The organism is Paenarthrobacter sp. 22069 (assembly GCF_052046035.1).
GTDB lineage: Bacteria > Actinomycetota > Actinomycetes > Actinomycetales > Micrococcaceae > Arthrobacter.
Genome location: NZ_JBQEQF010000005.1, coordinates 4,752 through 60,324, shown reverse-complemented (window position 1 = coordinate 60,324; position 55,573 = coordinate 4,752). Strand labels below are relative to the sequence as shown.

The window sequence follows — 55,573 nt, the reverse complement described above, 5'->3', positions numbered from 1 at the left end:
CGACGACCCGGCCGGCTTCAAACGCTACGGCTCCGCCCGGAACCTCTACCACTTCCACGTCGACAACTCGACTGCCTACTAGGAGGCCCCCATGACCATCACCTCCGTTCCCGCCCCGGCGCCCACCAACATCGCCGCCCTCGGCCTCCGGGAGTCCGCCACGTTCGACCGCGCCACCATCGCCGACATCCAGCGTGCCGCCGCCACCGGTGTCTACGACATCCGCGGCTGGGGCGCCAAGCGCAAGGTTCCGCACTTTGACGACCTGCTCTTCCTCGGCGCCTCCATGTCCCGCTACCCGTTGGAGGGCTACCGCGAAAAGTGCGATACCGACGTCGTCCTCGGCGACCGGTATGCCAGCAAGCCGCTGCATCTGCAGACCCCGGTGACCATCGCGGGCATGAGCTTCGGAGCCCTCTCCGCCAACGCCAAGGAAGCGCTGGGCCGCGGCGCGTCCGAGGTGGGCACCTCCACCACCACGGGCGACGGCGGCATGACGCCGGAGGAGCGCGGCCAGTCCAAGCACCTGGTGTACCAGTACCTGCCCTCCCGCTACGGCATGAACCCGGACGACCTCCGCAAGGCCGACGCCATCGAGATCGTGCTGGGCCAGGGCGCCAAGCCCGGCGGCGGCGGCATGCTGCTCGGCCAAAAGATCACCGAACGCGTGGCCGGGATGCGCACCCTGCCGGTGGGGATCGACCAGCGCTCCGCCAGCCGCCACCCGGACTGGACCGGCCCGGACGACCTGGAAATCAAGATCGGAGAACTCCGGGAGATTACCGACTGGAAGACGCCCATCTACGTCAAGATTGGCGCCTCCCGGCCGTACTACGACACCGCGCTGGCCGTGAAGTCCGGTGCCGACGTGGTGGTGCTGGACGGCATGCAGGGCGGCACCGCGGCAACGCAGCAGGTATTCATCGAAAATGTCGGCATCCCCACCCTCGCGGCCATCCCCCAGGCCGTCCAGGCGCTTCAGGAACTCGGCATGCACCGCAAGGTCCAGCTCATCGTCTCCGGCGGCATCCGCACTGGCGCCGACGTCGCCAAAGCCATGGCCCTGGGTGCCGACGCCGTCGCCATCGGAACCGCCGCGCTGATCGCGCTGGGCGACAACGACCCCCGCTTTGCCGCCGAATACTCAGCCTTGGGTTCGGCCGCCGGGTACTACGACGACTTCCAGGACGGCCGCGACCCCGCCGGTATCACCACCCAGGACCCGGAACTCTCCTCCCGCCTGGACCCGGTGGCCGCCGGCCGCCGCCTGGCCAACTACCTGCGCGTCCTCACCATGGAAGCCCAAACCATCGCCCGGGCCTGTGGAAAGTCGCACCTGCACAACCTGGAACCCGAGGACCTGGTGGCCCTCACCATCGAGGCCTCCGCCATGGCCCGCGTTCCGCTGGCCGGCACCAGCTGGATCCCCGGAGTGCAGGGGAGCTTCTGATGGCTGAATCCTCCGACTATGTGGTGGTGGGCGCCGGCCTGGCCGGCGCCGCCACAGCCTGGCAGCTCGCCGTGCGAGGCCACCAGGTCACCCTCCTGGAACGCGATGTTCCGGCAACCCACGACGGTAGCTCCCACGGGTCGGCGCGCATCTTTCGCTACGCCTACCCGGATCCCTTTTATACCCGGGCGGTCCTGGAGTCGAAGGCCTTATGGGACAGGCTGGCTGCTGAAACCGGCACGGAACTCATCACACCCTTCGGCGCGGTGGACTACGGCCCCCGGCGCCAGCCGGGCCTGCTCGCGGGGGTGCTGGCCGACGCCGGGATAGAGCACGAACTGCTCTCCGCCGACGAGGCCCGGTCCCGTTGGCCGCAGATCGCCTTTGACACCGACGTGCTCTGGCATCCCGGCGCCGGCGTGATCGACGCGGAAACATCCGTCAACGCGATGGTGGCGCTCGCAGCCCATGGCGGCGCACGAGTCCTGACCGGCTGGAACCTGGACCGGATTGAACGCCGCGCGGACACGGCAGGCGCCGGCTTCCGGCTCCACTCAGCGACGGGAGAAACGATCGACGCGGGCAATGTCGTCATCAGCGCCGGCGGCTGGTTGCCGCGGCTGTTGGAGTGCTTGCCTCTCCCGGCCGGGTTCCTTGCGGGCCTGCCGGAGCTAACTGTCCGGCAGGAGCAGGCCTTCCATTTCAGGTACCGCGAAGACTCCGGATTTTCAGGCAGCAACTGGCCCACCTTCATCCACAAGGCCGACGACATCCAGACCTACGGCCTCCCCGGCGGCCGGGATGCGGACTTTGCGGGACAGAAGGTGGCCGAATACAACGCCGGCCCCAGGATTCCGTCGGCCGTCCAGCAGACCGGGGTGGTGGATCCGGCCAACCGCGCCCGCGTGGTGGACTACGTGCGCCACTGCCTGCCGGGACTGGACCCTGAGCCGTACGCCGAAACCACCTGCCTTTTCACCAACACGCCCAATGAGGACTTCCTTATCGACCGGGCGGACAACCTCACCATCGTGTCGCCATGCTCGGGCCACGGAGCCAAGTTCGCCCCGCTGATTGGACAGTGGGCGGCTGACCTCGCCACCGGCGAAGGGCCCGTTCCGGACCGGTTCCGCAGCGCCACCTCATCAGCACTCAGCGCCCAGATCGGAACCCCGTGAGCCTTCCCCATACAGCACCCGCGCGGGCTGCCGCATCTGTTGAACCCGCCGGCCCAGCCTCCGTTACCCGCCTCCTCCAGGCGATCGCCGACGTCGGACGCGACGCCGGCCGCGGCGGCTACTCCCGCCCGGTCTTCTCCACACCCGAGATGGATCTGCGGGCCTGGTTCATTGAACAGGCAGGGCGGCGTGGGCTGGATGTGCATACCGACGCCAACGGCATTATCTGGGCATGGTGGGACACCGCAACGGGCGTGCGGAAGGACGCCGTCGCCACCGGCAGCCACCTCGATTCCGTCCCGGGCGGCGGTGCGTACGACGGTCCGCTGGGCGTCGCCTCGGCGCTCGCCGCCGTCGACCTCCTCAAAGCCCGGAACTTCCGGCCGCGGCGTCCCCTGGCCCTTACCGTCTTCCCCGAGGAAGAGGGGTCCAGGTTCGGCGTCGCCTGTCTGGGTTCCCGGCTCCTGACTGGACAACTGAACCCGGACAAGGCCCGCAAGCTCCGCGACCCGGAAGGCAACACCTACGCGGACGTCGCCGCCGCGAACGGACAGGACCCGCGGCTGATCGGCGCCGACTACACTGCCCTGCAGCAGCTGGGAATGTTCGTGGAGCTGCACGTGGAGCAGGGGAGGGGGCTGGTCGACATCAACCGGCCGGTGGCCATCGGGTCCTCCATCCTTGGCCACGGGCGCTGGAAGCTGAGCATCACGGGGGAGGGAAACCACGCCGGGACCACGCTCATGAAGGACCGGAGGGACCCCATGGTCGCCGCGGCCAAGGTGATGGTCTCCATCCGGGACACGGCGCGGAAGTACCGCGACGCCCGTGCCACCGTAGGCCGGCTGCAGCCGGTTCCCGGCGGCACCAACGTCATTGCATCCCGGGTGGACCTATGGATCGACGTCCGCCACCCGGAGGACCCAGTCACGGCAGCCCTGGTGGAGGCCATCGGGTTGAACGCCCGGGTCCTGGCTGCCGAAGAAGGGTGCACTGCCAGCCTTGGCACGGAGTCCCTGAGTCCTACGGTCCACTTCGACGGCGGGCTGCGGGACCGGCTGCGCGAATTCCTCCCGGGAGCACCCGTCCTGGACACTGGCGCCGGGCATGACGCCGGGGTTCTGGCGGCCCACCTGCCCACGGCCATGCTGTTCGTGCGGAACCCCACGGGCATTTCGCATTCGCCGGACGAGCTCGTGGAGGACGGGGACGCCGAAGCCGGAGCCCGGGCCCTGGCGGACTGCCTGGCCGGGCTGCTGGGCGAGGCGGTGACGCCCGGCTAGCGCCGCCGTCGTGCTCCCGACCCCGCCCGGCCCGCCTAAGATGGCTCACATGACCGAACAGGCCGGAGGAAACGGAGCAGACCGGGACACCCAGGATCTTCCAGAAGATCACGGTGCCGGACAGGTGGCCGGCCGGCTGGAACAGGTCATCGCGGCACAGGTGCGCCACTACCGGACCGCCGGCGGTTTGTCGTCCGCTGAGCTGGCGGCCCGCACCGGCCTGTCCAAGGCGATGATCTCGCGGGTTGAAACCGCCACCACTTCTTGTTCGTTGACCACCCTGCAGCGGCTTGCCGACGGGCTGAAAGTCCCCGTCACCGCGCTTTTCCGCGGCGCGGACACCGACCGGGACGCCACCTTCACCAAAAGCGGGCAGGGCAGCCTCACCGTCCGCAGCGGCACCCAGCACGGCCATGAGTACCGCGTCCTGGGCACGCTGAAGGGCCGGACCGATGCCCTGGAACCCACGCTGGTGACCCTCACCGATGCCAGTGACGTTTTCCCGCTGTTCCAGCACCCCGGCACCGAATTCATCTACATGCTCTCCGGAAAGATGGTGTACGGCCACGGCTCCTACGAGTACGCCATGGAGCCCGGGGACTCCCTGCTGCTGGACGGCGAAGGCCCGCACGGTCCGCTGGAACTGCTGGACCTTCCCATCCAGTTCCTGGCGGTCTCAGCCAAGTAGCCGGGGCTGCCGCTGGTAGCTGTTGGGTTTTCAGGGACCCCTGAAACTCGCGTGTAGATGACTGAAACGATCATTTAACACTCCGGAAACCCACCCAAAAATCACCGCCATACATTGGTATCAGACGGCAACAGCCGCCCCTCCGCTGAACGTGGCCCCTCCGTCCACGTGCCTCCGCAGAGCGGCTCTGACGGCAAACGACCGTTCTCTCTTCGCATCACGAAAGGGGTTTCCCATGGATTCGGGAAATGTCGCTTGGATTTTGGCCAGCTCGGCGCTGGTTTGCATGATGATTCCCGCCCTGGCCCTGTTTTACGGGGGCATGGTGGGGTCGCGCCGCATCCTGAACATGATGATGATGTGCTTCGGCGGCGCCAGCCTGGTGGCCGTCCTGTGGGCACTGTTCGGATACTCGATGGCCTTCGGCAACTCCGTGGGCGGCCTGGGACTGATCGGTGACGTCACCGAATTCCCCGGCATGGGCCAGATGCTGGCCAAGGATGATTCTGCGTCCATCCCGGTCATCCTGTTCGCCGCGTTCCAGCTGTTCTTCGCCTGTGTCACCACAGCGCTGGTTGCCGGTGCTGCCGCCGGGCGCATGAAGTTCGGCGCCTGGATGCTGTTCGCGGGCATCTGGGCCACCATCGTCTACTTCCCCATCGCGCACTGGGTCTTCGCCTTCGACTCGGCGGACGGCAGCACGGTGGGCGGCTGGATCGCCAACGGCATCAAGGCGATCGACTTCGCTGGCGGCACCGCGGTGCACATGAATGCCGGCGCCGCCGCCCTGGCCCTCGCGCTCGTCCTGGGCAAGAGCTCGGGCTGGCCCAAGATGGAACACACCAAGCCGCACAGCCGTCCGCTGGTACTCGTGGGCGCAGGCCTGCTGTGGGTGGGCTGGTTCGGCTTCAACGCCGGATCGGCACTCTCCGCCGGCCAGTCGGCGTCGGTGGTCTTCCTGAACACCGCCGTGGCCGCCTCCGCCGGCCTGCTTGCCTGGGCCCTCGTGGAGCGGGTCCGCCACGGCGCAGCCACCAGCATGGGCGCCGCGTCCGGCCTGATCTCGGCGCTCGTCGCCATCACCCCGGCCTGTGGCGCCGTCAGCCCGCTGGGAGCCGTCGCCATCGGCGCGATCGCCGGGGCCGTCTGCTCCCTTGCCATCGAACTGAAGTTCCGGCTCGGCTTCGATGACTCGCTCGACGTCGTCGGCGTCCACCTGGTGGGTGGCATCCTGGGCACCCTGCTGATCGGCCTCTTCGCCACGGACGCCGCACCCAACGGGGTCAGCGGCCTGTTCTACGGCGGCGGTTTCGAACTCCTGGGCGTGCAGGCACTGGCCACCATAACGGTCCTGGTCTACTCCTTCGGCGTCACCTGGGTCCTGGCCAAGGTCCTGGACAAGGCCATGGGGGGCCTCCGCATCAAGCCGGAGGACGAGCTCCGCGGCATCGACCTTGCAGCGCACTCCGAGCTGGCATACCTGACGGACGAGGATCCGGTGGAGCTGGGCTCGCCGCAGCGGGTTTAGTCCGCACCGTCCAGTACAAGCTGCCGGGCGCCCGCCTGCTGGGGGCGGCGCCCGGTGCACCATTTTCGTGCGAAGGCACGCGGCCCAGTGCACGAGTCAGGGCCAAACCTTGGACCGGTGCCGGCAACAGCCGGCTTATAGTTCCAGGGTTTGGCCCTTCGTGATGCCCGCCCCGGTAATTGGCGCCCAGTGTTCAGTGCACAGCAGGATCCCGTCACGCACTTCCAGCACCGCCGCCCGGACGTGGCTGAGCCGGTTGCGTGGATCCAGCCAACACTGCCCGGCGCGCGCTACTCCTTGAACAGCCCTGCCAGGTCTTCCGCGGTGATGGCGCCGCCGGCCAGGGCGTCGCCCTCCATCACGTCCGCGAACAGCTGCGACTTGCGGGTCTTCAGGGCCATGACCTTTTCCTCGATGGTGTCCTTGGCCACCAGACGGTACACCATGACGTTCCGGGCCTGGCCGATCCGGTGCGTCCGGTCCACGGCCTGGGCTTCGGAGGCCGGGTTCCACCAGGGGTCCAGCAGGAACACGTAGTCGGCCTCGGTGAGGTTGAGCCCAAAGCCGCCGGCCTTCAGCGATATCAGGAACACCGGCGCGCTGCCGTTCTTGAATTCGCTGACCACGTCCGCACGGTTCCGGGTGCCGCCGTCGAGGTAGCAGTACTCGATCTCCTCCTCGTCCAGCCGCTCCCGCACCTTCCCCAGGAAACCGGTGAACTGGCTGAAGATCAGTGCCCGGTGCCCCTCGGCCACCAGGTCCTCAAGCTGTTCGAACAGGACGTCCAGCTTGCTTGAGCGCACGGCCGAAAGCGCCGGGTCCACCAGGGATACGTCCAGGCTGAGCTGCCGCAGCAGGGTCAGGGACTGGAAAATGGTGAACCGGTTCTTGTTCACGTCCTCGATCAATCCAAGGATCTTTTGCCGCTCGCGCTGCAGGTGCGTTTGGTACACCTTCTGGTGGCGCGGATTCAGCACCACTTCCAGGATCTGTTCCTGCTTCGGCGGCAGGTCCTTGATGACCTGGTCCTTGGTGCGCCGCATCATCAGCGGACGGACCCGGCGCCGCAGCTTTTCCAGCTGCCCCTTGTCGCCGTTCTTCTCAACCGGCTTCTGGTAATACTCCGCGAAGCGCTTGGGGCTGGCGAACAGACCCGGCGCCACGATCGAGGTCAACGCCCAGAACTCCATCAGGTTGTTTTCCAGCGGCGTGCCCGTGATGGCCAGCTTGAACCCGGCCGGCAGCTTGCGGGCGCACTGGTATGCCTTGGACTGGTGATTCTTCACGAACTGCGCCTCATCCAGCACCAGCCCGGACCAGGTGCGGGAGGCGTAGGACTCGTAGTCGATGCGGAACAGGGCGTAGGAAGTGATCACCAGGTCCGCGCCCGCCAGGGTTTCCGGGTCCTGGCCGCTCTTGGCAAAGGTCTCGCCGACCGTGCGTACGGTGAGGCCAGGCGCAAACCGCGCGGCTTCGGCTGCCCAGTTGCCCACCACGCTGGTGGGCGCCACCACCAGGAAGGGCGCGACGGCGGCGGGCTGGGTTTCAGGGTCCCAGGCAGCACCGTCGTCGGACGTCGCGAGGGACGCAGCCGCCTCAACAGCCAGCTCCTTCGCTGCGCACATCAGGGCCAGCGCCTGGACGGTCTTGCCGAGGCCCATGTCGTCGGCCAGGATCCCTCCCAGCCCGTGCTTGTAGAGGAAGCTGAGCCAGTTGTAGCCCTCCAGCTGGTACGGGCGCAGTTCGGCGTTGAGCGACGCGGGGAACGGCAGGCCGTCGGTGCCCCCCTCCAGCAGCCCGCCCACGGCGGACCGCCAGGCCGCAGCCTGTTCGTCCACGATTCCCAGCTGGGCCAGTTCGTCCCAGAGCCCCGCCTGGAACCGGCTGATCTGCAGGGGCGCATCCTTGTTGTCCTGCAGCGACCGGGCTTCCTCGATCAGGGCCCGCAGCTGGTGCAGTTCCGGCAGGTCGAGCGAGAAGTAGGCCCCGCTGGGCAGCAGCATCTTCGTCTGTCCGGCGGCGAGGGCGGAGAACACCGCGGCGAAGGAAACCGGCTGGCCCTCCAGCGAAATCTGGATGCCCAGGTCGAACCAGTCCCGCTGTTCGGTGGCCTTGGTGGAGATGGACACCACCGGGGCTTCCTCCGCTTCGCGGTAGTCCGCGATGTCACCCACCGTCTCCACGTCCACGTCCGGGGCTTCCCGCAGCCGGGGCAGCACTTCCTCGGTGAAGGCCAGCGTGTCCAGGCCGGTCAGCTCGGCGGAAGCCGCCAGCCGGGGAGTGCCCCAGCCGCCCGTCGCGGACTCGCCCAGGACGGGTACCACGTCCCACGGGCGGCCGATGCCTTCCAGGACGCGCGCCTCGGCAGTGTCGTCGCGGTACCCGTGGTCGCCCGGATGGCGCCACAGCGGCTGGGCCGTGACGAGCTTGCCGGTCTTGTAGTGCCATTCCCAGTGGAGCCGCACCCGGTGGTCTGCCCCGTAATTGGCCAGCAGGGACAGGGTGGGGACGGCAAGTTCGGGCAGTTCCACGGACTCGTCCCGGGCCGTGACGCGCGCGGCCTGCTTGAGTTTGGGGTAGAAGCCGGTGAGGAACCGCGACTCATCCCTGGCTGGGATGTGCAGGGTGCTGCCGGCCGTGACGAATGCCAGCAGCTCCTCGCTCAGGCCGTTCTCCAGCGGTGCCAGGGTGATGGTGCCGTTGGGATCGGGAACGCCCGGCAGCGACGCTTCGCCGGATGTGAAGAAGAGGCCATGCGCGGGTCTGCCGAGCGTGCCTACCGACGCCGGATCAACCTCTTCCCCCTCAACGGTGATGGTGGGCGCAAGCTCCAGCCCGCCGTCGGACTTCCCGGGACTGCCCGCGTCCGCCGCTGGCGCCGCAGGGTCCTCCACCGGGGTGCCGTAGCGGCTCAGGGAAAGCGCGACGGCGGCAGGGGCCTCCGCGAGCCGGACCGGCTCGGTGCCGCGCGAGTGGACCAGGGCGAGCCCGATCTTCCGGGCATCGGAGAGCAGGCTCCACATGTTCTTCCCGGCGTACGAGTTCAGGCTCAGCCACAGGCCCGCGGAGTTGTGCATCCGGCTGGCGGAGGAGGAATGGCCGGCAAGGAACTCCTGAAGCCAATCGACGTGCGCCTGGTTGGACTCGCGGCGGAAATCCAGGTAGCTCAAGGTGTTCCAGGAGACATCGCCCCGGATCCATTTGCCTTTGGCGCCCATGATGACGGGCCGGACCTTGAGTTGCCGTACTCCGCGGACCGGGTCCCGCCGGCCGGTGTAGGAAAAGTGCGGGGGCGGCTCTTCGATCTCGAACTGCAGGGCCAGCGGGATCCCGCCGCCGGACGTGGCGGCGCCGGGCTGTGAGATCAGCGGGCTGAGGGCCTGCTCCCAGTCGGAGAGGGCCGCCGAGGGCGTGCGGGACATCTGGGTGGAGGTGGAGGGTGCCAGCAGCTGGATCCGGACGGAGGGGCTGTCCTCGGCGGCGAACAGCAGCGCCGCAACATGCTTGCAGTCCTTCCGGACCGGGCAGCTGCACACGCCCACGGTGCAGCTCCAGCCGCCCCCCTTGCGGACCAGCTTGGCCGTGGTGGAGTAGGGAACCTCCGCGCCGCCCCTAACCTTCCCCAGCATGAGCCCGGTACCGCCGTCGAACGATATGCCGGACACCCTGCCCGCCATGGCATACGCCAGCCCCGCCGCCAGGGAGCGGTCGTTGATGGCGGGTGTCTGTATCGCCAGGTCCGCACTTTCGTCCGGTTGGGATGGCATGGTGTGCACTACTTTCGGCAGGCCACGGCGGGGCCGGGTCCGGTGGGTGGTTATCTGATCCATCTTAGTTCGCCCGCCGGCAGGCCTGCGCCGGGCCCCTCCCACCCGGAGCCGCCAGGAACCAACAGACAGGATCTCCGGGAGCCGGGAAAACTTCGCTTGACGTTCATTTTCTGCTCCCCGCCCCGGTGGCCGGGCCGCCATAGCGTGAAACTGTCCGCAGCAGCACCCCTCCAGCACTAAGGAATGCCATGATCACTACCCGCCAGCCCATCGTCCTGACCACCAGCAGCATCGAAGCGAGCGATGAGGAGGCGGTGCAGGCCAACGTCGGGATCGTGGACGCGATGCACACGGCCCTGCTGCATGCCGACGAGATGTCACCCGTTGCGGTGCGCAGCTACTACGTCGACTTCTACCTTGCCCAGGCATTGGAGGGCGGCTTCGCGCAGTACGCCTTCATGACAATGGACCGCGCCGCGACGGACACGCTGATCCGTGAGGGCATGGCGGCGATGGGCGCCGCGGAGCACCTGGACCTGTTCAACCGGTCCGCGGCCTCCTTCGACGGCCTGTCCGGGGAAGACGCCGGCCACTACCTGGACGGCGCCGTGGACGACACCGTGGACACGCCCGACGCCGTCATCCGGATGGAAGAGCTCGACGGCGAGTTCGAAGAGCTGCTGGAGCGCGAGAACATCACGGCGCTCAACGCCGCGTGGCTGCGGGCGCAGGCCGACCTGCTGGTCCTCGACGACGAGGAAGTGGGTCCGTACATCCAACGCCTCGCGGCGGGGATTCCGGACCTCGCCGAACGCCAGGCGAAGGCCGATGCCGAGGCCCTTGAGGACGCTCCGGACTTCGAAGTGGTGATCCGCGAGCTGTGCGGCATCGCCGGGCACACGCTGCTCCGCATCAACATGGGCGATCCGAACTACCTGCACCACGGCGCGAAGACCATCGCGTGGCACTTCAACACGGACAAGGGTGACTTCCTGATGGTCGAAGAAGACGACGAAGCCTTCATGATCAACCCGGAAAACCAGGAGGTCGTGGCAGCCGTGGAGTTCGAGGACGCGGATCTGGCAGAGGTTTAGTCCCAGCGGCAGGGCCAGGAGGCCGCGGCGCAAGCCTCGCAGGCGCTGACGCGGATGGCGGCCTGCGCACTTTCCCGCGGCCTTTGGCTTCCGGGCGCCTGGCATCTTGGAGCCGGAAAAGAATTCCCGGGACGTCCGTAACCTTTCTGCAACCTCAGGCGATGTAGTCCGTGATGGGTCCGCCCGGCGGGCCCGCTTTGATGTTGTTGTCTAGGTTTGGAGAAGTTCTATGTCTGTGTTCACTGTTCTCGCCACCAGCAAGGTTGCCGCCGGAGTCCTGGCCGCAGGAACCCTGGCAGTCGGAGGAACCGGCGCTGCGGCCGTCTCGGGCGTCCTTCCCACCCAGGCCCAGCAGGCCGCCCACGATGTCTTCGGCGCACCGGCCCCCAAGCTGGCCGCCGAAGCAGCAGGCGATGCGCAGGCCACCCCCACCGCCACCGCCAGTGACGCACTGAAGAACGCTGACGCCTCTGCCGACGCCACCGCAGCCGCTTCCGGTACCGCCGCTGCATCTGAGGGCAAGGTTTCCGCCGGCGCCACTGCGTCCGCGGCAGCGGACACCGCGGTTGACGCCGCCGGCCCCGCGGCACTGGGCCTCTGCACCGCCTACACCCACGGCGGCCTGGACGCTTCGTCGAAGGCGTTCTCCTCGCTGTCCATCGCTGCCCAGGGGGAGGGCAACATCGACGCCTACTGCGCCGATGTCGTGGCCAAGGCCGACGCCGCAGCCAAGGCCGGCGCAGAGGCCAAGGGCTCCGCATCCGTCGAGGTTGAAAAGCCCCAGCTCCCGGCCGTTCCGTCCGCTCCCGCCGTGCCCGCCGTCCCGGCTGTCCCGGGTGCCGACGGCGACAAGGCAGTTCCTGCTGTTCCCGCGGTTCCGGCACAGGACGGCAATGCCGTGAACGCACCGTCCGTTTCGGTCCGCTAGGCAAGTTGGCTAGTCTGGACTGCGGCTGTGGCTGCCGCCGCAGTCCAGGCGGCCCTGCGGGTGCATTTTGACCAGCACCCTTTGAAGAGCCGCGAAGAGGCAGCCAAACGACCACGGGGACTTGAAGAGTCCATACCGGAAACCGGGCAAGGGCGTACGCCGGATCCCGGGATGGAGGAGCCGCTGGTGCTGGACACTTTGGCCCAAGAAGAGATCGACATATTCGAGAACGCCGCCGGAACCGATCCGGCGGTGTTGTTCGCTGCTGCCTATCGAACCTTCGCGGGCCCGGTGCAGGGGTACCTCAAGGCGCGCGGTGTGGACGACCCCGAAGCGGTCACCCAGGACGTGTTCATGGCCTTCTACCCCAGGATCGGCACGCTCACCGGCGGCCTGCAGGGCGCGAAGTCGCTGATCTTTTCGATCGCCCACGCCCGCATGGTGGACCACTACCGCCGGTTGGAGCGCAGGCCGCAGCTGACAGCGTACGATCCCCAGCACGATGGCCGGACCACCCCGTCCGCCGAGGACCAGGCCGCGGAACTGACCGGGGGAGCCGCAGCCATGCTGGAAGGGCTCAGCTGTGAACACCAGGAAGTCCTGGCCCTGCGGGTGGTGGCGGACCTGTCCATCGACCAGGTGGCCGCCATCATGGGCAAGAGCGCCGGAGCCATCAAGCAGCTCCAGCGCCGCGCCCTGCAAAACCTCAAGGCACAAACGCTCAAGAGAAACCAGGCAAACCATGAGTGACACCGGAGCATCCCGCCACGACGCGGCAGTTGACCAGCTCCTGCTGGAAGCAGGGATGGACGACGACGCCCAGCTGCGTCACGCCCTGCTTGACCTGCGTGCCCTGGCGGTGGCGGCCCCCGAACCTTCCGCCGATATTGCCGCCCTGATGGCAGGCGCATCCGCTGCCGCGCCGGCGGCCACGGCTGTGCTTCCCGCCGCCTTGCCCACGGAAACCCCAGCCTTGCCCGCAGCCCGGCCGGCTGATGAACTTGCCGCCCGCCGCAGGGCCAAGCGCCGCATCACGCTCACCACGCTGTCCGTGGCAGCATCGCTCGCAGCCGGCGGCGCGGTCGCGGCCGCCTCGGACCAGGGCATCCGCGACTCCTTCACCCAGCTGAACCACGCGGTCACCGCCTTCGTCACCGGTTCCAGCGGAAATTCCTTCCACGACGGCAGCACGCCCGGCCAGCCTGCGCCCCAGCCGGCGGCGCCCACGCCAACTGCTGCCACCAGCCCGGACGCCGCCCCCGCCGCAACCGCCACAGCGCCGGCACCCGCTGCCGTGGCGCCGTCGAACGTTCCCGCGACCGCCGGCACCACCCCCAGCAATGGTGCGGCCGCCCGGAAACCGGCAGCTGTCCCCGCCCAGCCGTCACTGCCGGCAGACGTCCCGGGGGAGATCGGGAAGGGGCTGGAGCAAGAGCCCAAACCGCCCGTCCCGGTACCGACGGAAATTCCGCTCCCCGGCAATGTTCCGGACGTACCCCTCAGGTAAACCCCGCTAGTAACCCGTGCCCGCCGACTTGATCATCGCGCCCGACGGGTCCGCCAGGTACCAGACGCCGCCAACGCCCTGCCCCAGGATGTCGCCCGGCTTGGTGTCCTTGGCGAAGTAGTAGAGGGGCATGCCGTTCAACGTCACCTGCTTCTTGCCGTCAGGGGTGTTGATGGTGCCCAGCGTGCCGGACACGCCCTCCGCCGCCGGTGAAGCGGACGCGGTGGTCAGCGGCGGCCACTGGACCAGGCAGGACCCCGTGCAGGCACTGGTGCCTGAGTCCTTGGTGTCTTTGGTGAAGAAGTAGAGGCTCCTGCCCTTCGCGTCCACCACGATGTTGCCCGCCGACGAGGATGCCGTTTTGAGGTCGACGGCGGCTCCGGCCTGCATCGATGACGTGGAGGCAGCGGAGGGGCTGGCCGACGATGCGCCCGGCGAAGCGGCGCTGGAGGCGCTGCTGGTGGCACCGCCTGCCGGGCTGCTGGCCGCCGGCGTGGTGCCGGTGCTGTTGCCGCAGCCGGAGAGGGATGCCGCCAGGACCAGGATGGCAAGCCCGGGTCCGACATGCTGTTTCATGATGTGCTCCTTTGGCTGGATACTTTTCGGCTGGTTCACGCCAGCGGCCGCCCGCGCCGGATCACGCGGTGCTGACTGCTATGACGTCGCCGGGTGAAGAATGGTTCACAGGAACAGCCGTTTGGTACGGCGCACCTGCGTGATTGAACCGTTTGCTGCGTCCGGACGTGGTAACAGCCGGGAGCACAGCATGGCGGTGCTTGGCGGCGGTCCGGGCCAGACGGTCAGCGCCGGTCAGCGAAGGTCAGCGACGGGAGGGAGTGGCATGCCGCTCGATGAGAACGTGGTGGAGGCCATCTACCGTGAACACGGCACCGCCCTGCGCCGTTTCGTGCTTAGTGCCACCCGGGATCCGCAGCTCGCGGAGGACGTGGTCCAGGAGACCGTGCTCCGCGTCTGGCAGCATGCCCCGGACATCAACGGCAGCTTCCGCAGCTACCTGTACCGCACGGCCAGGAACATCATGATCGACAACTACCGCCGGAGCAGGCGCCGTCCGCCCGAGGCACTGGACGGCAGTCCCCCCGACCCCGTCGAGGTCATGGGCCGCGTTGACGAGCTGCTCAACCGGGTCCTGATGGAAGAGGCCCTGCTGCGGCTGAGCAAGGAACACCGCGACGTGCTGGTGGCCCTGCACTACCGCCGGTTCACCGTGAACGAGGCCGCGGTCCAGCTCAACATCCCCAGCGGTACGGTCAAGTCCCGCGCCTTTTACGCCCTCCGGGCACTGCGGACCATCCTGGACGAGATGGGGGTGGAACGGTGAACACCAACCTGCACCACCTCCTGGGCGCATACGTCCTGGGCGGCCTCGATCCCGCAGACGCCGCCGCTTTCGAGGCGCACCTCCAGGACTGTGGGGCCTGCCGCAAGGAACTGGCCGTGATGGAGAAGGTGCCCATGCTCCTGGATGCCCTCCCTGTCCCCGACGCGGTGGCGCTCACCTCCGTCCCCGGCGGCAGCGGGGAAGCCGGCGCCGGCCTCCCGGCCCGCCTCTTCGACGAACTGAGCCGCCGCCGCCGGATGGTGCGACGGCGGTGGGCGGCGCTGGCAGGCGCCGTCGCGGCCGCATGCCTGGCCGTGGGCCTGGCGGTGGGGCCGCTGCTGGTCAGGCCGCCGCAGCCGGACGCCACCTACTCGGTGGCATCCGGGGGCGGACTGCAGGTGAACATTGACATGGCCCGGAAGACCTGGGGAACCGAGCTCGCGGTAAGCGGCAGCAGCCTGCCGGCGGACGGAACGCTCTCGTTGTGGGTCCGCGACCGCGCCGGCGGCGAAGACCGGGCCTGCGCCTGGACGGCCACCCCCAGCGGCAAGGTCAAGGTCACCGGGGCCACCCCCATCCAGCTGGGCAGTATCTCCAGCGTCGAACTGCGCGACGGCGCCCAGCACCCGGTGGCGGTGATCACCGTTCCCTAGAGGCGTTCCCTGGCGGTAAGGGCCCTGAACTCGGCCACCAGGGACTCGTCCTCGCAGGCGCGGGCGAAGGCCTCGATCCGCCGTTCGATCTCGTAGCCCAGCACCCGGCTGCCGATCCATTCCATAATGGGCCGCAGCAGGGCCGGGCGGCAGGAAAAGGTGTACTTCCACACTGCCCTGGTACCGCCGTCGTGCGCGGTGAAACGCCAGCCGCCGCCAAAGTTCGTGAAGAACCACGGGCCGGCCACCATGGTCATCCCCACATTGCGGGGCGGCACGTAGGAGACGTACTGGCTCACCATGGACAGGCCCAGACGGGACCTGGTGCGCGTGCGGACTCCCTTTCCCGGCGCCGTGGCCCCGTCAAGGAAGCCCTGGGCGGAAATGAAGGGGTCCCACTTGAGCCGGAACGTCCCGGTGGTCTGCGACAACGCGAAGGCAGTCTCCGGATCTATGCGGATGTGGCGTTCGGCGTGAACCTGGGGCATGTCCCCACCTAACCACGCTGCCGGGGGCTACTTGGTCATTTTGGCCAGCCGGGCGCGCATCATCATGTAGGCGCCGTAGCAAACCAGGCCGGCTCCCACCGCAGCGAGCAGATAAGGGCCCATCGGCTGGTCCCGGAGGGCCCGCAGGCCCCCGTCCAGTCCGGTGGAGTCCTCCGGATGCTCCTTGATGGTGGCGATCACGATGAGCAGGCCGGTCAGCAGCAACACCAGGCCCTTAGCCAGGTAGCCTGCCACGCCCAGGGACACCACGGCGGTCCTGGCGGCGCCTGCGGAGGGCATCCGCAGCTGCTTCTCGAAGCTCTTCCGGGGTCCCCGCATGCCGTAGGCCACGCCCGCGACAGCCACGGCCAGGCCGATCACGACCAGCAGCGCCACACCGCCCGGCGCCGCCATCATTGAAACCGTGAAGTCGCTGGTGGCCTTGCGGTTGTCATCGCCGGTGCCGGTGCCCGTGGCGAAGTGCCACAGGGTCAGGGCGAGGACGGCATACACGATCGCCTGCAGGGCCGCCTTGGCCTTGTTCTTGGCCTTGGTCTTGGTGCGCTGGTGGTTGAAATCGAAGATGGCGTCGCCTGCCTGCCACAGCGACAGGGCGGTGCAGGCCGCGAAGCTTCCCCACAGCAGGAACGGCCCCACCGCCGTGGTGGCCAGCTCGGCAACGGCGCCGCTGAAGTCGGCGTGGCCGGTGCCGCCCATGGCAAGGCGGATGGCGATGGCGCCCACCAGGAGGTGCAGGATGCCGCTGACCGCGAACCCGGACCGGGCCAGGATCTCAAGGACGCGTGAATTCGTAACGTCCTCGGCCTTGTCAACGACCTGCTTCAGTTCGTCTTTGATCGTCTTTCCTTTGGCCGGGCGCGGTGGTGCGCTGCTGTGCGTGCCCTTCTTACAGGGCAATCGTCCCACGCCGCCGGGCCCGGGAACAGTTGGCAGTTTAGCGGCTGTCCTTTGACGGTTGACCGGCCCTGCCGGTGGGCGGTGTGGCCTGTGGCCGGACCCGGCGATGGGGANATGCCCATCGCCGGGTCCGGCCGCCTGTGCAACCATAAGGACCAGCGATGACACCTGCCGCACTCATTTCCGGGGGAAACCATGACATTTTACGGCGCCGACATCAGCCAGCTGCGGGCACTGGCCAAGGCGGCTGACCAGGCGGCGGCGCTGCTGAGCAGCCGCGCCGGGTCCCTGCACAGCCAGATCCAGTCCGCGCCGTGGAAGGGCCGGGACGGCGAACGCTTCCGGCAGGAGTGGAGCGCAAGCCACCGCCCCAGCCTGGACAAAGTGGCGGCAAGCCTTCGGGAGAACTCAAGAATCCTGATGCAGCACGCCGATGAGCAGGAAAAGGCCTCCACCGCGGGGACCGGCTCCGGCAGCAGCACCTGGGACCGCCTCACGTCACTGGCTGCCCAGGCCAGGGAGTGGCTCAAGGAAAAGGCCGAGGCCGCCAGGGCGGCGGCGGAACACCGGAAGGAACTTGAAGCCGGGCTGGACCAGATGATTAATGCCAGCCCGGAAGAACAGGCGGCATGGTGGGCCGGCCTGTCCGCCGCCGACCGGGCCTACCTGATCCAGGGTGAAGGCACCGACGGCCCGTTCGCCGAGGACCTTATGCGCATGGACGGCGGCATTCCCGCCTCGGCGCAGCAGCTGGCCAAGCACCACCTGCAGGAACTGGCGCGGGCGGACATCCCGGTCTATTCCGAGACCGGCAAGGCGTCCATTGAGGCACGGGTTGCCTGGGTCCACGGGGGCGCCGAGGTGGGCACCGAGGTGGTGGAGAACGCCGACGGCTCCGCCACCATGAAGGTCTACGGGAACATGGGCCTGGGCGTCAACGACACCACCGGAACCGCGGGGGCCACGCTCACCGGTGAGGTCTCCCGGGAATACACGTTTGGCAGCGTGGAAGAGGCCATGGCCGCCCGCCAACAGATGTACCGCGACCTTCCGCCGGACAGCATCGGCGACATCAGGGATGTTGCCGGCAACCCGCCCGGCTACATCCTGGACACCATCAACGACGCGGCCAAGGACAACGGCTCCACCGGGCAGACGGACAAGGCCAAGGGCACCTTCTCGCTCGACGCATCGGGGGAGTCCGGCACGGCATCCGGCAGCGCGAAGCTCGACCTTGCCTACGAGCGGAACCTCACGGACGGTACCTCCACCGCCAGCGGCGAGGTCTCCGCGCAGGGCAAGCTCAACCTGAACGGCCGGGCCTTCGAAGCCTCCGGAAAGGGCGGCCTGCAGGTCAACCTGGACAAGGGCAACAACATCGACTCGGTGTCCGTCTCGATGGACGGCACCGTGGCCCAGGGCGTTACCTCCGGCGTGAAGTCGGAGACCGCCAAATTCGACTCCACCGTGACCGCAGGCACCCAGGGCACGGTCAAGATCGATGTGGACTACTCCCCGGAGAACCGCCCGGTCATTGACAGCTACCTGCGCAACATCGCCCTGGGCAATGAGGCCGGCGCCGCCCGCGATGCAGCGAGGCTGTACGAGGCGGGCTCCGCCACCATCCAGGTGAACTCCGTGGTGACGGCCACCAACGAGGCAGGGTTCGACGTCAAGGCGGGCGAGGTCAAGGTCTCCACCGAAAACCAGTCCACCACCAACGTGTCCACGTACTATAAAGTCCCCAACGACACAAAGCTCGAGAGGCTCTGAAACCAATGTCAGTGCACATCGAATCCCCGCTGGGCTTCACCGCAGACTTCCCCGAGCACACCCAGGTCCTGGACGATTCCACGGCCGGACCCAACAGCGAGCAGTACGGCCTGCTGGGAGGTGTCCTGGTCACAGTGATCAAGGACGACACCTCCGTGCAGGACGCGCCCCAGGCCACCGGGTGGGCGCACCTGATGGCGGGCTTCTACCTTGAGGACCGCGGTGGGGCCCTCCTGGCGGAGGGCGCATTGAACCTGCCTGGCAAGGATGCCTACGCCGTGGTGGTGGGATACGACGACGACGGCGGCCCGGCGAAGGTGGCAGCCACAGTGGGCGTGTGGGAAAGCGGGCGGTTCATCGGCGTGGTGGTCATCTGGCCTTACCTCAACCCCGAGGCCGAACCCCGGCTGGACATGCTCAGGGAGATCGTCGGTTCGATCAGCGTGGGCTGACCTGGCATACCGTCCTTCAGGACCGCCACGCACCGGCGTTGGGGGGCCTTCGTCGGGCGCCTAGCGGCGGCGGTAGCAAAGATCGAAAATGAGCCGGCCGGCCTCGTGGGCCTTGGCTTCGAAGCTGGTCCGGATCCTGCCCTCGAAACGGGGAGCCCAACCGCCGGTCTCGTCCACTCCTTCGTTGGGGCCGGTGTGCTCCGTGCTCACAGGAGCCCTGCCCTCACGGACCGGCGCGCCCCCCACCACTGTTTCGACGCCGGACTGCCAAACCTGCGTCAGTGGGCTTTCGGGTCCGCGGCGCTCGCCGGTGTGCAGGTTTTCGAAGTCCTCTGAACCGGCCATGACGTCCCGGACGTGCACGGCGTAGTTGGACCAGTCCGTGGCGATCCGGAAGAGTCCTCCCGGCTTCAGGGCGCGCGCTGCCAGCCTGCTGAACTCCGGCTGGATGAGGCGGCGCTTGTGGTGCCGCGACTTGTGCCACGGATCCGGGAAGAAGACCCACAGTTCGCTGACCGACCCTTCGGGCAGCATGGTGGCCAGTACCTCCGGGGCGTTGGCCTCCACCACCCGCACGTTTTCGAGGCCGCGGCTGTTGATCTTGATGATGGTGTTGGCCAGCCCCGGCGTGTACACCTCCACTGCGAGGAAGTTCGTGTCCGGGTTCTGCTCAGCCGCATGGCAGATGGCATCTCCCAGCCCCGACCCGATCTCGACGATGAGCGGAGCCTCGCGGCCAAACTCGGCGGCCGCGTCAAAGGCGTAGTCGGGGTGGACCGAGGTGTTGGCCACGTGCCGCGGAACATCGACGGCCCACCGCTCTGCATGCTCGGCCCATGCGGCCTGCCGGCGGCCCTGGAGCCTGGTGCCGCGCCGCACGAAGCTCACCGGACGGCCGCCGTAGGTGCCGAAGGAGGCCTGGGTTCCGGGCGTTACTTGCCTTGGGACATGCGGCTGCTGGGGGTTTTCAGGGGATTCGCTCATCCCTTCCAGAATAGCGCCGCGGCGGCGGCGCCGGACCGGAGGGCCCGGAATACGCCTGCGCCGTGGGCATGCAGATGCTCAGAACACGCTAGGAGTTCGAGTGCCGGACCCAGTGCCAAGGCGAAGACCACGCCGCAGATGCAGAGGGCAACTGCCGCCGCGGACCGGCTTCCTGATCCCCGCGGCAACTGTTTCAGCGCTGGGAGTGCCAGCCTGAGACCGAGCGAAGCGAAGAGGAGCGGAAGGCTGAACAGCACGAAGGGAGCTACCCACGGAGCGCGGGAGTAGCCGTTGTCCGAATAAGTCAGGAGCATGGCCAGCCCGGCCAACGGCCCGGTCAGGAACATGCTGACCGGGGCAAGGATCGCCAGGACCAGGCTTTTCGTCCCTTTGGGTCCGGGCGCTCCCGGCGGCCGTCCAGGGCCCTCTTGGAAGGGAGGGGGCCCTGTTCCGTCCGCCCGTGCGTTGTCCGGCGATGCGCCCTTTAACGCTGCGCTTTCCACTGGTCCAACCGCCGGCGCCCGGCCCTCCGGCGGCGCGGGGCGTGATTCCGGCCGGGGTGTAGCTTCCATTGGTGCTCCCGTTGCTAAGTGCGGCCAGGTGCGTGGCCGCGGCTGGTTACAACCTATGAATCTGCCCGGTGCGCCGGAAGGTGCGCCGGTCCCTATGTGGAAAACCGGCACCCGATTGCACGCCCTGCAAGAATGGGCGGATGACGGACGCAACGAATGCCGGCGCGAGGGAGCAGCGGCGAAGGGCAGCCTCCGCGGAAGCCGGGGAGGGGACCCGTACGGGCAGCAGCCTTGTGGATCTCAGCAACCTGGTGGACGCGGAAATCGATGAACTTCCGGCAGCGGAGCCCACCCGCGTGGGCAGCCGGCGCGCCCTGGCCTACCTGGGGGTGTGCCTGGTCCTGATCGGCCTGAACCTTCGAAGCGTCTTTTCCAGCCTCTCGGCGGTCCTGCCGGAGGTGACCGCGCAGGCAGGCCTGCCAGGCTGGTCCGTGGTGGTGCTGACCACCGTTCCTGTGACCCTGCTGGGTGTCTTCGCCCCGCTCGCCCCCGTCCTGGCCCGCCGCTTCGGCGCGGAACGGGTGTTGCTGGGCGCCATGGCACTGCTGACGGCAGGGCTCCTGCTGAGGCCCGTGGACGCGGGGCCTGCCCCAGGCGGCGGCCACCTTCCTGCCCTCCTGCTGGGCACGGCGGCCTGCGGCGCGGCGATCGCACTGTGCAACGTGCTGCTCCCGGGCCTGGTCAAGCGTGACTTCCCGCACCGGCTGGGACTCATGGGCGGGCTTTACACCACAGCGATCTGCGCTTCGGCCGCCCTCGGTGCCGGCTTCACCTACCCGGTCTACACCGCGACGGGGGAGTGGACCAAGGCGCTGTGGGTCTGGGCGTTGCCCGCCGCCGTCGTCCTCCTCCTGTTCCTGCCCGTCGCCGTGCGGCAGGGGACCGTCCGGCACCAGGCCGTCCGGGACGGGGTCAATGTGTGGCGCTCCTCCGTGGCCTGGCAGGTGACCATCTTCATGGTGCTGCAGGCCATGATGTCCTTCAGCGGTTTCGCCTGGCTGGCGCCCATCCTCCGCGAGCGCGGTGTTGACGGGGCAACGGCCGGCCTGATCGTTGCCGTGTGCATCGTGCTGCAGATGCTGGGGTCCCTGTTCGCCCCGGCGCTCGCCGCACGGTTCCGGGACCAGCGCGCCATCAACGCGGTGGTTGCCCTGATGACCGGCGGCGGCTTCGTGCTGAGCATCCTCGGCCCGCTGGACCTTGTTTGGGTGTGGGCCGGGCTGCTGGGCCTGGGACAGGGAAGCCTCACCGCCTGCGCGCTGACCCTGATCATGCTCCGCACCCGCGACGGGCATACCGCCGCCCATCTGTCCGGCATGATGCAGGGCGTGGGTTACGGGGTTGGCTCCACCGGAACCCTCATGGTGGGGCAGTTGCATCAGGCCACCGGCTCGTTCGTTCCCGCCGGAATCCTCTTCACGGTGGTGGGACTGCTGGCGGCCGTGTTCGGTTACCGGTCCGGCCGCAACCGGTACGTGGGCTAGGAAACGCCGTGCGGGACTCCACGCTGCCTACGGCCCATGCAGCCTCGGGGATCTTCCGGGCCCCGTACGTGTGGGTCACCACCGGAACCTGCGCCCTGGTGTTCCTGTCCGCGTTCGAATCCCTCGCCGTGACCACCATCATGCCCCTGGTCAGCCGCGAACTGAACGGCGGAAGCCTCTACGCCCTGGCCTTCGCCGGGCCGATGGCCACAGGCGTCATAGGCATGGTGGGGGCCGGCAACTGGTCAGACCGGCGCGGCCCGGCCTTACCGCTGTACGCCTCCGTGGCACTGTTCGTTGCCGGCCTGCTGATCGCGGGCACCTCGGTTTCCATGCCCATGCTCGTGGCCGGGCGCCTGATCCAGGGGCTGGGAGGCGGCGCGCTCACCGTGGCGCTGTACGTGCTGGTGGCCCGGTTCTTTCCCGGCACGCTGCACGCCAGGATCTTCGCCGCATTCTCAGCCGCCTGGGTGATCCCCTCGCTGGTGGGCCCCTTCGCCGCCGGTATCGTGGCCCAGGTCTTCAGCTGGCACTGGGTGTTCCTCGGCGTGGTGGGCCTGGTCCTTCCGGCGCTGGCCATGATCGTGCCCGTCCTGCGCGGGCTCAACAGGGCAGACGAGGCACCCCGCCCGGAAGAAACCCCCTGGGACCTCGGCCGGCTGGGCTGGGCGGTGCTGGCTGCGCTCGCGGTGCTGGGCCTCAACCTCTCCGCCGACATCAGCATCCCCGCTTTCCCCCCGGCCACGGCACTCCTGGCGTCCGCCGCCGTCGTCCTGGCGCTGGTGGCCGTCCGGCCGCTGGTGCCCGCCGGCACCCTGTCCGGCCGCCGCGGACTGCCCAGCGTGATCCTGGTTCGGGGCTTTGCGGCGGCGTCATTCTTTGGTGCGGAGGTCTACCTTCCGTACCTGCTGATCGACCGCTACGGGTTCCCGCCCACGCTGGCGGGCCTGACCCTGACCGGAGGGGCGCTGGCATGGGCCGGCGCCGCGGCCGTGCAGGGCCGGCTGGGCTCCCGGCTCTCCCACCGCGTGGCGGTCCAGGTGGGATCGCTCATGGTCCTGGCGGCCATACTCCTGGCCCTGGCCACCACGGCGCTGCACTGGCCGGCCGCGATCGCCATTGCCGGCTGGGTGGTGGCGGGCGGCGGCATGGGCCTGCTGTACCCGCGCCTGAGCGTCATGACCCTGGCGCTGTCCACCAAAGAGAACGAGGGCTTCAACAGCTCAGCCATGTCCATTTCGGATTCGCTGGGCGGGGCACTTTCGCTGGCCGCCACGGGAATTGTCTTCGCGGCCTTCACGACGCCGGTCCAGTCTTTCGCGGGCGTGTTCGCATTCACCGCCTGCATCGGGATCGCCTCGGCGCTGGTGGCGCCGCGCGTCGCCGGCCCTGAACGCCCGGGCGACCAGGAGCGCACCGATAGCTAGGGACGGACGGACAGCCAGGAGCGTCCGGACAGCTAGGGCAGGCGGGTGGCGCGCAGCACGACGTCGGCGATGGTCGCTTCCTGTCCTTCGGGTCCCGTCACTGGCCGCTCCCGGCTGGTCCGGACCTCAATCTGCCACTCCGGTCCGCCAAGGTCCAGTTCGCGGACCAGGTCGTCGGCCGTATAGAACATGTCGCGATGGTTGTGGTGGTCCGCGCCCCATGGCGGCAGCCGGTCCGGGTGGTGGCCCACCACCAGCAGCGTTCCGCCGGGTTTGACGGCCGAGACGGCGGTCCGCAGCGGGGTCCGCCAGTCGAGCTCCTGCGAATGCAGGAACTGTGAGGTCACGAAATCGTAGGAGTCGCCGGGCTGCCACTGCGTCAGGTCCGCCTGCTGCCAGGTGATCCGGCTGCGGATGTCCCCGTTGGATGCGTTCACGCTTTCGCGTGCCAGCTCAGCCAGTTCGTGCGAGTGCGCCCGTTCCAGCGCCACGGCGGAAACGTCGACGGCGGTCACGGACCAGCCCTGCTGGGCAAGCCAGATGGCGTCGGCGCCTTCGCCGCATCCCAGTTCCAGCGCCTTGCCGGGGCGGAGGCCGCCGGCTTCGCGGACCAGCTGTGGGTTGGGTTTTCCACTCCAGAGCCGTGCTTTGGTGCGGTACCGCTCGTCCCATACCGTTGCGGAACTGATGCCGCCGTCATCCGGCTCCGGGGCCACGCCGCCGTCGTCCCCCAGATGTTGGTGTGTGTGGTTCCGGTGCGCTTTATTGCGGTGCGTGTCCTGGCCCTGCTCCGGGTGTTCGCTCATGCTCCAACACTGCCCCGCCGTGCCCCTGAAGGCAACGGCGGGACAGGTGCCGGGCGGCGGGATGCTAGACTGGTGGAACTTGATGTGCAGTGATGCCGCCTGCTCCGGATCTGGAGTTCCTTCCAGGGAGTGGGCATTTTTCATGTGAGAGGCACATCCTGCGTCGATGAACGCGTTCCATTTGGTCCCGGCCGGCTGTCTTTATTTACAGCGCCCGGTTGATCACCTGACTTTTCTTCGGCGAAACCCCTGGTCCAACCGGCATCGGGGGCCGATATCCGCCCGGATACCGCCAGAAAGACCGTAAAAAACTACATGACTACTTTTGCTGCCCTCGGTACTCCCAAGGCCCTTGCAGACACCCTTTCAGCCCAGGGAATCGTTGAACCGTTCCCCATCCAGGTGAAGACCCTTCCGGACACGCTGTCCGGCCGTGACGTCTTGGGCCGCGGCCGGACCGGCTCCGGTAAAACCATTGCTTTCGCCATCCCGCTTGTAGCAAGACTCGCTGAGCGGGAAGCCAAGTACTTCCGCAAGCCCGGCCGCCCCATGGGCCTGGTCCTGGCACCCACCCGTGAACTGGCCACCCAGATCAACGCCACCATCGAGCCGCTGGCCAAGGCCGCCGGCCTGAACACCACCGTGATCTACGGCGGCATCTCCCAGGCACGCCAGGAGAAAGCGCTGCGGGCCGGCGTCGACATCGTCATCGCCTGCCCAGGCCGCCTGGAGGACCTGATCCGCCAGCGCATCCTCACCCTCGAAGCGGTGGAGATCACCGTCCTGGACGAGGCCGACCACATGGCCGACCTCGGCTTCCTGCCCGTGGTCAAGAAGCTCATGGACATGACCCCCAGCCAGGGACAGCGGCTGCTGTTCTCGGCAACCCTGGACAACGGCGTGGACAAGATCGTCCAGCGCTACCTGTCCAACCCGCTGACCCACTCGGTGGACGACCCGCAGGCTGCAGTCACCACCATGGAACACCACGTGCTGGTGGTCAATGACCAGACGGTCAAGAAGCAGCTGATCGTGGAGCTCGCCTCCGGCGCCGGCCGCCGTGTCCTCTTCATGCGGACCAAGCACCATGCCCGCAAGCTGGCCAAGACCCTGACCGACGCCGGCATCCCGGCCGTGGACCTGCACGGCAACCTGTCGCAGAACGCCCGTGACCGCAACCTTGCCGAGTTCTCCAACGGTGACGTCCGCGTCCTGGTGGCCACCGACGTAGCCGCCCGCGGCGTGCACGTTGACGACGTCGAACTGGTCATCCACGTTGATCCGCCCACCGAGCACAAGGCGTACCTGCACCGCTCCGGCCGCACCGCACGCGCCGGTTCCGACGGCACCGTGGTTACCCTGACCCTGCCCGAGCAGCAGGCCGACGTGAAGAAGCTCATGAAGGCCGCCGGCGTGGACGTCAGCTTCGAGCGCGTCACCGCCAGCTCGCCCATCGTGGCCGAACTGGTCGGTGACATCGCTGAGAAGGTTGACCCGCGCACCCGCGCTGCACTGCTGGCTGCCAAGGCCACCAAGCAGGGCGGCGGCACCTCCACGGGCGCCAACGCAGAACGCAAGCGTGCACGCCGCCAGGCTGCACCGTCTGCAGGTGGCCGCGGCGGCCGTGGTGGACGCGGCAAGGTTTCGGCCGAGCCCGCCCGCACCGATGTACCCCGCGCCGAGCGCCGCGCTGTCGCCTTCGAAGGACGCACCGAAGCCCGCGCAGCCTTCGACCGCAATGCTGAGCAGAACGAGGACCGCGCCGTGGCAGCAGCTGCCGCCCGCCGCAATGCCCGTGGCCGCGGAACCGCAGGTGCCCACCGCAACGACGTTCCCGCAGCAGGTGGCCGCCCATCGGCCGGCCGCGGATCGGACGGACGTGCAGCAGAGGGCCGCGGCGATTCCCGCATCACCCGCAGCGCAGCCCCCCGCGGCGGCACCGGCCGTCCGGCGGCAGGCGGACGTCCGGCGGCAGGCGGACGCCCGGCTTCCGGCGGAGGCCAGCGCAGCGGACGCCCCGCCACCGGCCAGCGCGCCGCGGCAGGCAACTCCGGCCAGCGTTCGGCAGGGGCTGCCGGCGGCAGCAAGGCCGTCTGGTCCTCCAACACCGGCGGAACGTCCGGCGGATCCTACGGTTCGGGCAGCGGCGCTTCCGGCAACGGCGGCTCCGGCCGCCCGGCCCGCAGCGGCCCGCGCCGTGCATCGGCTCCGGCGTCCAACGAGCGCCGCGGCCGCTAGAAGTGCCTTTTGAGCGGGCCCGCCTTTTAGGTGGGCCCGCCCAGCCGTTTAACGGACTCCTACCAGCCGCGGGCGCGCCACTCCGCCAGGTGCGGCCGCTCCGCACCCAGCGTGGTGGGCTTGCCATGGCCGGAATGGACGACGGCGGTGTCCGGGTAGGCGTCGAACAACCGCTCCGTGACGTCGGACAGGAGCCGGGCGAACCGCTCCGGGTCCTGCTGGGTGTTGCCCACGCCGCCCGGGAAGAGCGAGTCACCTGAGAAGATGTGCGCCGGTCCGTCCGGGTCCTGGTACACAAAGGCGATCGACCCCGGCGTGTGGCCGCGCAGGTGCACCGCCGCCAGCTCAAAGCCGTCCACGGCCACCTTGTCGCCGTGCCCAAGCCGCCGGTCCACGGCAACGGGCAACGCATCGGCGTCGTCCGCCCCGGCAGCGGTGGGCGCGCCGGTTGCCTCCACCAGCTCCTTCAGCGCCCGCACGTGGTCCCAGTGCTGGTGCGTGGTGGCGATCAGGGCGAGGTGCGCCGGTGCGGTGCTGTCCGCGGCGCCATCGGCCAGCAGCTGCTGGATGGTGGGCAGGTCATCCGCGGCATCGATCAAAAGCTGCGCGCCGCCCTCCTTGGCGGTCAGGAGGTACACGTTGTTGTCCATCGCGCTGACCGAGATGCTGCGGATGGTCAGGGCCGGCAGGTCGTAGAGAAGTGAGTCCATGGGCTTCAGTCTAGGGACGGGCTAAAGGTCCAGCGGGAGGGTGCTGGAGTATACCTGTTTGGCCGGCGGCCCGGCCAGGATCTCGTGCAGCGCGCTCTTGCCTTCCGGCGTGGTCCGCCAGGCGGCGTAGTCGTCATGGTCCTGGGTGGTGGCCCAGGTTTCGACCACCAGGATGTGGCACGGGTCGGCGTCGTCCACAAGCGCTTCGATGCCTTGGTTGCCGGGCCACGCACGGGTTGCGGCGAGGGTTTCGGACAGATATTTGGCGGCGTCGTCCCGGCGGGTCGGGTCGATCCGGACTTCGAAGTGGACGATGGCAGTCATGAAGCTCCTTAAGGTTGCAGTAAAGTACGCGGTTTCTTCGGGCAGGTCATCCGCTATTCGCGCCCTTCAGACACCCATTTCGGGTCAGCGGAACGGGAACCGACGACGGCGTCCGAGGCTGCGTCGAGAACCTCCAGGTGCGCCGGGGTAAGGTCCAGGGCCAGCGCGCCCAGGTTTTCGTCGATCCGCGCGGACTTGCGCGTGCCCGGGATCGGAACGACCGGCAGGCCGAGCCGCCCGCCCTGGGCCAGTAACCAGGCCAGGGCAACCTGCGCGGGTGTAGCATCCAGCTGGTCCGCCACGTTCCGGACGGCGTCCACCACAGCCTGGTTGGCGGCTGCCGCGTCCGGGGCGAAGCGGGGAATGTTCCGCCGGAAGTCGTTGGCCCCCAGGCTTGAGGTGTCCACGGTTCCGGTGAGGAAGCCTCGGCCCAGGGGAGAGTAGGGAACGAAACCCACGCCCAGGCCGGCGGCGGCCGGGACCACGTTGCGCTCCACGTCGCGGCTCCAGATGGACCACTCGCTTTGGACGGCGGCGATCGGGTGCACCGCAGCCGCGTCCTGCAGTTCCTGGGCCGTCACCTCGGACAGGCCCAGGTGCCGGACCTTCCCCTGCTTCACCAGCTCCGCCATGGCGCCCACGGTTTCCTCGATCGGAACCCGGACGTCGCGGCGGTGCATGTAGTACAGGTCGATGACGTCGGTGCCCAGCCGCTTCAGGCTGCGTTCCACGGCCTGCCGAACGTACTCCGCGTCACCCCGGATGTCCGTGTAGCCGTCGGTCGGCGTGCCCACCAGGGCGAACTTGGTGGCCAGCTGGACCTCGTCCCGCCGGTCCTTGAGCAGCCGGGAAATCAGTTCCTCGTTGCTGCCCCCGCCATAGATGTCCGCGGTGTCGATGAAGCTGACACCGGCGTCCACGGCGTGGTGCAGTGTCCGCAGGGCCTCCGCCGGGTCAACCTCGCCGTACACGGGCGTCAGGGCCATGCCGCCGAAGCCAAGGGGGCTGACGGCCAGGCCATCGCCGAGCTGGACGGTGTTGCCGCGGTCAGTGGGGGTGTGTGCCATGGTGCTCCTTGTCGGTTCGTGCAGGTGCTGCGTGGTTGGGTGCAGGTGCCGGATGGTTGGCTACAGCCAGGGGATGATGCGGTCGGCCGCCGGACGGGTTGCCTGGATCAGCCGGGCGTTTGCCTCGTCCGGTCCGTTGGCCCAGGTTGCGGCGGCGTTCTGGTCCATCCCGAACGAGACGTGCCGGTCCACCAGCCGCTGCAGCCGGAGCTCCGGCGGAGTTTCAATGAACCAGACCTCGTCCAGCTGGGCGCGGATCTCTTTCCACGGTTCCCGGTCCACCAGCAGGTAGTTGCCTTCGGTGATGACCAGCGGGACGTCGGCGGGTACGGCGATCGAGGCTGCCACCGGTTCGTCAATGGTGCGCCGGAATTCCGGGGCGTAGACCACTGCCTCGTCCCGGCGTGCCAGGCGGCGCAGCAGCGAAAGGTAGCCGCCGCCGTCGAACGTGTCGATGGCTCCTTTCCGCTGCCGCAGCGGAGTCCCCTCGATGATGGCGTTGCCCAGGTGGAAGCCGTCCATGGGGACCACCACCGCGGTGCCGGGGCTGAACTGCTGCAGGAGCCAGGCGGCCAGCGTGGACTTCCCTGCCCCGGGCGCGCCGGCAATGCCGAGGATGGTCCGCGTACCGGGAGCCAGCCTGCGCCGCAGCGCGTCCACCGCCTGGGCAAGTTCGGGGGAGTCCATGTCCACAGCCTAGTCACTGCCGCGCCCAGGCGCCGGGTCCTTCCCCGGCAGCACCTTCAGGCCGGCAGCGCAGCCCACGATGCCGGCGATGAACAGCAGCTTCAGGACGCTGAACGGTTCCACGCCGGTGGCCATCGCCCAGCCCACGGTCAGCGCCGCGCCGATCCCCACCCAGACGGCGTAGGCCGTGCCCAGGGGGATGGTGCGGATGGCCATGCCCAGGCCCAGCATGCTCAGGGTTGCGGTGGCGGCGAAGGCGAGGGTGGGCAGCGGCTTGGTGAAGCCGTCGGAGAGGCCCAGCGCCGTGGCCCAGACCGCTTCGAGGACGGCGGAGGCCAGCAGGACCAGCCACGGGAATGAACGCCTGATCACTACGCCACCACCTTCAAGCCCACCACGCACATGGCGATGCCGGAGAGCAGCAGGAGGCGCACCGCCGTCGGACGCTCCACTCCGCCGGCCATCGCGTAGGCGGAGGTGAGCACCACTCCAACCCCCACCCACACGGCGTAGGCGGTGCCGGTGGGGATGGTCTGCATGGCGACGGCGAGCCCGCCGGTGCTGGCGGCGACGGCTGCGAGGAACAGGAAGGCAGGGCCGGTTCTGCGGCGGCCGGATGCCTGCGAGGCACGGTGCAGTGCTGCGGCCCAGACGGCTTCCAGCGCCCCGGAGAGAATGAGGATTAACCACGGCATGACGGGATCCTTTGGCCAGTCTTGTCGCGTGCCGGGTACTGAACCGTCGTCCGGAGGCTCAGGTGCAGAGCCTTGGCTTCCAAGGTAGCAAGGTACGACGGCGGCGGGCCACCGTTGGTGCCCAACCTCACCACCCGCGCTGGGCAAGCAGCCTTTCGACCCGCTCCGGCGCGTAGAGGCTCTCCTCCACCAGCCGGCAAAGGCCCACCGCCGTGGCCTCGCGGCTGTCCGCGGGGACGATCTCCAGGTCCACCAGGGACGGTTCAAAAGCGTCGGCAAGGATTTGCTGCCGGCACGCCGCCAGGAAAGCGGGCAGGACACCCACCAGCCCGCCCACGGCCACCCGGCCCGGGTTGAGCGTTCCCACCATGGCGGCGAGGACCCGGCCCAGCACCTTTCCAGCCCCGGCGACGGCGTCCCGGACCTCCGGGTCCCCTGCCGCAGCGTCGACGAACCGGCGCAGCGTCCCGTAATGCGCGAATTGCGGGGAAGCCAGCAGCGCGCGCCCCGACGCCACTGCTGCAAGACAGCCGTCCCTGCCGCAGCGGCACCGGCAGCCGGCAGCCTCCGGGATCCGCACGTGTCCGATATCCCCGGCCGCCCCGTGCGCGCCGCGCACCAATGAACCCCGGACAATAATGCCGGAGCCGACTCCCGTACTGACCTTCACGGCGACGACGGAATCGGCGGGGCCGCGGACCTCGCCCACCGCCATGGACCGTGCATCATTTTCCAGCAGGACGGGGCAGTCGAGGCGGGACTCCATGGTGTCCTGCAGGCTCTGCAGGTCCCAATGGGCAAGGACGGTCCGCTCCAGGCCCAGGCGGTGGAGGGGGTCCACCGGGGCGGGCAGCCCTACTCCCGCTCCTACCGGCTGCCTGCCGTCGAGCAGCCGCAGCGCCTCCCCGACCACCTGTTCCACCACGACATCCTGGGCGTTTGCGATATCCACGGGAATGCGGACGGAAGCCAGCACCTCCCTGCTGAGGGCGAGGAGGTTGATTCCGGCGTGCGTGTGGCCGATTTCGAGGCACACCACCACCTTGTCCCGGTCATCGAACCGGAGTGAGCGGGGCGGCCGGCCGCGCTGGGCGCGCAGGGGAGCGGATTCGTAAACGAGGCCTGCCGCGAAGAGGGCATCGAGCCGCTCGTAGAGGGTGGACCGCGCCATTCCTGTCAGTTCCAGCAGGTCCGACCGGCTGTACCCCGCGGCGTTCGAGCGTAGCAGCTGCAGGAGGTGCCCGGCACTGGTGGCGGGGCCTGCCGGCGGCTGCGCAGGCTCACCCACCAGAGTCCTCTGCTCCGTCACCGGGCCGGCTTCCTCTCCAGTGTGGGCGCTCCTGTGGCAGCCCCGATCATTGACGTGATTTGCACCACACAATTATGATCGATCATCAGACAAAAAACCTAGCAGCCCTCACCCCAGGAGGCTCTAATGTCCGTTACCGCGCACCATGACGTGAGCCGGCGAGCGTTATTGAAGGGGGGCCTGACGGTGTTGGCTGCCGGACCGGTGCTGGCAGCCTGCGGGGTCAACACCAGCGGAAGCGGCGGCAAGGGGTCGGTCAGCTTCCTTTCCACACAGTTCGCACCGGTGGAGGAACGCCAAAAGTACGAAGCCACCCTCAAGAAATTCGCGGGGGACATCAGCGTGGCCTACAACCCCGTCGACACGGGCGTCTTCAACACCACCCTGAAGTCCCAGCTCGCCGCCGGAAAAGTCGAAGTGGGAATCGCCGGCGGACTGCACGGCGACCTGGCCCCCTTCGCCTCGCAGCTGGAGGACCTCAGTTCACTCATGAACGACCTGTCCTCGGCGGGTTACTCCAAGGACGTGGCGGAACTGGCCAAACTGGGCACCGACGTTCCCCGGTACATCCCCTGGATCCAGGCCACCTACGTCCTGGCCATCAACAAAAAGGCGCTCCAGTGGCTTCCCTCCGGAGCTGACGTCAACAAGCTCACCTACGACCAATACCTGGCATGGGCCAAGGCCGCCAAAGACGCCAGCGGACGCCCTGTCTTCGGCCTGCCGGCCGGCCCCAAGGGACTGCACCACCGCTTCTACCAGGGCTTCCTGCTGCCGAGCTTCACGGGCGGGCAGATCACCACCTTCCGCAACCAGGATGCCGTGAACGCCTGGACCTACATGCGTGACCTCTGGGCCAATACAAACCCCGCCTCCACCAACTACGACTTCATGCAGGAGCCCCTGGCCAACGGCGAAGTCCTGGTGGCGTGGGACCACGTGGCGCGGCTGATCAATGCCGTCAAGGACAAGCCGGACGACTGGCAGATGGTCCCCGCCCCTTCGGGGCCCAAAGGCAGGGGCTACCTCCTGATTGTCGGCGGCATGGCGGTGCCCAAGGGCTCCCCCGAGAAGGACAAGGCCTTCGAACTCATCAAGGCCCTTTCCAAGCCCGAGGCGCAGATCGAGACGCTGAAGTCCAACTCTTTCTTCCCGGTGGTGAAGACGGATATCGGCGGGGACCTCCCCGGCGGCGTGGCCCTCGAAGCGAAGGCCGTCAAGGCGCAGCAGGAAGCCTCCGACGCCCTGCTCGCACTCCCGCCCGTGGGCCTGGGCGACAAGGACCCGCAGGTCTCCCAGCTGTTCAAGAACTGCTTCCAGGAGATCTGCCTGAACAACTCGGACGTCAAGGCCACCCTGGACCGGCAGGGTGCGGAACTGGCAAAGATCATGGACAGCCTCAACGTCCCGTGCTGGGCACCTGACCCCAAGATGTCCCCCTGCAAGGTCGCGTGATGGCCGCCCCGGATGCGCCGGCGGCAGCCAGGCCGCATGTTCCCCCTTCCGGCCCCAAAGCCCGTGCCCCCAGGCGGAAGGGAAATCCGGCGGCGCTGCTGCTGATCGCCCCGTCGATCGTGTTCATGACGCTCCTCTTCGGCTGGCCGATGGTCAGCGGCATCCTGCAGGCCTTCGGCGGCCCGGAAGGCCTGACCACGGCCAACTTCACCCGGATGGTCCAGGACCCCTACTTCTGGTCCTCGGTGGGCAACACCCTCCTGCTCATCGTGGTGATGATTCCCATCCAGTTCGTCCTGGCACTGGCCATGGCCCTGCTGATCCGGGCCAAGCCGCGGGGGGCTTCTGCCTACTTCTACATCTGGGCCATCCCGTTGGCTGTCAGCGACCTCGCCGCCGGCCTGGTCTGGCTGACCGTGTTCACGGACCGCGGCTACCTCAACTCGCTCCTGGCGTCGTGGGGCCTGCAGCCCGTTTCGTGGCTCGCCTATGACAACTACCCGTCCATGTTCGCCACCGTGCTGATCGCGGAAGTCTGGCGTGCCACATCGCTGGTGTTCGTCATCGTCGTGGCCGGGCTGCAGTCCATCCCAAAGGACTATGAGGAGGCCGCCGGCGTTTTCGGCGCCAGTTTCTGGAACCGGCTGTGGCACGTCACCTTGCCGCTGCTGCGCCCCAGCCTCCAGACGGCCCTGATCCTGAGGACCATCCTGGCCTTCCAGACCTTCGCGGTGGCGCTCGCCCTCACGGGCCAGAACTTCCCCCTGGTGGTCGGCGAGACGTACCGCTGGTACACCGGGCTGCAGGACCCCAACGTGGCCTCGGCGCTGGCCCTGGTGGTCATGGCCGTGTCCATGGTGACTGCGGTGGGCTACCTGAAACTCCTGAGGGACCAGACGGAGGCTGCGCGATGAGCCACGCCACGACATCAAGGACGGCTGCCGCCGGGGCCGCCCGGCCGGAACCGGGAGTGGACCGCAGGCCCCTTGCGCGGCAGCGCCGCAACCGGGTGCTGCTGCAGGTGGCCTGCATCCTGATCACCCTGTTCATGGCCGTACCCATCTACCTGATTGCCCTGGCTGCAATGTCCAGCCGGCAATCGCTGCAGAAGTTTCCGCTCAGCTTCATCCCGGACAACTTCTCCACCGAGACCATGCAGACCTTCCTGCAGTCCACCGGAATCCTGGGTGGCCTCATCAACTCCGTCCAGGTGGGCGTGTTCACCCTGGTGTTGTCGCTCCTGATTGGCATTCCCGCAGGCTACGCGGTGGCCCGCTTCGCTTTCCGGGGCAGGGAGCCGTACCAGCTGTTCCTGCTGTTCACCCGGGCCCTGCCGATCGTCGTGCTGTCCGTGCCGCTGGCCCAGCTCTTCCTGCAAACGGGGCTCTATGACAGCGTGTTCGCCGTCGTCCTGCTCCACACCGCCCTGGCCCTGCCCACCACCATCCTGATCACGGCCTCGGTGTTCCTGGGCGTGCCGCGGGATGTGGAGGAAGCGGCGCGGATCTTCGGCTGCAGCCCCGTGCAGGCCTTCCTCAAAGTGGTCCTGCCGATGGCCGTACCCGGCATCGCCGCCGCCTCGATCTTCACTTTCGTCATGTCCTGGAACGAAGTCCTGGGCGCATCGATCCTGACCCTGAACCAGCGCACCCTTCCCGCCCAGGTCCTTAGCTCCCTCTCCGAATCACCATTGGCATACCGCTTCGCCGGCGGTTTCCTGCTGGTGGTCCCGGCCCTGGTGTTCATCTTCTTCATGCGCCGCTACCTCACCAACATGTGGGGCTCCACCATCCGCTGATCGCGTCCCAGAGAGGCCTTCCCATGGCTGACATCTCCATCAAGGGTCTGCACAAGACCTACCCGGGCAGCACCGAGCTGGCCACGAACAACGTTTCGCTGGAGGTGGCGGAAGGGGAGTTCATGGTGCTGCTGGGGCCCTCCGGCTGCGGAAAGACAACCCTGCTGCGCATGGTCGCGGGCCTGGACTTCCCGGACCAGGGCAGCATCGCCATCGGTGGAAGGGACGTGACCTACCTGCCGCCGCAGGACCGGAACCTTTCCATGGTGTTCCAGTCCTATGCCGTCTTCCCGCACCGCATGGTCCGGACGAACATCGCGTTCGGGCTGACGATGAAAAAGGTCCCGCGGGAAGAGATCGAACGGAAGGTGGCGTGGGCGGCGGACCTGCTGCAGCTCAGCCCCTACCTGGACCGGTATCCTGCCCAGCTCTCCGGCGGCCAGCGGCAGCGCGTTGCCGTGGCCAGGGCGATCGTCATGGACGCCGACGTGCTGCTCATGGACGAGCCCCTGTCCAACCTTGACGCCCTCCTGCGCCTGGACTTCCGCGCCGAACTGAAGAAGATTGTCCAGCAGCTGGGTTCCACCACGCTGTACGTCACCCACGACCAGGTGGAGGCAATGAGCCTCTCAGACCGGGTTGCCGTGATGAAGAAGGGCCAGATCGCCCAGCTCGGCCATCCGATCACCGTCTACGAGGAGCCGGCGGACCGGTTCGTGGGCGGCTTCATCGGTTCGCCGCCGATGAACTTCCTGGACGGCCGGATCACGCAGCAGGGTGCCCTGGAAGTGGGTGGCCAGAGCATCGCAGCGCCCGAATTCCTGGCCCGGGCAGCGGCCCGGACGGGCGGCACGCCGGTGATGGTGGGCATCCGGGCGGAGAATATCTCCCTGGCCCCGCGCGGCTCGGAAGGTTCCCTGGACGCTGCCGTGGAGGTGGTGGAACCGCTCGGGCACGCCACCTTGCTGACGGTGGACCTCGGCGGCCAGACCGTTAAGGTACAGGTCCCCTCCACGGAGCGGGTTTCGCCCGGCGAAACCGTGGGCCTGCGCTTTGAGCAAAGCGCGCTCCGCTTCTTTGACACGGAAACCCAGCTGGGGCTGACGGCGTGACGGCAGAAGCGGACGCCGCCCGGTATCCGGTCCGCGACCTGGCGGACATGGGCCAGCGGGCACGGGACGTCCTTGCCGCGAATGACCTCGGCGCCATGGTCACCGCAGCACCGAACCTGTACCCGCATATGTGGAGCTGGGATGCCGCCTTTGTGGCCACCGGCCTGTCCACCATGAGCGTGGACCGGGCCCTGCAGGAGTTGGACCACCTGATCGCGGCGCAGTGGAAGAGCGGGATGATTCCGCACATTGTCTTTTCCGATGTGCCCGGCTACTTCCCGGACGTGGAGCGGTGGGGCACCCGCGGGGTGTCTCCCGAAGGGGTGCAGTCCAGCGGCATTTGCCAGCCGCCCGTGCATGCCACGCTGCTGCGCCGCATCGTGGAACGTGCGACGGCGGCTGGCGGCGAAGATGCAGGGCCCGCCGAGGAGTTCCTCCGGCGGACGCTGCCACAGTGGATCCGCTGGCACGCCTGGCTCCGGGGCAGCCGCGGCGCCGACGGCTCCGGCCTGCTCACCATTTATCACGGCTGGGAGTCCGGGATGGACAACTCGCCCCGGTTCGACGGCCCCTATTCAAGGGTTCGGCCCGGCGACATGGAGCCCTTTGTCCGGACGGACACGCTGAAGGTCACGGACTGGAGCCAGCGGCCCAGCGACGAGGAGTACAGCAGGTACCTGTGGCTGGTGAAGCAGATGGCCGATGTCCGGTTCGACGATGCCCGGCTTCCAGGGGTGATGGACTTCCAGGTCAAGGACGTGTTCATGTCGGCGATCTTCGCGGCGGCCAACGAGGACCTGGCCGTGCTGGCGGAACACGTCGGCCTGCACGGGGACGCCGCCCGGTTGCGGGACTGGGCCCGGGAGTTCCGGGATGGCGTGGATGCGACCGTCGATGAACGAACAGGGCTGGCACGGGACCGGGACGTGCTGACCGGCGAGTGGATCGGGCTGCCCACCATTGCCGGGTTCGCTCCATTGATCTCCACGGCGGACGAGTCCCTGCTGCGGCGGCAACTGGAGATCTTCGAGGGGCCGGACTGGACCGGTGACCCCCGGCTGGCCTTCCCGCTGCCGGCCTCAACCTCCACCACCTTCGAGGGACTCAAACCGCGGCAATACTGGCGTGGACCCGTCTGGCCCGTCATGAACTGGTACCTGGCCCAATGCCTGCGCAGGCGCGGCGATGAGGTGCGGTACGGGCGGCTGCGGGAAGCTTCGCTTGCCCAGTTGGTGGAAGGACACTTCGCAGAGTATTACGAGCCGTTCACTGGCCAACCGCTGGGCAGCATGGACCAGTCCTGGACGGCGGCCGTGGCGCTGGAGTGGCTCGCCGATCCAGACGCCGGCTGACCGGTGGAGGCTCCGCCGTCGACCGTTGCCCAAGCCGGGCCACCCGTGCGCCTCCTGGTGGCCGGCGCAGGTGCGCGCGGCTCCGCCTACGCCCGGCTGGCGGTTGACACCCGCCAGGCCACCATCGTGGGGGTCGCGGAGCCGCGCCGTCAGCTGCGCGAAAGCCTTGCAGCCGAACTCGGCGTCCCGGATGCAGGGGTGTTCGGGGACTGGCAGGCCATGCTCCGCACCCGGCTGCCGGCCGACGGCATCATCATCGCCACCCCGGACCGTGAGCACGCCCAGCCGTTCGCTGCCGCAGCAGCCCACGGCTATCCGGTCCTCCTGGAGAAGCCGGTGGCCGGGGACGCTGCCGGCTGCGCGGATCTGGCACGGCTGCAGCGGGAATCCGGGATCACGGCGACCGTCTGCCACGTCCTGCGCTACACCCCACTGACTGCGCTGCTTCGGCGACTCCTTTCCACCGGGACAATCGGCCGCGTCATCTCCGTCCAGCATCTGGAGCCTGTCGGATTCTGGCATTTCGCGCACTCCTATGTCCGCGGGAACTGGCGGCGGGAGGAGGAGTCCAGCCCCTTCCTGCTGGCCAAATGCACGCATGACGTCGACTGGCTTTCCTTCATCATCGGGAGCCGGCCGGTTCGGGTGTCCTCCTTTGGCAGGCTCTCGCATTTCCGGCCGGAGGAGGCGCCGGAAGGCGCTTCAGCGCGCTGCACCAGCTGCCCCGCAGAACCCCGCTGCCCCTATTCCGCCCTGCGGATCTATGGTCCAGGCCGGCCGCCGGATGGCGTCACAGCGGATCCCGCGAGGGCCTACTTTGCCGACGTCGTGGATCCCGGCGGCACCCGGGAATCGTTGTGGCGGGCGCTGGCAACAGGGCCGTACGGCCGATGCGTCTACTTTGCGGACAACGACGTGGTGGACCACCAGGTGGTGAACATCGACTACCAGGACGGCACCACAGCAGCCTTCACCGCGACGGCCTTCACGGCCGCGGGACCGCGCCGCACCAGGATCTTCGGCAGCCACGGTGAGATCTCCGTCGAGGCGGGCAGCATCACGGTCCATGACTTCCTCACCGGAACAACCACTGTGCACGCGGTGCCGGCGGCTGCTCCCCGGGTGGCCGGTGAAAAGCACGAAGGGGGCGACCGGGGACTGGTGCAGGCCTGGGTCAGGGCCCTCGCCCGGGGTGACTGGACAGGGGTGGTGTCAGGGCTGGAGGAGTCGCTGGTCAGCCACGCCGTAGTGTTTGCGGCCGAGGAAGCGCGCAAGAGGGGTGCCGTGGTACCGGTGGAGGAATTCAGTCCGCGCCCGTGACTGGATCGACCGAGACCACCGCCAGGAAGCCGCGGCCCAGGATCCCGGGGGAGCCCCCGTCCGAGCCGGCCACCGTGTCATACCGGCCCAGCTCCACCGGCTCCGCCCCGCCTTCGCTGGCCACTGCCTGTCCCTGCAGCAGCACTCCCAACTGTCCCTCGAAGAGCGGGTGGGCACGCTTTTTGGACAGCTCGATGATGGAGGTGTAGCCCTTGCACGCGGCCGTGCGGGTGATGATGTTGAGGTCGCGAATGTCGCCGGTAGGCAGCTTCGCTGTGGTGGCCGCGCCGCCATCGAAGCGGAAGGGCCGGTACTTTTCCATCGGATGCTCGGCCCCGTCCACGGTGAGGACCAGCAGTTCACCCTCGATGACCGTCAGTACCCGCTCCATGCCGGGGAAGGCGGAAAAGTCTCCTGCCTTGGCCACGTCTGCGATGCTCACCCGCCAGGTCCAGCCGCCGTCTTCGGATTCCTGGCGGGCGATTTCGCGGGTCACCCCGCCGCCGTTGCGCCACGGTTCGGCTTTGAGCTCAGCGAAGCGGATGATCTGCATCAGCCCAGCCTAGTTCCCCCAAGTGGTTGGCATCGCAGTTGCGCCCCTGCCCTGCTACTCTCCTCCGGGGGGTCAACACGAAAACAGCCTGAAGGAGCCCGGGAATGTTCGTCAAAGTGTGTGGTCTCAGTACGCCTGAATCGGTGCGCGAGGCAGTGGACGCCGGCGCTGACGCCGTCGGGTTTGTCCTCACCGCCAGCCCCAGGGTTGTCTCGCCATCGCAGGTTGCATCCCTGCTGTCCGGAGTACCAAAGGGCGTTTCCCCCATTGCGGTGTTCCGTGACGAGCCCGTGGCCGACGCCATCGCCATCGCCCGGGCGGCCGGCCTGCAGTGGATCCAGCTGCACGGCACGCGGACCCGTGCGGACGTGGCAACAGTGCACGACGCGGGCATGAAGCTGGTCAGGGCCATCACCATTGGCGCCGGCGCCGATGAGTTTGAGGACTGGGGCGAGGATCTGCTCCTCATTGATGCTTCCGTGCCGGGTTCGGGCGAGTCCTGGGACTACGCCTCCGTGGCTGCCCTGCCTGCGCTGAAGGGCAGGAACTGGCTGCTCGCCGGCGGCCTTGACGCTGCCAACGTGGCCGGAGCCTCAGCCGCCGCACACGCATGGGGCGTGGACGTTTCCTCTGGTGTCGAAGTCTCCCGCGGCGTGAAGGACCCGGCCAAGATCCGCGCGTTCGTCCACGCCGCAAAGGCCGCCGCGACAGTTTAGTGCGGACCAGCCGGCCACTACACTCCGGATCAGGGCAGGATCAGGGACATCCCCCACCCTTTTGTCGGAGGGGTGGGGGCAGAATGGGTGCATGAAGACACTCCTGAACGTCATTTGGCTGGTTTTCGGCGGCTTGTGGCTGGCCCTTGGCTATTTCCTCGCCGGCGTGGTCTGCTGCCTGCTCATCGTCACCATCCCGTGGGGCATTGCCTCGTTCCGCATAGCCGCCTACACCCTGTGGCCCTTTGGCCGCATGGTGGTGGATAAGCCGGGCGGAACCGGTGTCTTCTCCCTGCTGGGAAATGTGATCTGGCTGTTGGTCGCCGGAATCTGGATCGCCATCGGGCACGTGGTCACGGCGTTCGCCATGGCAGTGACCATCATTGGCATCCCTTTGGCCATCGCCAACCTCAAGCTCATCCCGGTATCCCTGATGCCGCTGGGCAAGCAGATCGTGCCCACCAGCACGCCGTTCGTCAGCAACTACCCCGCCAGGAACTACCGCTAGGCAGATCCTCCGCGCTGCCTGCCGGCGGTTCCAGCACGTTCCCGTCGTCCCCTTCGCCGGGCCGTCAGACCGTCAACGGGCGGAAGGCACCCTCCCGGAGGAGGGCCACAGAGTCGCTTTGGTCCAGTTCCGCCGCGATGTCCACATCCTCCGCAAAGCCGGCTCCTGCCAATTCCCGGCCGCTGGAACACTGCTGCAGCATTTCGCGCAGCCGTGGTTCGGCGGACTCGAAGACAGCCATGGCGGCCACGGCCTCCGGAGCATAGCCGTGCCTGCCGTCCCCGGCCTCGTAGCCGCCCCTGCCCGCGGCCGCCAGCCCCGCGATGAAAGCCCCGGCGCCAATCTGGTCCTCGAGCGCAGGACGCAGCGTCCCGTCCGGCCAGCATTCACCGGCGGCAACTACCGCCAATACCGCGTCTTCCGGAAGATTCGCCGCCACCCAGTCGGCCGTCGCAGCAGCGTTCCGCAGGCACACTGCCGCCACCAGCGGCACTTCGCCGGCGAGCAGCCGGCACAGTTCCGACCCGTTGGGGGAGGGCAGCACCGCCCTTCCCAGCGATTCCGCACTGCGGAAGCTGGCGGGCGAGAGGCTCAGCCCACCACCGCCGCGGGGACCCGCCAACTGCGCATGGTGGTGGGCGGCGAAATCCTCGGCGCTGGTATCGCGCCACCGGTAAGGGAAGACTTCGGCGCCCCGGTCCAGTGCCACGCTCACGCAGGTGCTGAAAGACAGGACGTCCACCACCACGGCCAGGTCGGCACCAGCGGCCACGGTCGCGGCCCCGTCCAGGCCCCAGTCCAGCCTGACGGTGAAGGGGAGCTGCCGGTGGGCGGCGTTGGCGGAGTAAGTGTGCCGCGGGCTGGATCCTGGGGCGTTCACGCCAGTTCGCCGTTCAGGTTCCGGTGCGCCGCGTCCAGCCATAGGTCCCGGGCCCGCGGGTGGTGGAAGAGCGGGTCAAGTTCCAGCAGGTGGCGCACGACGGCGGCCCGGCCGGCTGCGAAGTCGGCGTCGCCGATGTGCGCGTAGTCTTTCCGCACGGCGGCTACGTAGCGGGCGTATTCCTCCGGCCCGCTTCCGAGGATGGAAAGGTCCGCGTCGCAGAGCAGGGCGCCGGCGGCGTCGTCCGCTTCCGGCCGGTGGTCGGAAGTGAGGCGTACCAGCCGGGCTACTTCGGCTACCTCGTCCTCCGGCAGGCCGGCTGCGGCAAGGCGGTGTTCGGCCAGCAGGGCCGAGTCCTCTTCATCCCGGCCCGCTGCGCCGCGGTACACGGCGTCATGGAACCAGGCCGCCACAAGCACGGTCCGCGGTGCCTCTCCCGGTTCGGTGAGCAGGTCCAGCGCCTCCAGGACGGAGAGCAGGTGGGTGCTGCCGTGGTAGTGCCGGTGCGGTTCGCTCCACCGGTCCAGGAGGTCAAGGAACAGGGCATCGTGACCCGGCATGATGGCCTCCCAGCGGTTCAGGAGCGGGACTTTCAGGGACTTGTTGCGCCGGCGTGCGGGGATGCGCAGGCCGCTGGCGATGAGTTTGCGGACCAGCACCCGGGCCTCCACCGAAACTGCCCCGGCCGCCACCAGTTCGTCAAAGCGGCGTTCCGGCACGTCGTAATGGTCGCCGTCGAACGCCCGCTCCGGAATCCCGGCGGCTGCGGCGAAGCGGTGCAACTCTTCGAGCGACGCGTCCGAGACCAGATGCGAGAAATGAGTTCCGTGTGCAGGCCACAACGGCGGGTCGATGTAGATGGCCATGGAAGGAGTCTAGTGCCGCCCTGCGCCGGAAAAGCCAGAGGCCAGGGCATATCCCGTGTTTGCAGATGCGGAATCAAGGGTGTCGTCTATCCTCAGATGCGGAATAGAATCTCCATATGGCCCTTATTCGCGTTTCTGAAGCCGCCCGCTTCATGGGCGTCAGCGATGACACTGTCCGCCGGTGGACCGAGCACGGAACACTGACTCCGCTCCGTGACGATTCCGGACGGCTCGCCGTTGACGGGCTGGAGCTGGCCACCCATGCGCAGAAGCTGGCGCAGCTTCCGGATGATCCGAAAAGCGGGAGCAGCTCGGCCCGCAACCGTTTCGTTGGCCTGGTCACCAACGTCATCACGGACAAGGTCATGGCCCAGGTGGAACTCCAGTGCGGGCCGTTCCGGGTTGTATCGCTGATGAGCAGTGAAGCGGTGCGCGAGCTGGGCCTGGAACCGGGGGCGGTGGCCACCGCCGTGGTCAAGGCGACGACGGTCATCATCGAATCGCCGAAGGGGCGGGGTGCCGCATGACGCGGCACGTTTGCATCCTGAAGCCCCGGATCTTCGCAGCGCTGGCTGCCCTGTACCTTCTCCTGCCGGCAGCTCTCAGCGGGTGCGCCGCGAAGGGCGGCAGCGCCGCCGATACCAGCGCCGACGCCGCGCCGCACGGCACCATCACCGTTTTCGCAGCTGCATCCCTGAAAGCCACCTTTACCGACCTCGCCCGCACCTTCGAGGCCGAGCATCCGGGCACCACCGTCACGCTGAGCTTCGCCGGGTCCTCCGACCTGGCCAGCCAGCTCAGCCAGGGGGCACCGGCTGACGTCTTCGCGTCGGCGGATGCGGCCACCATGAAGAAGGTGCAGGATGACGGGCTGGTGGACGGCACGCCGACGGATTTTGCCAGCAACACCCTGGCAATCGCAGTGCCGCCGGGCAACCCGGCCGGAGTCGCAGGGATGAAGGACCTCACCCGGCCCGGCATCAAGGTGGTCACCTGTGCCAGGCAGGTCCCCTGCGGGGCTGCCACGGCCAAGGCTGCGGACGCGGCAGGCGTCTCATTGAGCCCGGTCAGCGAGGAAAACTCGGTCACCGATGTCCTGGGAAAGGTGGCCTCCGGCGAGGCCGACGCCGGCCTTGTCTACGGCACGGACGTCAAGGCTGCCGGAACCAAGGTAGCGGGCATCCCGTTCCCCGAATCTGAAGCCGCCGTCAACACCTATCCCATTGCTGCTGTGGCCAACGCCGGGAACAAGGCTGCGGCCCGCGCCTTCCTGGACCTGGTTGCCGGTCCAGAAGGGCAAAAGGTCCTCGCCGCCGCCGGGTTCCGGCCCGGGCAGCAGTAGTGCCGCGAACGACAGGCGCGGCAGTAGGGTGGGGCCAGGTCGCCCACCGGCGAGCATCGCCGGGTACGCCCCTGCAGGACCTGTCCAGCCCCCTTACCGCTTCAGCCCACCGGAGGAAACGCATGGCCCACGCCGAGAACAGTGTCATCATCAACCGGTCTGCCCGCGAGGTCTATGACTTCCTTGCTGACGGACTGAACAACCCGGCATGGCGTGACGGGGTGAAGTCCATTTCCCTGCGGGAGGGCGCTCCCGGCGAAGTCGGAGCCATCTACAGCCAAACCCTTGCCGGGCCCAGGGGCCGCCCCATCCAGGGCGACTACAGGATCACGGCAGCCCAGCCCGGCCGACTGCTGGGCTTCGAAGTGGTGGCCGGCCCGGCCCGCCCCACCGGCACATACGCCCTCACCGAGGATGGCGGCAGGACCACCGTGCACTTCAGCCTGGATGCCAGGCTGCCGCTCCTGATGCGGGTCCTGGACTCGATGGTCACCAGGACCATGGAATCCGAGGTGGCCCAACTGTCCCGGCTCAAGCAGGTTCTGGAAAACCGTTGAACCAACAAAAACACGAAAGGTAGCAGGTTGATTCGGCAGGGGTATACAGGTGTTCCCGGCTGGGTCCGCGCGTTGGCCGTCCTGGCCGCCGTCGTGGTCGTGCTTCCGCTGCTGGCGATGGTGCTCAGGGTGGACTGGGGGCAGTTCATCCCGCTGGTGACCTCTGTGCCGTCGCTGACGGCGCTGGGACTGAGCCTGCGCACCTCGGCGGCCAGCACGGTCTTGTGCATCGTCCTGGGCGTCCCGCTGGCCTTGGTCCTTGCCCGTGACACCTTCCGGCTGCGGGGCCTGCTGCGCTCGCTGGTGCTCCTGCCGCTGGTGCTTCCGCCTGTGGTGGGCGGCATCGCCCTGCTCTATACGTTCGGGCGCCAGGGGCTGCTGGGACAGGCGCTGGACGTCCTGGGCCTGCGTATCGCCTTTTCCACGACGGCGGTGGTGCTGGCGCAGACATTCGTGGCACTGCCGTTCCTGGTGGTCAGCCTCGAGGGCGCCCTGCGGACCTCCGGCTCCCGCTACGAAGCCGTCGCGGCCACCCTTGGAGCACGGCCGGGCACCGTATTCAGGCGCGTCACGCTGCCACTCGTCCTGCCCGGACTGGCATCCGGTGCCGTGCTTTCCTTCGCCCGAAGCCTCGGCGAATTCGGTGCCACGCTGACCTTCGCGGGCAGCCTCCAGGGGGTGACCCGGACCCTCCCGCTGGAGATCTACCTGCAGCGGGAAACAGACCCGGATGCCGCCGTCGCGCTGTCCCTGGTGCTGGTGGCCGTGGCCATCGCGGTGGTTGCCCTCGCCTACCGCCGCCCGGCAGCCGGCCGCGCCGGAACAGGACAACGGACGACGGCGCCCGCGCCGGCAGGAGGAAACGTCACGTGACGTTGTCCTTCCGGGCAGCCGTGGCCGGGCGCGGCTTCGACGTTGCCCTGACGGTCCAGCCTGGTGAAACCGTGGCGGTCATGGGGCCCAACGGCGCCGGCAAATCGACGCTGCTGGCCGGCATCGCTGGCCTTCTCCGGCCGGACAGCGGCATGGCCGCACTCAATGGCAGGACCCTTTTTGACCTCGGCGACGGTAAGGGCACATGGGCACCTCCCCATCAGCGCGGCATTGCCCTGCTTGCGCAGGAGCCCCTGCTCTTTCCCCACCTGGCAGCGGTGGACAATGTCGCTTTCGGGCCCCGGAGCGCCGGTGTTTCCAAGCGGGAGGCAAAAGCCCAGGCGCTGCACTGGCTCGCAGAGGTTGAAGCCGAACATCTCGCCGGCCGCCGTCCCGCCGAACTGTCCGGCGGCCAGGCCCAGCGTGTGGCCGTCGCCAGGGCGCTCGCCGCCGACCCCGCACTCCTCCTGCTCGACGAGCCGCTGGCCGCCCTGGACATCCATTCCGCGCCCCTGCTGCGACGGCTCTTCAAGCGTGTCCTGGCCGGGCGCCAGGCCATCATCGTCACCCACGACGTGCTGGACGCGCTGATGCTGGCGGATCGCGTGGTCATCCTGGACAACGGCAGGATCATCGAGGAAGGCCCCACCCGGGCGGTGCTGGAGCGCCCCCGCAGTTCCTTTGCCGCCGGACTTGCCGGGCTGAACTTCATTCCGGGCATTCTGGACGGCGCCGGGGTCCGGACCAGGGAGGGGCTGAGGATTACCGGCCACGAGGAGGAGCCCGGCCTCCACCCGGGCCTTTTGGTGCATTCTGGCTTGTCCGGGGCAACCGGCCCTGCTGGAACAACCGGCCCAGCCGGGACAACCGCCGCACTGCCCGAAGCCGCGACGGCGGGTTCGGAGGACACGGGCGTTGCCGTGTTCCCGCCGTCGGCCGTTTCTGTATTCCTCAATGACGCCCATGGAAGCCCGCGGAATTCATTCGCCGTCACCATTACCGACCTGGAACCCCACGGCGACCAGGTCCGCGTCCGCGCCGGCAGCCTGGCCGCGGACATCACGCCGGCCGCCTCTGCTGACCTGGGCCTGGCTCCGGGCATGGCAGTGCACTTCGTGGTCAAGGCCGCGGCCGTGGCCGTGTACGCGACCTGAAGCGCCGGAACCGCGGGCAGGACCTCCGGCTCTGGACACCTGTTTCGCCCTGGGCAAACATGGCTAGTGGATCTCGCAGTGCAAAGTTGAGCGTAGTACACTCAACTTAGTCAACCAGCCCCCGAAAGGAGCTCTCTTTGGACGTCAAATTCACCACCAAGAGCCAGGAGGCTCTTTCCGCCGCGGCAATGAACGCCTCGACGGCCGGAAACCCCCAGGTGGAGCCGGCCCACCTCCTGAAGGCGCTGATGGACCAGCGGGAGGGTGTCGCCGTCGCGCTCCTCCGCGCCGCCGGCGCCGACCCCGACTCCGTCAGCGTCCAGGCCAGCAGCGCTATCAAGGCACTGCCCGCCACTTCCGGCGGCTCCAGCCAGCAGGCCCAGCTCTCGCGCCCTGCCCTCCAGGCCATCCAGCACGCCAAGGAGGAGGCGGACCGGCTGGGTGACAGCTTCGTGTCCACAGAGGTGCTCCTGGTGGGCCTCTCGGCCGGCAACGATGCCGCGGCCCGCCTGCTCCGCGATGCCGGCGCGTCCCGCGAAGCGCTCCTGGCTGCCCTCCCCGGGGTCCGCGGCGACCGCAAGGTGGACAGCCCCGATCCCGAAAACACCTTCCAGGCCCTCGAAAAGTACGGCACGGACCTCACCGCGATGGCCCGCGCCGGCAAGCTGGACCCCGTGATCGGGCGGGACTCCGAGATCCGGCGCGTGGTCCAGGTCCTGTCCCGGCGCACCAAAAACAATCCGGTGCTGATCGGCGAACCCGGTGTTGGCAAGACTGCCGTGGTGGAAGGGCTGGCCCAGCGGATGGTGGCCGGCGACGTTCCGGAGAGCCTGCGGGGCAAGACCCTTATCTCCCTGGACCTTGGCTCGATGGTGGCCGGCGCGAAGTACCGCGGTGAATTCGAAGAGCGGCTGAAGGCAGTCCTTGAGGAGATCAAGGGTTCCGAGGGCCAGATCGTCACCTTCATCGACGAGATCCACACGGTGGTGGGTGCCGGTGCCACCGGTGATTCCTCCATGGATGCGGGCAACATGCTCAAGCCCATGCTGGCCCGCGGTGAGCTGCGGCTGATCGGTGCCACCACCCTGGACGAGTACCGCGAAAACATCGAAAAGGACGCCGCGCTGGAACGCCGCTTCCAGCAGGTCTACGTCGGTGAGCCCAGTGTGGAGGACACCATCGGCATCCTCCGCGGCCTCAAGGAGCGCTACGAGGCGCACCACAAGGTGTCCATCGCTGATTCCGCCCTGGTGGCTGCGGCCACGCTGTCCAACCGCTACATTTCCGGCCGCCAGCTTCCGGACAAGGCCATCGACCTGGTGGACGAAGCCGCATCCCGGCTGCGCATGGAAATCGACTCTGCACCGGAGGAGATCGACCAGCTGCGCCGCCAGGTGGACCGGCTCACCATGGAGGAGCTTGCGCTGGAGGGCGAGACGGACGCTGCCTCTGTGGAACGGCTGGCCGCGCTCCGCGCCGACAAAGCTGACAAGGAAGAGGAGCTCTCGGCGCTGAACGCGCGCTGGGAGGCCGAGAAGGCCGGGCTCAACCGGGTGGGTGACCTGAAGGCCAAGCTGGACGAGCTGCGCTCCGCCGCTGACAAAGCCCAGCGCGAGGGCGACCTGGAGACGGCCTCCCGGGTCCTGTACGGCGAGATCCCGGCCCTCGAGCGCGAGCTGAACGCCGCCGCCGAGGCGGAGGCGGCCGTGACCGACAAGTCCGCGCAGATGGTGGCCGAGGAAGTAACGGCGGAGGACATCGCCGAGGTCATCTCCGCATGGACCGGCATCCCGGCCGGACGCATGCTGCAGGGCGAAAGCCAGAAGCTGCTGCACATGGAGGAGGAACTGGGCAAACGGCTTATCGGCCAGTCCAAGGCCGTGACCGCGGTATCCGACGCCGTCCGGCGTGCCCGGGCCGGCATCAGCGACCCCAACCGGCCCACCGGTTCCTTCCTGTTCCTGGGCCCCACCGGCGTCGGCAAGACCGAGCTGGCCAAGGCCCTGGCGGACTTCCTGTTCGACGACGAGCGTGCCATGGTCCGCATCGACATGTCGGAGTACGGCGAGAAGCACAGCGTCGCCCGGCTGGTCGGGGCGCCTCCGGGATACGTCGGTTACGAGGAAGGGGGCCAGCTGACCGAGGCCGTCCGCCGGCGTCCCTACTCCGTGGTGCTGCTGGATGAGGTGGAGAAGGCACACCCCGAGGTGTTCGACATCCTCCTGCAAGTGCTCGACGACGGCCGCCTCACCGACGGGCAGGGCCGCACTGTGGACTTCCGCAACGTGATCCTGGTGCTGACCTCCAACCTGGGCAGCCAGTTCCTGGTGGACCAGTCCCTGGATGCCGAGGCCAAGCGCAACGCCGTGATGGCCACCGTCAACGCGTCCTTCAAGCCGGAGTTCCTGAACCGGCTGGACGAGGTGGTGCTGTTCGACGCCCTGACCGTGGAGGAGCTGGCGCACATCGTGGAACTGCACGTGGCGGAACTGGGGCGCCGGCTGCACGAACGGCGGCTCACCCTGGAGGTCACCGATGGTGCCAAGGCCTGGCTCGCATTGTCCGGCTACGATCCCGCCTACGGTGCCCGGCCGCTGCGCCGCCTGGTGCAGCGCGAGATCGGCGACCGGCTGGCCAAGGCCATCCTGGCCGGCGGGATCAGCGACGGCGACACCGTCCTGGTGGACACCGCGCCGGACTTCGGCGAACTCACCGGGGGCAACGTGGACACGCTGACCGGCGCCCCCAGCTCAGGCCTGTCGGTGCGGCGGAAGGACTAGCCCGGGGGCCGTTCCCTTGCCGTCGTGCTGCCCTGGCGNGGTTGACCGTCAGGGCAGCACGCTTGCGTTAATCACATTGCCTCGGTCCGCGGTGACATAGCAGTCAACCCGGCGGTCACCCGACTGCCAGCTGGTGCTGCTGGGGAAGCTTCGCTGGTAGTTGAGCTGGAACTGGTTGGCTGCCGGGGTAAGTTTCGCGGCCTGGCAGACTTCCAGGGCCTTGGCCTTAAGCGGCTCCGCGCCCGGATATGCGGCCTTATCAGGGTAGAGATAGGTGGCCACCAGCTGTGCCGAATGGCCGGTGTCGCAGGGCACCACCTTGGACGCCAGCGCCTGGGGGTCGAAATCCGTGAAGCAGTCACCCACCGCGTACGCCGCGGGGGCGACCCCTTCGCGGGGGAGCGGCTGGGGGGTGGCGGGCGGCGTGACGGTGGTCTGCAGGACGCCCGGTGCTGCATTCTTCGCCGGGTCGGCGCCGGGGGAGGAGTTCAGCCACACGGCAAGCCACGCCAGCCCGCCAACAACGGCCAGGATCACGACGACGAACACCGTCTTCCACACCAACGGTCCCCTGTTGGCGCGCTTCCCGGGCCCTGAGTCCTTGGGTGCTTGGGACCAGGTAACGGTTTCTGGGGCAGGGGCAGGGGCGGCGTCCGGGCCGGGATGCCCTGCCGGCACCTGCGGAATGCTTCCGGTCCGCGGCGGTGCGGCGGGTTTGGGCGGGATGTCCTGGTGGTTCACGGGTGTGCATCCTCCTGGGTTTTGGTTCCGCGGCCCGCCAAAGGCCAGATAAAAACGGCAGTTCCTGAACGACTCTACCGAAGAAAAATCCCGGAATCCCGCGGTTGGAGGTGCGCCATGGTACCCCACGCGGTGGTTTGGGCCGCTGGGCGGCAAGCAGGGCCAGCGGAAAGCATGTAATCTAGGTGTACGACAAATTGACCAAACATTCCGGGGCCTCACCGATCGCCAAGGTGACCACCTCCGGTCCAAGTACAAAAGGGGGTCACGCCATGGGGCGCGGCCGTCAAAAGGCAAAAGCTACCAAGCAGGCTCGGGACATTAAGTACTACTCCCCGAACACTGACTACTCGGCACTTCAGCGTGAGCTGACGGGCCCAGGCAGTCGTTCAACGAGCCATTATTCGAATGAACCGGTCGAACCGGACTATTCGGCTTATGTGGATAAGTACGCGGATGATTTGGATGACGATGACGACGAGGTAGACACCCGTCGCATCGGCTAGTTGTCGCCAGCCTGCCGTGGCCCGTGGCCCGGCTGCTGTGGCACCAATGCACACGCTGGATTCCCGGAAGCGTTGATGCGGATCCAGGCAGTGTGCGGAACTCCTTTCTGATACCCGTTTTCGGGTGACCGCTTGCTTCGCCGTGCCTGCTGCCGTTCCGTTTACCGGTCCGGCGGCGGGCTTTCGGTGTTTCCCGCGGGATCCAGTCCCGTTGGTAACGAAAGCCCATGACTGTTCGGACCACGTACGCCCACGGTGAGCCCTGCTGGGCTGATCTTCAGACCCCCGATGTTGCCGCGGCCAAGAACTTTTACGGCACCCTGTTTGGCTGGACCTACCAGGACTTTCCCACCCCGGACGGCCGCAGCTACGCGCAGGCCTTCGCGGGCGGGCAGCTGGTGGCCACCATCGCGCCGCAAAGCCCGTTGCAGCTGCAGGCCGGCACCTCCGCGGAATGGAACATCTACTTCGCCGTCACGGACGCCGCGGACCTGCTGGAAGAAGCCCGGCACGCCGGCGGCACTGTGCAGTTCGGCCCGGAGCAGGTGGGCGGCACCGGAGTGCTGGGCTTCCTCACCCCGCCAGGCGGCGGGACCACCGGTATCTGGCAGGCCGGAAGCCACTTCGGAAGCCAGCTCTTCAACGAGCCCGGCGCGCTGGCCTGGGCCGAGCTCTTCACGCCCGAGCCGCAGGCCGCCGTCGGCTTCTTCCAGCAGCTTTTCAACCACGAGGTCACCGAGTACCCCCAGGACGACGGCGGCAGCTACAGCACGCTGCTTATCGGCGGCAATGAAGTGGCCGGAGTCATTCCTGCCGAGCGGGATGAGGACGCGGACTGGCAGATCTACTTTGGTGCCGCGGATGTTGCCGCGGCCGCAGCGGCTGCGCTGGCCGCAGGCGGCAGGGTCCTGGTGGAGCCCGACCAGCGGCCCGCGGAAGGTTCGCTGGCCACCATCGAAGACCCGCAGGGCGGAGTGCTCAACCTCATCCAGGTGTCTGCTTAAAAGCCGGGGCTCCCCACTGCNCCCCGGGCCGATAGCTAGGCGTACGCGTTGACCATCCGGACGGCGCCGCCGTCCACGCCCTTGGCGCCCTGGACGTAGTCGGGTCCGGACTTGAGGATGGAATCGGAGTCCTGGGTGACGGTACCCATCACCCAGGAGGGCAGGCCGCGGTCGTTCAAGCGTGCGACGGCGGCATCCGCGGCCTCGGGGGACACGATGGCCACCATGCCCACGCCGAGGTTCAGGGTGCGCTCAAGGTCCGCCAGCGGAACGTTGCCGAGTTCAGACACCAGCTTGAAGATGGCGGGCAGTTCCCAGGTGGCGCGGTCCACCGTGGCCACCAGGCCCTGCGGCAGGACGCGGGCCAGGTTGGCGGCCAGGCCGCCGCCGGTGACGTGGCTGAAGCCGTGGACGGCCGCACCGACGTTGACCGGGAAGGTTCGCGCCAAGTCAAGGCAATCGGCTGCGTAGACGCGCGTGGGTTCCAGGAGTTCCTCGCCCAGGGTGCGGCCCAGTTCGGAGACCTGGCGGTCCAGGGCCCAGCCGGCGTGGTTGATGACGCGGCGGACCAGGGAGTAGCCGTTGGAGTGCAGCCCGGAGGAGGCCATGCCGATCACGACGTCTCCGGCGCGGACGCGGTCAGGGCCCAGCAGGGCGTCGGCCTCGACGACGCCGGTGGCGGCACCGGCGACGTCGTATTCGTGCTCGCCCAGGAGGCCGGGGTGCTCGGCGGTCTCGCCGCCAACGAGGGCGGTGCCGGCCACGGAGCAGGCGGCCGCGATGCCGCGCACGATGCCCGCGATGCGCTCCGGAACTACCTTGCCGCAGGCGATGTAGTCGGTCATGAAGAGAGGTTCGGCGCCGACCACCACGATGTCGTCCACCACCATGCCCACGAGGTCGAACCCGATGGTGTCGTGGATGTCCATGGCCTGGGCAATGGCAACCTTCGTGCCCACCCCGTCCGTGGACGTGGCCAGCAGCGGCTTCTTGTAGGTCAGCAGCCTGGAGACGTCGTAGAGGCCGGCGAAGCCGCCCACCCCGCCGATCACCGAGGAGTTGTGGGTTGCCTTGACGGCATCCTTCATGAGCTCGACGGCGCGGTCCCCGGCTTCGACGTCCACGCCTGCGGAGGCGTACGTGATGCCGGAGTTCTCTGCGGCGGTGTTGGCGGAAGTCATACGGAGTCCTTCTTGTCGGCGCTGGTGGCGGCGTGTACGTCGGGCACGAGGTCGGCTTCGGTCAGCAGGTTCTCGAATTCGGAGTCCGGGCCGGGATCGCAGCCTGTGGCGCCGGCTTTTTCTGCCGGGTCCTCGGTGGCGTCAACCGCCAGGGCTGCCGTTTCGCCGGGAAGCGCGGACGGGGACGGCTTCAGGCCGCCCAGGTCGGTGCGCTCCAGCAGGTTCTTGCCCAGCTTGTCGGCGTCCGGAAGTTTGATCGGATACTTGCCGGTGAAGCAGGCGGTGCAGAGGCGTTCGCGCGGCTGGCGGGTGGCACCGATCATGCCGTCTTCGGAGATGTAGGCCAGCGAGTCCGCGCCGATCGCCTGGGAGATCTCTTCGATGGTGGCGCCGTTGGCAATGAGCTCGGCGCGGGAGGCGAAGTCGATGCCGTAGAAGCAGGGCCACTGGACCGGCGGCGAGGAAATCTTCACGTGCACGGCGGCGGCGCCGGCTTCCCGGAGCATCCGGACGATGGCGCGCTGCGTGTTGCCGCGGACGATCGAGTCATCCACCACCACCACGCGCTTGCCGCGGATCACGGATTCGAGGGCGTTGAGCTTGAGCCGGATGCCGAGCTGGCGCAGGGTCTGGGAGGGCTGGATGAACGTGCGGCCAACGTAGGAGTTCTTGACGAAACCGTGGGCGAAGGGGATGCCCGATTCCTCTGCGTAGCCCACGGCTGCAGGGGTGCCGGATTCCGGGACCGGAATGACGATGTCCGCTGCCTGGGTGTTTTCGCGGGCCAGTTGGCGGCCCATCTCCACACGGGACTCGTATACGGAGCGTCCGGCGATGGCGGCGTCCGGGCGGGCAAGGTACACGTACTCGAAGACGCAACCGGCCGGCGTCGGCTCTGCGAACTTCTTGGACCGCACGCCGTCCTCGTCGATGGCGATGAACTCGCCCGGCTCGATTTCGCGGATGAAGCTGGCGCCCACGGTGGCCAGGGCTGACTGCTCGGAGGCCACCACCCAGCCGCGCTCCAGCCGGCCAAGGACCAGCGGACGGATGCCGAAGGTGTCGCGTGCCGCGTAGAGGGTTCCTTCGTCCATGAAGACAAAGCAGAAGCCGCCCTTGATCTTGGGCAGCAGCTCCGTGGCGGTCTCTTCCAGGGTCTTGCCCGGTTCGCCCTCAAGCAGTGCGGTCACCAGGGCGGTGTCCGAGGTGTTGCCCTGCTTCATCTCGCCGGTCAGGTTGCCGCCGTTGCGCTCGGTGATCATGGCATTGAGCTCGGCCGTGTTGGTCAGGTTGCCGTTGTGCGCCAGGGCCACCGTGCCGGTGGCGGTAGCGCCAAGGGTGGGCTGCGCGTTGGCCCAGTGGCTGGCGCCCGTAGTGGAGTAGCGGCAGTGGCCTACGGCCAGGTGCCCGGTGAGGGTGTTCAGGGTGGTCTCGTCGAAGACCTGGGAGACGAGGCCCATGTCCTTATAGACATTGATCCGTTTGCCGTCGCTGGTGGCTATACCAGCCGACTCCTGACCACGGTGCTGCAGTGCGTACAGCCCGTAATAGGTAAGTTTTGCTACTTCTTCACCGGGAGCCCAGACACCGAAGACGCCGCAAGCGTCCTGGGGGCCTTTTTCGCCGGGGAGAAGATCATGGGAAAGTTTTCCATCGCCGCGTGCCACTGGTCGATTATCTCACGACATGGGGTATGACTTTTCCGGCCGCGCGATTGTGACCCGCTAGGCCTGGGGATCGGTGTCCGGCTCCGAATCAGGAACGGACTCCACAACGGCGCGCTGCTGGCGCTTTATGCTCAGGCGGTCCAGGACCAGTGCCAGGACCGCGCCCAGGATGGCGCCGCCGGCGGCGAACATTATGAGGAAGAAGCCGAAGACCGCGCCGGGATCAAACGTAGCGTCACCAGGCACTGCGTAGGCCACCACCGCTGCCGCAACAACGCCCACCAAGGCACCCAGGACCAGGAACGGGACATATTTGGGCGCGCGTCGTACGGTCACTTCGCGCCGCTCGACGGGGTGTTCTTCAAAAGCCATGACATCCAGCCTACTGCCGCAGTTTTATTGCACGTAACGGAAGTGCGGGATGGGAGCGGAGGCCGCGTCGCTGGTAGCCAACTGTCCGCTAACTGATATATCTATTGACAAGGAGTGTGTCCACTGTCATATTTCCAGTAGCGCGATAAGCGTGCTGTTGTGCCATGTGCAACGGAACTCTTATTTTGCGACAGGGAGGTGTGGTTCCCGGGCATGGCAGGTCAGCTAGATTGGCACTTGGTGCCGACCCACCGGATCCCGTCGGATCCAGGAAAGGAACACAAGAACCATGGTCCATAAAGTCCAAGCAGTTGTTGTCCGGGAGAAGAATGCTCCGGTGTCGCTGGAGACCATCCTGGTGCCGGATCCGGGTCCGGGGGAGGCCCTGGTGGATGTCCTGACCTGCGGGGTCTGCCATACGGACCTGCATTACAAGCAGGGCGGCATTGGTGATGACTTCCCGTACCTGCTGGGTCATGAGGCTACGGGTGTGGTCAGCGCCGTTGGTCCCGATGTCACCTCGGTGGCCCCTGGGGACAGGGTGATCCTGAACTGGCGTGCGGTCTGTGGCGAGTGCCGGGCGTGTGCCAAGGGCCAGCCGCAGTACTGCTTCAAGACGCACAACGCCACCCAGAAGATGACGCTCGAGGACGGAACGGTCCTGTCGCCGGCGCTGGGCATCGGCGCTTTTGCGGAGAAGACACTGGTGGCTGCCGGGCAGTGCACCAAGGTGGACCCTGAGGTTGACGCTGCCGCGGTGGGCCTGTTGGGCTGCGGGATCATGGCCGGCATCGGAGCGGCGATCAACACCGGCGAGGTCAAGCGCGGCGAGTCCGTGGCAGTGATCGGCTGCGGCGGCGTGGGGATCGCCGCGATCGCCGGCGCCAGGCTGGCGGGTGCGACGACGATCATCGCCGTGGACATCGACGAGAACAAGATCGGCATGGCCAAGTCCCTGGGCGCCACCCACGGCGTGAACTCCCGGCAGGAGGACGCGGTGGAGGCCATCCGGGCCCTCACCGGTGGCCACGGAGCGGACGTGGTGATTGACGCCGTCGGCCGTCCTGAAACCTATAAGCAGGCGTTCTACGCCCGCGACCTTGCCGGCCGCGTGGTCCTGGTCGGCGTCCCGACGCCGGAGATGACGCTTGAACTGCCGCTGCTGGATGTCTTTGGCCGCGGTGGCTCGCTGAAGTCCTCCTGGTACGGCGACTGCCTGCCGTCCCGGGACTTCCCCATGCTCGTCTCGCACTACAAGCAGGGCAACCTGGACCTGGACGCGTTCGTGTCCGAACGCATCAGCATCGACCAGGTGGAGGAAGCCTTCGGCAAGATGCACGAGGGCAAGGTGCTGCGGTCCGTCGTCGAGGTCCAGCGCGCTGGGGCGTCCGCATGAGCGTCACCATCGAGAACCTGGTCACCTCGGGCACGTTTTCGCTCGACGGCGGCACCTGGGACGTGGATAACAACGTCTGGATCGT

General features: G+C 68.0%; 55 protein-coding genes and 1 riboswitch (1 of these 56 running past the window's edge). Of the genes, 34 read left to right on the top strand and 21 right to left on the bottom strand.

What is annotated here, in order from left to right:
• The 6 genes from ACTJK0_RS05350 to ACTJK0_RS05325 all read left to right on the top strand — a co-directional run.
• On the top strand, positions 1-82 hold the final stretch of the coding sequence (locus tag ACTJK0_RS05350) for a protein glxC (protein WP_440744519.1). The gene continues 641 nt to the left of window position 1, outside the view; 82 of the gene's 723 nt are visible here — the last part of the coding sequence; its start codon lies beyond the left edge, outside the window; the stop codon is at positions 80-82.
• A 9-nt stretch (positions 83-91) separates the two neighbouring features.
• Complete coding sequence (locus ACTJK0_RS05345; protein ID WP_110541968.1) at positions 92-1,450, top strand: FMN-binding glutamate synthase family protein; 1,359 nt, start codon at positions 92-94, stop codon at positions 1,448-1,450.
• Complete coding sequence (locus ACTJK0_RS05340) at positions 1,450-2,628, top strand: FAD-dependent oxidoreductase (protein ID WP_110541967.1); 1,179 nt, start codon at positions 1,450-1,452, stop codon at positions 2,626-2,628. Before ACTJK0_RS05345 ends, ACTJK0_RS05340 begins: the two co-directional genes overlap by 1 nt.
• Positions 2,625-3,911, top strand: coding sequence for an allantoate amidohydrolase (locus ACTJK0_RS05335; RefSeq protein WP_110541966.1), 1,287 nt, complete (start codon positions 2,625-2,627; stop codon positions 3,909-3,911). Before ACTJK0_RS05340 ends, ACTJK0_RS05335 begins: the two co-directional genes overlap by 4 nt.
• Before the next feature lie 49 nt (positions 3,912-3,960).
• A complete protein-coding gene (locus ACTJK0_RS05330; protein ID WP_440744518.1) occupies positions 3,961-4,599 on the top strand; it encodes a helix-turn-helix domain-containing protein in 639 nt (212 codons plus the stop codon).
• Positions 4,600-4,834: 235 nt separating this feature from the next.
• A complete protein-coding gene (locus ACTJK0_RS05325; RefSeq protein WP_110541964.1) occupies positions 4,835-6,127 on the top strand; it encodes an ammonium transporter in 1,293 nt (430 codons plus the stop codon).
• A gap of 290 nt (positions 6,128-6,417) precedes the next feature.
• Here ACTJK0_RS05325 and ACTJK0_RS05320 read toward each other — a convergent pair whose 3' ends face one another.
• A complete protein-coding gene (locus tag ACTJK0_RS05320; RefSeq protein ID WP_440744517.1) occupies positions 6,418-9,894 on the bottom strand; it encodes a DEAD/DEAH box helicase in 3,477 nt (1,158 codons plus the stop codon).
• A 251-nt stretch (positions 9,895-10,145) separates the two neighbouring features.
• On the opposite strand from ACTJK0_RS05320, the gene ACTJK0_RS05315 reads away from it, so the two are divergent.
• The 4 genes from ACTJK0_RS05315 (at position 10,146) to ACTJK0_RS05300 (ending at position 13,426) form a co-directional block, all read left to right on the top strand.
• Complete coding sequence (locus tag ACTJK0_RS05315; RefSeq protein ID WP_110541963.1) at positions 10,146-10,991, top strand: DMP19 family protein; 846 nt, start codon at positions 10,146-10,148, stop codon at positions 10,989-10,991.
• Positions 10,992-11,220: 229 nt separating this feature from the next.
• On the top strand, positions 11,221-11,919 hold the full coding sequence (locus ACTJK0_RS05310; RefSeq protein ID WP_440744516.1) for a protein tyrosine phosphatase: 699 nt from the start codon (positions 11,221-11,223) through the stop codon (positions 11,917-11,919).
• 171 nt (positions 11,920-12,090) lie between these two features.
• Positions 12,091-12,669, top strand: coding sequence for an RNA polymerase sigma factor (locus ACTJK0_RS05305; protein ID WP_440744615.1), 579 nt, complete (start codon positions 12,091-12,093; stop codon positions 12,667-12,669).
• The gene (locus tag ACTJK0_RS05300) at positions 12,662-13,426 is read left to right on the top strand and encodes a hypothetical protein (protein ID WP_440744515.1); all 765 of its coding nucleotides are present in this window, start codon (positions 12,662-12,664) and stop codon (positions 13,424-13,426) included. Before ACTJK0_RS05305 ends, ACTJK0_RS05300 begins: the two co-directional genes overlap by 8 nt.
• 6 nt (positions 13,427-13,432) lie before the next feature.
• Here ACTJK0_RS05300 and ACTJK0_RS05295 read toward each other — a convergent pair whose 3' ends face one another.
• The gene (locus tag ACTJK0_RS05295) at positions 13,433-14,002 is read right to left on the bottom strand and encodes a COG4315 family predicted lipoprotein (protein ID WP_440744514.1); all 570 of its coding nucleotides are present in this window, start codon (positions 14,000-14,002) and stop codon (positions 13,433-13,435) included.
• A 265-nt stretch (positions 14,003-14,267) separates the two neighbouring features.
• Between ACTJK0_RS05295 and ACTJK0_RS05290 the strand changes: the two genes are divergently transcribed.
• Both ACTJK0_RS05290 and ACTJK0_RS05285 read left to right on the top strand, forming a co-directional pair.
• Positions 14,268-14,768: a sigma-70 family RNA polymerase sigma factor gene (locus ACTJK0_RS05290; protein ID WP_110541958.1), complete on the top strand. Its 501-nt coding sequence runs from the start codon at positions 14,268-14,270 to the stop codon at positions 14,766-14,768.
• Positions 14,765-15,421, top strand: a complete 657-nt coding sequence (locus ACTJK0_RS05285) for a zf-HC2 domain-containing protein (RefSeq protein ID WP_110541957.1) — start codon at positions 14,765-14,767, stop codon at positions 15,419-15,421. The genes ACTJK0_RS05290 and ACTJK0_RS05285 overlap by 4 nt, the downstream gene beginning before the upstream one ends.
• Here the strand turns inward: ACTJK0_RS05285 and ACTJK0_RS05280 are convergent.
• Positions 15,418-15,909, bottom strand: coding sequence for an SRPBCC family protein (locus ACTJK0_RS05280; protein WP_110541956.1), 492 nt, complete (start codon positions 15,907-15,909; stop codon positions 15,418-15,420). The genes ACTJK0_RS05285 and ACTJK0_RS05280 overlap by 4 nt on opposite strands.
• Before the next feature lie 27 nt (positions 15,910-15,936).
• Positions 15,937-16,755 (bottom strand): DUF1206 domain-containing protein, encoded by an 819-nt coding sequence (locus ACTJK0_RS05275; RefSeq protein WP_110542157.1) that lies wholly within the window; start codon positions 16,753-16,755, stop codon positions 15,937-15,939.
• A 267-nt stretch (positions 16,756-17,022) separates the two neighbouring features.
• Between ACTJK0_RS05275 and ACTJK0_RS05270 the strand changes: the two genes are divergently transcribed.
• Together ACTJK0_RS05270 and ACTJK0_RS05265 are read left to right on the top strand one after the other, a co-directional pair.
• Entirely contained in the window at positions 17,023-18,600 is a 1,578-nt protein-coding gene (locus ACTJK0_RS05270; protein WP_440744513.1) for a hypothetical protein, read from the top strand.
• Positions 18,601-18,605: 5 nt separating this feature from the next.
• Positions 18,606-19,052 (top strand): hypothetical protein, encoded by a 447-nt coding sequence (locus ACTJK0_RS05265; RefSeq protein ID WP_110541954.1) that lies wholly within the window; start codon positions 18,606-18,608, stop codon positions 19,050-19,052.
• 60 nt (positions 19,053-19,112) lie between these two features.
• On the opposite strand, the gene trmB is transcribed toward ACTJK0_RS05265, so the two are convergent.
• Both trmB and ACTJK0_RS05255 read right to left on the bottom strand, forming a co-directional pair.
• Complete coding sequence (gene trmB / locus ACTJK0_RS05260; RefSeq protein WP_440744512.1) at positions 19,113-20,036, bottom strand: tRNA (guanosine(46)-N7)-methyltransferase TrmB; 924 nt, start codon at positions 20,034-20,036, stop codon at positions 19,113-19,115.
• The gene (locus ACTJK0_RS05255) at positions 20,033-20,383 is read right to left on the bottom strand and encodes a hypothetical protein (RefSeq protein ID WP_440744511.1); all 351 of its coding nucleotides are present in this window, start codon (positions 20,381-20,383) and stop codon (positions 20,033-20,035) included. The genes trmB and ACTJK0_RS05255 overlap by 4 nt, the downstream gene beginning before the upstream one ends.
• Positions 20,384-20,748: 365 nt before the next feature.
• Here ACTJK0_RS05255 and ACTJK0_RS05250 point away from each other — a divergent pair, with 365 nt between their 5' ends.
• Both ACTJK0_RS05250 and ACTJK0_RS05245 read left to right on the top strand, forming a co-directional pair.
• Entirely contained in the window at positions 20,749-22,092 is a 1,344-nt protein-coding gene (locus tag ACTJK0_RS05250; protein ID WP_181422354.1) for an MFS transporter, read from the top strand.
• Between the two features lie 8 nt (positions 22,093-22,100).
• Positions 22,101-23,519 carry an MFS transporter gene (locus ACTJK0_RS05245; protein WP_440744510.1) on the top strand — a complete coding sequence of 473 codons (1,419 nt, stop codon included), beginning with the start codon at positions 22,101-22,103 and terminating at the stop codon, positions 23,517-23,519.
• A gap of 32 nt (positions 23,520-23,551) precedes the next feature.
• Here the strand turns inward: ACTJK0_RS05245 and ACTJK0_RS05240 are convergent, their stop codons facing one another.
• Positions 23,552-24,325 carry a class I SAM-dependent methyltransferase gene (locus ACTJK0_RS05240; RefSeq protein ID WP_440744509.1) on the bottom strand — a complete coding sequence of 258 codons (774 nt, stop codon included), beginning with the start codon at positions 24,323-24,325 and terminating at the stop codon, positions 23,552-23,554.
• A 315-nt stretch (positions 24,326-24,640) separates the two neighbouring features.
• Between ACTJK0_RS05240 and ACTJK0_RS05235 the strand changes: the two genes are divergently transcribed.
• Complete coding sequence (locus tag ACTJK0_RS05235; protein ID WP_440744508.1) at positions 24,641-26,563, top strand: DEAD/DEAH box helicase; 1,923 nt, start codon at positions 24,641-24,643, stop codon at positions 26,561-26,563.
• 59 nt (positions 26,564-26,622) lie between these two features.
• Here ACTJK0_RS05235 and ACTJK0_RS05230 read toward each other — a convergent pair whose 3' ends face one another.
• The 7 genes from ACTJK0_RS05230 to ACTJK0_RS05200 form a co-directional block, all read right to left on the bottom strand.
• Positions 26,623-27,273 carry an MBL fold metallo-hydrolase gene (locus ACTJK0_RS05230; RefSeq protein WP_440744507.1) on the bottom strand — a complete coding sequence of 217 codons (651 nt, stop codon included), beginning with the start codon at positions 27,271-27,273 and terminating at the stop codon, positions 26,623-26,625.
• A 21-nt stretch (positions 27,274-27,294) separates the two neighbouring features.
• Positions 27,295-27,597, bottom strand: coding sequence for an antibiotic biosynthesis monooxygenase (locus ACTJK0_RS05225; RefSeq protein WP_110541948.1), 303 nt, complete (start codon positions 27,595-27,597; stop codon positions 27,295-27,297).
• Between the two features lie 53 nt (positions 27,598-27,650).
• Positions 27,651-28,664, bottom strand: coding sequence for an aldo/keto reductase (locus tag ACTJK0_RS05220; RefSeq protein WP_440744506.1), 1,014 nt, complete (start codon positions 28,662-28,664; stop codon positions 27,651-27,653).
• A gap of 60 nt (positions 28,665-28,724) precedes the next feature.
• Positions 28,725-29,351, bottom strand: coding sequence for a nucleoside/nucleotide kinase family protein (locus ACTJK0_RS05215; protein ID WP_440744505.1), 627 nt, complete (start codon positions 29,349-29,351; stop codon positions 28,725-28,727).
• A gap of 9 nt (positions 29,352-29,360) precedes the next feature.
• Entirely contained in the window at positions 29,361-29,723 is a 363-nt protein-coding gene (locus tag ACTJK0_RS05210) for a DMT family transporter (RefSeq protein WP_440744504.1), read from the bottom strand.
• Complete coding sequence (locus ACTJK0_RS05205) at positions 29,723-30,046, bottom strand: DMT family transporter (protein ID WP_440744503.1); 324 nt, start codon at positions 30,044-30,046, stop codon at positions 29,723-29,725. The genes ACTJK0_RS05210 and ACTJK0_RS05205 overlap by 1 nt, the downstream gene beginning before the upstream one ends.
• 10 nt (positions 30,047-30,056) lie before the next feature.
• A riboswitch (guanidine-III (ykkC-III) riboswitch) is annotated at positions 30,057-30,122 on the bottom strand.
• Between the two features lie 51 nt (positions 30,123-30,173).
• On the bottom strand, positions 30,174-31,355 hold the full coding sequence (locus ACTJK0_RS05200; protein ID WP_440744502.1) for an ROK family transcriptional regulator: 1,182 nt from the start codon (positions 31,353-31,355) through the stop codon (positions 30,174-30,176).
• A 126-nt stretch (positions 31,356-31,481) separates the two neighbouring features.
• Here ACTJK0_RS05200 and ACTJK0_RS05195 point away from each other — a divergent pair, with 126 nt between their 5' ends.
• From ACTJK0_RS05195 to ACTJK0_RS05170, 6 genes are read left to right on the top strand one after another with little or no spacing between them, the layout of a single operon-like run.
• Positions 31,482-32,810: an ABC transporter substrate-binding protein gene (locus ACTJK0_RS05195; RefSeq protein WP_110541942.1), complete on the top strand. Its 1,329-nt coding sequence runs from the start codon at positions 31,482-31,484 to the stop codon at positions 32,808-32,810.
• Positions 32,810-33,724, top strand: coding sequence for a carbohydrate ABC transporter permease (locus tag ACTJK0_RS05190; RefSeq protein WP_440744501.1), 915 nt, complete (start codon positions 32,810-32,812; stop codon positions 33,722-33,724). Before ACTJK0_RS05195 ends, ACTJK0_RS05190 begins: the two co-directional genes overlap by 1 nt.
• Entirely contained in the window at positions 33,721-34,608 is an 888-nt protein-coding gene (locus ACTJK0_RS05185) for a carbohydrate ABC transporter permease (RefSeq protein WP_110541940.1), read from the top strand. Before ACTJK0_RS05190 ends, ACTJK0_RS05185 begins: the two co-directional genes overlap by 4 nt.
• A 23-nt stretch (positions 34,609-34,631) precedes the next feature.
• Positions 34,632-35,720 (top strand): ABC transporter ATP-binding protein, encoded by a 1,089-nt coding sequence (locus ACTJK0_RS05180; RefSeq protein WP_110541939.1) that lies wholly within the window; start codon positions 34,632-34,634, stop codon positions 35,718-35,720.
• Positions 35,717-37,072, top strand: a complete 1,356-nt coding sequence (gene ggh, locus ACTJK0_RS05175; RefSeq protein ID WP_440744500.1) for a glucosylglycerate hydrolase — start codon at positions 35,717-35,719, stop codon at positions 37,070-37,072. The genes ACTJK0_RS05180 and ggh overlap by 4 nt, the downstream gene beginning before the upstream one ends.
• A 45-nt stretch (positions 37,073-37,117) precedes the next feature.
• Positions 37,118-38,392 (top strand): Gfo/Idh/MocA family protein, encoded by a 1,275-nt coding sequence (locus ACTJK0_RS05170; protein ID WP_440744499.1) that lies wholly within the window; start codon positions 37,118-37,120, stop codon positions 38,390-38,392.
• Here ACTJK0_RS05170 and ACTJK0_RS05165 read toward each other — a convergent pair.
• Complete coding sequence (locus ACTJK0_RS05165; protein ID WP_440744498.1) at positions 38,376-38,945, bottom strand: HutD/Ves family protein; 570 nt, start codon at positions 38,943-38,945, stop codon at positions 38,376-38,378. The genes ACTJK0_RS05170 and ACTJK0_RS05165 overlap by 17 nt on opposite strands.
• A 104-nt stretch (positions 38,946-39,049) precedes the next feature.
• On the opposite strand from ACTJK0_RS05165, the gene ACTJK0_RS05160 reads away from it, so the two are divergent.
• Both ACTJK0_RS05160 and ACTJK0_RS05155 read left to right on the top strand, forming a co-directional pair.
• Positions 39,050-39,661 (top strand): phosphoribosylanthranilate isomerase, encoded by a 612-nt coding sequence (locus ACTJK0_RS05160; protein ID WP_440744497.1) that lies wholly within the window; start codon positions 39,050-39,052, stop codon positions 39,659-39,661.
• 91 nt (positions 39,662-39,752) lie between these two features.
• Positions 39,753-40,169, top strand: coding sequence for a YccF domain-containing protein (locus ACTJK0_RS05155; RefSeq protein WP_110541934.1), 417 nt, complete (start codon positions 39,753-39,755; stop codon positions 40,167-40,169).
• A gap of 64 nt (positions 40,170-40,233) precedes the next feature.
• Here the strand turns inward: ACTJK0_RS05155 and ACTJK0_RS05150 are convergent, their stop codons facing one another.
• Both ACTJK0_RS05150 and ACTJK0_RS05145 read right to left on the bottom strand, forming a co-directional pair.
• On the bottom strand, positions 40,234-41,049 hold the full coding sequence (locus ACTJK0_RS05150) for a 2-phosphosulfolactate phosphatase (RefSeq protein ID WP_440744496.1): 816 nt from the start codon (positions 41,047-41,049) through the stop codon (positions 40,234-40,236).
• Complete coding sequence (locus tag ACTJK0_RS05145; protein ID WP_440744495.1) at positions 41,046-41,915, bottom strand: DUF4031 domain-containing protein; 870 nt, start codon at positions 41,913-41,915, stop codon at positions 41,046-41,048. Before ACTJK0_RS05145 ends, ACTJK0_RS05150 begins: the two co-directional genes overlap by 4 nt.
• A 116-nt stretch (positions 41,916-42,031) precedes the next feature.
• Here ACTJK0_RS05145 and ACTJK0_RS05140 point away from each other — a divergent pair, with 116 nt between their 5' ends.
• The 6 genes from ACTJK0_RS05140 (at position 42,032) to clpB (ending at position 48,621) form a co-directional block, all read left to right on the top strand.
• Positions 42,032-42,442, top strand: a complete 411-nt coding sequence (locus ACTJK0_RS05140) for a TOBE domain-containing protein (RefSeq protein WP_440744494.1) — start codon at positions 42,032-42,034, stop codon at positions 42,440-42,442.
• Positions 42,439-43,257, top strand: coding sequence for a molybdate ABC transporter substrate-binding protein (gene modA / locus ACTJK0_RS05135; RefSeq protein ID WP_440744493.1), 819 nt, complete (start codon positions 42,439-42,441; stop codon positions 43,255-43,257). Before ACTJK0_RS05140 ends, modA begins: the two co-directional genes overlap by 4 nt.
• 122 nt (positions 43,258-43,379) lie before the next feature.
• On the top strand, positions 43,380-43,814 hold the full coding sequence (locus ACTJK0_RS05130; protein ID WP_440744492.1) for an SRPBCC family protein: 435 nt from the start codon (positions 43,380-43,382) through the stop codon (positions 43,812-43,814).
• Positions 43,815-43,841: 27 nt separating this feature from the next.
• Entirely contained in the window at positions 43,842-44,687 is an 846-nt protein-coding gene (locus ACTJK0_RS05125) for an ABC transporter permease (RefSeq protein ID WP_440744491.1), read from the top strand.
• Entirely contained in the window at positions 44,684-45,841 is a 1,158-nt protein-coding gene (locus tag ACTJK0_RS05120) for a sulfate/molybdate ABC transporter ATP-binding protein (RefSeq protein WP_440744490.1), read from the top strand. Before ACTJK0_RS05125 ends, ACTJK0_RS05120 begins: the two co-directional genes overlap by 4 nt.
• Before the next feature lie 137 nt (positions 45,842-45,978).
• The gene (clpB, locus tag ACTJK0_RS05115; RefSeq protein WP_440744489.1) at positions 45,979-48,621 is read left to right on the top strand and encodes an ATP-dependent chaperone ClpB; all 2,643 of its coding nucleotides are present in this window, start codon (positions 45,979-45,981) and stop codon (positions 48,619-48,621) included.
• 48 nt (positions 48,622-48,669) lie between these two features.
• Here clpB and ACTJK0_RS05110 read toward each other — a convergent pair whose 3' ends face one another.
• Complete coding sequence (locus tag ACTJK0_RS05110; protein ID WP_440744488.1) at positions 48,670-49,362, bottom strand: septum formation family protein; 693 nt, start codon at positions 49,360-49,362, stop codon at positions 48,670-48,672.
• Positions 49,363-49,634: 272 nt separating this feature from the next.
• On the opposite strand from ACTJK0_RS05110, the gene ACTJK0_RS05105 reads away from it, so the two are divergent.
• Together ACTJK0_RS05105 and ACTJK0_RS05100 are read left to right on the top strand one after the other, a co-directional pair.
• Positions 49,635-49,868 (top strand): DUF3073 domain-containing protein, encoded by a 234-nt coding sequence (locus ACTJK0_RS05105; protein ID WP_082007139.1) that lies wholly within the window; start codon positions 49,635-49,637, stop codon positions 49,866-49,868.
• Between the two features lie 227 nt (positions 49,869-50,095).
• Positions 50,096-50,872 (top strand): VOC family protein, encoded by a 777-nt coding sequence (locus tag ACTJK0_RS05100; protein ID WP_440744487.1) that lies wholly within the window; start codon positions 50,096-50,098, stop codon positions 50,870-50,872.
• A 35-nt stretch (positions 50,873-50,907) separates the two neighbouring features.
• On the opposite strand, the gene purM is transcribed toward ACTJK0_RS05100, so the two are convergent.
• The 3 genes from purM to ACTJK0_RS05085 are packed head-to-tail and all read right to left on the bottom strand — an operon-like array spanning position 50,908 to position 54,092.
• A complete protein-coding gene (gene purM, locus ACTJK0_RS05095; protein ID WP_440744486.1) occupies positions 50,908-52,053 on the bottom strand; it encodes a phosphoribosylformylglycinamidine cyclo-ligase in 1,146 nt (381 codons plus the stop codon).
• Positions 52,050-53,720 carry an amidophosphoribosyltransferase gene (gene purF, locus ACTJK0_RS05090; RefSeq protein ID WP_440744485.1) on the bottom strand — a complete coding sequence of 557 codons (1,671 nt, stop codon included), beginning with the start codon at positions 53,718-53,720 and terminating at the stop codon, positions 52,050-52,052. The genes purM and purF overlap by 4 nt, the downstream gene beginning before the upstream one ends.
• 57 nt (positions 53,721-53,777) lie before the next feature.
• Complete coding sequence (locus ACTJK0_RS05085) at positions 53,778-54,092, bottom strand: hypothetical protein (RefSeq protein WP_110541921.1); 315 nt, start codon at positions 54,090-54,092, stop codon at positions 53,778-53,780.
• Between the two features lie 289 nt (positions 54,093-54,381).
• Between ACTJK0_RS05085 and ACTJK0_RS05080 the strand changes: the two genes are divergently transcribed.
• On the top strand, positions 54,382-55,488 hold the full coding sequence (locus tag ACTJK0_RS05080; protein ID WP_440744484.1) for an S-(hydroxymethyl)mycothiol dehydrogenase: 1,107 nt from the start codon (positions 54,382-54,384) through the stop codon (positions 55,486-55,488).
• Positions 55,489-55,573: the final 85 nt, after the last annotated feature.

Bases quoted from the DNA above. Each gene is read 5' to 3' on its own strand.
- ACTJK0_RS05345 (WP_110541968.1), top strand. From the start codon at position 92: ATGACCATCACCTCCGTTCCCGCCCCGGCGCCCACCAACATCGCCGCC.
- ACTJK0_RS05340 (WP_110541967.1), top strand. From the start codon at position 1,450: ATGGCTGAATCCTCCGACTATGTGGTGGTGGGCGCCGGCCTGGCCGGC.
- ACTJK0_RS05330 (WP_440744518.1), top strand. From the start codon at position 3,961: ATGACCGAACAGGCCGGAGGAAACGGAGCAGACCGGGACACCCAGGAT.
- ACTJK0_RS05325 (WP_110541964.1), top strand. From the start codon at position 4,835: ATGGATTCGGGAAATGTCGCTTGGATTTTGGCCAGCTCGGCGCTGGTT.
- ACTJK0_RS05320 (WP_440744517.1), bottom strand. From the start codon at position 9,894: ATGCCATCCCAACCGGACGAAAGTGCGGACCTGGCGATACAGACACCC.
- ACTJK0_RS05315 (WP_110541963.1), top strand. From the start codon at position 10,146: ATGATCACTACCCGCCAGCCCATCGTCCTGACCACCAGCAGCATCGAA.
- ACTJK0_RS05310 (WP_440744516.1), top strand. From the start codon at position 11,221: ATGTCTGTGTTCACTGTTCTCGCCACCAGCAAGGTTGCCGCCGGAGTC.
- ACTJK0_RS05305 (WP_440744615.1), top strand. From the start codon at position 12,091: ATGGAGGAGCCGCTGGTGCTGGACACTTTGGCCCAAGAAGAGATCGAC.
- ACTJK0_RS05300 (WP_440744515.1), top strand. From the start codon at position 12,662: ATGAGTGACACCGGAGCATCCCGCCACGACGCGGCAGTTGACCAGCTC.
- ACTJK0_RS05295 (WP_440744514.1), bottom strand. From the start codon at position 14,002: ATGAAACAGCATGTCGGACCCGGGCTTGCCATCCTGGTCCTGGCGGCA.
- ACTJK0_RS05290 (WP_110541958.1), top strand. From the start codon at position 14,268: ATGCCGCTCGATGAGAACGTGGTGGAGGCCATCTACCGTGAACACGGC.
- ACTJK0_RS05280 (WP_110541956.1), bottom strand. From the start codon at position 15,909: ATGCCCCAGGTTCACGCCGAACGCCACATCCGCATAGATCCGGAGACT.
- ACTJK0_RS05270 (WP_440744513.1), top strand. From the start codon at position 17,023: ATGACATTTTACGGCGCCGACATCAGCCAGCTGCGGGCACTGGCCAAG.
- ACTJK0_RS05265 (WP_110541954.1), top strand. From the start codon at position 18,606: ATGTCAGTGCACATCGAATCCCCGCTGGGCTTCACCGCAGACTTCCCC.
- trmB (WP_440744512.1), bottom strand. From the start codon at position 20,036: ATGAGCGAATCCCCTGAAAACCCCCAGCAGCCGCATGTCCCAAGGCAA.
- ACTJK0_RS05255 (WP_440744511.1), bottom strand. From the start codon at position 20,383: ATGTTCCTGACCGGGCCGTTGGCCGGGCTGGCCATGCTCCTGACTTAT.
- ACTJK0_RS05250 (WP_181422354.1), top strand. From the start codon at position 20,749: ATGACGGACGCAACGAATGCCGGCGCGAGGGAGCAGCGGCGAAGGGCA.
- ACTJK0_RS05240 (WP_440744509.1), bottom strand. From the start codon at position 24,325: ATGAGCGAACACCCGGAGCAGGGCCAGGACACGCACCGCAATAAAGCG.
- ACTJK0_RS05235 (WP_440744508.1), top strand. From the start codon at position 24,641: ATGACTACTTTTGCTGCCCTCGGTACTCCCAAGGCCCTTGCAGACACC.
- ACTJK0_RS05230 (WP_440744507.1), bottom strand. From the start codon at position 27,273: ATGGACTCACTTCTCTACGACCTGCCGGCCCTGACCATCCGCAGCATC.
- ACTJK0_RS05225 (WP_110541948.1), bottom strand. From the start codon at position 27,597: ATGACTGCCATCGTCCACTTCGAAGTCCGGATCGACCCGACCCGCCGG.
- ACTJK0_RS05220 (WP_440744506.1), bottom strand. From the start codon at position 28,664: ATGGCACACACCCCCACTGACCGCGGCAACACCGTCCAGCTCGGCGAT.
- ACTJK0_RS05215 (WP_440744505.1), bottom strand. From the start codon at position 29,351: ATGGACTCCCCCGAACTTGCCCAGGCGGTGGACGCGCTGCGGCGCAGG.
- ACTJK0_RS05205 (WP_440744503.1), bottom strand. From the start codon at position 30,046: ATGCCGTGGTTAATCCTCATTCTCTCCGGGGCGCTGGAAGCCGTCTGG.
- ACTJK0_RS05195 (WP_110541942.1), top strand. From the start codon at position 31,482: ATGTCCGTTACCGCGCACCATGACGTGAGCCGGCGAGCGTTATTGAAG.
- ACTJK0_RS05190 (WP_440744501.1), top strand. From the start codon at position 32,810: ATGGCCGCCCCGGATGCGCCGGCGGCAGCCAGGCCGCATGTTCCCCCT.
- ACTJK0_RS05185 (WP_110541940.1), top strand. From the start codon at position 33,721: ATGAGCCACGCCACGACATCAAGGACGGCTGCCGCCGGGGCCGCCCGG.
- ACTJK0_RS05180 (WP_110541939.1), top strand. From the start codon at position 34,632: ATGGCTGACATCTCCATCAAGGGTCTGCACAAGACCTACCCGGGCAGC.
- ACTJK0_RS05165 (WP_440744498.1), bottom strand. From the start codon at position 38,945: ATGCAGATCATCCGCTTCGCTGAGCTCAAAGCCGAACCGTGGCGCAAC.
- ACTJK0_RS05160 (WP_440744497.1), top strand. From the start codon at position 39,050: ATGTTCGTCAAAGTGTGTGGTCTCAGTACGCCTGAATCGGTGCGCGAG.
- ACTJK0_RS05155 (WP_110541934.1), top strand. From the start codon at position 39,753: ATGAAGACACTCCTGAACGTCATTTGGCTGGTTTTCGGCGGCTTGTGG.
- ACTJK0_RS05145 (WP_440744495.1), bottom strand. From the start codon at position 41,915: ATGGCCATCTACATCGACCCGCCGTTGTGGCCTGCACACGGAACTCAT.
- ACTJK0_RS05140 (WP_440744494.1), top strand. From the start codon at position 42,032: ATGGCCCTTATTCGCGTTTCTGAAGCCGCCCGCTTCATGGGCGTCAGC.
- modA (WP_440744493.1), top strand. From the start codon at position 42,439: ATGACGCGGCACGTTTGCATCCTGAAGCCCCGGATCTTCGCAGCGCTG.
- ACTJK0_RS05130 (WP_440744492.1), top strand. From the start codon at position 43,380: ATGGCCCACGCCGAGAACAGTGTCATCATCAACCGGTCTGCCCGCGAG.
- ACTJK0_RS05105 (WP_082007139.1), top strand. From the start codon at position 49,635: ATGGGGCGCGGCCGTCAAAAGGCAAAAGCTACCAAGCAGGCTCGGGAC.
- ACTJK0_RS05100 (WP_440744487.1), top strand. From the start codon at position 50,096: ATGACTGTTCGGACCACGTACGCCCACGGTGAGCCCTGCTGGGCTGAT.
- purM (WP_440744486.1), bottom strand. From the start codon at position 52,053: ATGACTTCCGCCAACACCGCCGCAGAGAACTCCGGCATCACGTACGCC.
- ACTJK0_RS05085 (WP_110541921.1), bottom strand. From the start codon at position 54,092: ATGGCTTTTGAAGAACACCCCGTCGAGCGGCGCGAAGTGACCGTACGA.
- ACTJK0_RS05080 (WP_440744484.1), top strand. From the start codon at position 54,382: ATGGTCCATAAAGTCCAAGCAGTTGTTGTCCGGGAGAAGAATGCTCCG.